Annotated in this window: 58 protein-coding genes, 1 tRNA gene and 1 pseudogene (2 of these 60 only partly in view); 26 read left to right on the plus strand and 34 right to left on the minus strand. The window is 62.8% G+C overall.

Going from position 1 to position 54,163, the window contains the following annotated elements; genetic code table 11:
- The 9 genes from ACQ4WM_RS15475 to ACQ4WM_RS15515 all read right to left on the minus strand — a co-directional run.
- On the minus strand, positions 1-950 hold the 5' portion of the coding sequence (locus ACQ4WM_RS15475) for an MFS transporter (RefSeq protein WP_436547567.1). It extends 490 nt beyond the left edge of the window; the window shows 950 of its 1,440 coding nt (coding positions 1-950); it begins with the start codon at positions 948-950; the stop codon falls past the left edge of the window.
- Between the two features lie 59 nt (positions 951-1,009).
- Positions 1,010-1,930, minus strand: coding sequence for an NAD(P)/FAD-dependent oxidoreductase (locus ACQ4WM_RS15480; RefSeq protein ID WP_436547568.1), 921 nt, complete (start codon positions 1,928-1,930; stop codon positions 1,010-1,012).
- Positions 1,931-2,006: 76 nt separating this feature from the next.
- Entirely contained in the window at positions 2,007-2,444 is a 438-nt protein-coding gene (locus tag ACQ4WM_RS15485) for a TlpA family protein disulfide reductase (RefSeq protein ID WP_436547569.1), read from the minus strand.
- The gene (locus tag ACQ4WM_RS15490) at positions 2,441-2,932 is read right to left on the minus strand and encodes a DUF3299 domain-containing protein (RefSeq protein ID WP_436547570.1); all 492 of its coding nucleotides are present in this window, start codon (positions 2,930-2,932) and stop codon (positions 2,441-2,443) included. Before ACQ4WM_RS15490 ends, ACQ4WM_RS15485 begins: the two co-directional genes overlap by 4 nt.
- A 10-nt stretch (positions 2,933-2,942) precedes the next feature.
- A complete protein-coding gene (locus ACQ4WM_RS15495) occupies positions 2,943-4,148 on the minus strand; it encodes an ABC transporter permease (protein WP_436547571.1) in 1,206 nt (401 codons plus the stop codon).
- On the minus strand, positions 4,136-4,798 hold the full coding sequence (locus ACQ4WM_RS15500; RefSeq protein ID WP_436547572.1) for an ABC transporter ATP-binding protein: 663 nt from the start codon (positions 4,796-4,798) through the stop codon (positions 4,136-4,138). Before ACQ4WM_RS15500 ends, ACQ4WM_RS15495 begins: the two co-directional genes overlap by 13 nt.
- A gap of 67 nt (positions 4,799-4,865) precedes the next feature.
- Positions 4,866-5,183, minus strand: a complete 318-nt coding sequence (locus ACQ4WM_RS15505) for a hypothetical protein (protein WP_436547573.1) — start codon at positions 5,181-5,183, stop codon at positions 4,866-4,868.
- Positions 5,184-5,263: 80 nt separating this feature from the next.
- Positions 5,264-7,078 carry a DUF885 domain-containing protein gene (locus tag ACQ4WM_RS15510; protein ID WP_436547574.1) on the minus strand — a complete coding sequence of 605 codons (1,815 nt, stop codon included), beginning with the start codon at positions 7,076-7,078 and terminating at the stop codon, positions 5,264-5,266.
- Between the two features lie 112 nt (positions 7,079-7,190).
- Entirely contained in the window at positions 7,191-9,200 is a 2,010-nt protein-coding gene (locus tag ACQ4WM_RS15515) for a glycoside hydrolase family 3 protein (RefSeq protein WP_436547575.1), read from the minus strand.
- Between the two features lie 222 nt (positions 9,201-9,422).
- Here ACQ4WM_RS15515 and ACQ4WM_RS15520 point away from each other — a divergent pair, with 222 nt between their 5' ends.
- Positions 9,423-10,460 (plus strand): helix-turn-helix transcriptional regulator, encoded by a 1,038-nt coding sequence (locus ACQ4WM_RS15520; protein ID WP_436547576.1) that lies wholly within the window; start codon positions 9,423-9,425, stop codon positions 10,458-10,460.
- 93 nt (positions 10,461-10,553) lie between these two features.
- On the opposite strand, the gene ACQ4WM_RS15525 is transcribed toward ACQ4WM_RS15520, so the two are convergent.
- Positions 10,554-10,943 (minus strand): winged helix-turn-helix transcriptional regulator, encoded by a 390-nt coding sequence (locus ACQ4WM_RS15525; RefSeq protein ID WP_436547689.1) that lies wholly within the window; start codon positions 10,941-10,943, stop codon positions 10,554-10,556.
- Between the two features lie 150 nt (positions 10,944-11,093).
- On the opposite strand from ACQ4WM_RS15525, the gene ACQ4WM_RS15530 reads away from it, so the two are divergent.
- The 6 genes from ACQ4WM_RS15530 (at position 11,094) to ACQ4WM_RS15555 (ending at position 15,213) form a co-directional block, all read left to right on the plus strand.
- Positions 11,094-11,666, plus strand: a complete 573-nt coding sequence (locus ACQ4WM_RS15530) for an FMN-dependent NADH-azoreductase (RefSeq protein ID WP_436547577.1) — start codon at positions 11,094-11,096, stop codon at positions 11,664-11,666.
- Positions 11,667-11,751: 85 nt separating this feature from the next.
- Positions 11,752-12,039, plus strand: coding sequence for a putative quinol monooxygenase (locus ACQ4WM_RS15535; protein WP_436547578.1), 288 nt, complete (start codon positions 11,752-11,754; stop codon positions 12,037-12,039).
- 79 nt (positions 12,040-12,118) lie between these two features.
- Positions 12,119-12,685: a hypothetical protein gene (locus ACQ4WM_RS15540; RefSeq protein WP_436547579.1), complete on the plus strand. Its 567-nt coding sequence runs from the start codon at positions 12,119-12,121 to the stop codon at positions 12,683-12,685.
- The gene (locus ACQ4WM_RS15545; protein ID WP_436547580.1) at positions 12,682-13,395 is read left to right on the plus strand and encodes a hypothetical protein; all 714 of its coding nucleotides are present in this window, start codon (positions 12,682-12,684) and stop codon (positions 13,393-13,395) included. Before ACQ4WM_RS15540 ends, ACQ4WM_RS15545 begins: the two co-directional genes overlap by 4 nt.
- Positions 13,396-13,476: 81 nt before the next feature.
- Entirely contained in the window at positions 13,477-14,112 is a 636-nt protein-coding gene (locus ACQ4WM_RS15550) for a M17 family peptidase N-terminal domain-containing protein (RefSeq protein ID WP_436547581.1), read from the plus strand.
- Positions 14,113-14,217: 105 nt separating this feature from the next.
- Positions 14,218-15,213, plus strand: coding sequence for an SDR family oxidoreductase (locus ACQ4WM_RS15555; protein ID WP_436547582.1), 996 nt, complete (start codon positions 14,218-14,220; stop codon positions 15,211-15,213).
- 186 nt (positions 15,214-15,399) lie between these two features.
- Here the strand turns inward: ACQ4WM_RS15555 and ACQ4WM_RS15560 are convergent, their stop codons facing one another.
- The 4 genes from ACQ4WM_RS15560 to alkB all read right to left on the minus strand — a co-directional run bounded on the left by ACQ4WM_RS15560 (position 15,400) and on the right by alkB (position 19,781).
- Entirely contained in the window at positions 15,400-17,859 is a 2,460-nt protein-coding gene (locus tag ACQ4WM_RS15560; protein WP_436547583.1) for a penicillin-binding protein 1A, read from the minus strand.
- A 94-nt stretch (positions 17,860-17,953) separates the two neighbouring features.
- A complete protein-coding gene (gene blaOXA, locus ACQ4WM_RS15565; RefSeq protein ID WP_436547584.1) occupies positions 17,954-18,766 on the minus strand; it encodes a class D beta-lactamase in 813 nt (270 codons plus the stop codon).
- Between the two features lie 75 nt (positions 18,767-18,841).
- Positions 18,842-19,024, minus strand: a complete 183-nt coding sequence (locus ACQ4WM_RS15570; protein ID WP_436547585.1) for a hypothetical protein — start codon at positions 19,022-19,024, stop codon at positions 18,842-18,844.
- 94 nt (positions 19,025-19,118) lie between these two features.
- Positions 19,119-19,781 (minus strand): DNA oxidative demethylase AlkB, encoded by a 663-nt coding sequence (gene alkB / locus ACQ4WM_RS15575; protein ID WP_436547586.1) that lies wholly within the window; start codon positions 19,779-19,781, stop codon positions 19,119-19,121.
- Between the two features lie 90 nt (positions 19,782-19,871).
- Here alkB and ACQ4WM_RS15580 point away from each other — a divergent pair, with 90 nt between their 5' ends.
- Complete coding sequence (locus ACQ4WM_RS15580) at positions 19,872-20,345, plus strand: heme-degrading domain-containing protein (RefSeq protein WP_436547587.1); 474 nt, start codon at positions 19,872-19,874, stop codon at positions 20,343-20,345.
- On the opposite strand, the gene ACQ4WM_RS15585 is transcribed toward ACQ4WM_RS15580, so the two are convergent.
- The 6 genes from ACQ4WM_RS15585 to ACQ4WM_RS15610 form a co-directional block, all read right to left on the minus strand.
- Positions 20,266-20,751 carry a hypothetical protein gene (locus ACQ4WM_RS15585; protein WP_436547588.1) on the minus strand — a complete coding sequence of 162 codons (486 nt, stop codon included), beginning with the start codon at positions 20,749-20,751 and terminating at the stop codon, positions 20,266-20,268. The two genes, ACQ4WM_RS15580 and ACQ4WM_RS15585, sit on opposite strands and share 80 nt — an antisense overlap.
- Before the next feature lie 20 nt (positions 20,752-20,771).
- The gene (locus ACQ4WM_RS15590; RefSeq protein ID WP_436547589.1) at positions 20,772-21,317 is read right to left on the minus strand and encodes a GNAT family N-acetyltransferase; all 546 of its coding nucleotides are present in this window, start codon (positions 21,315-21,317) and stop codon (positions 20,772-20,774) included.
- Positions 21,318-21,321: 4 nt separating this feature from the next.
- Positions 21,322-21,789 (minus strand): hypothetical protein, encoded by a 468-nt coding sequence (locus ACQ4WM_RS15595; protein WP_436547590.1) that lies wholly within the window; start codon positions 21,787-21,789, stop codon positions 21,322-21,324.
- Positions 21,790-21,905: 116 nt separating this feature from the next.
- On the minus strand, positions 21,906-22,211 hold the full coding sequence (locus ACQ4WM_RS15600; protein ID WP_436547591.1) for a hypothetical protein: 306 nt from the start codon (positions 22,209-22,211) through the stop codon (positions 21,906-21,908).
- Between the two features lie 94 nt (positions 22,212-22,305).
- Positions 22,306-23,049: an SDR family NAD(P)-dependent oxidoreductase gene (locus ACQ4WM_RS15605; protein WP_436547592.1), complete on the minus strand. Its 744-nt coding sequence runs from the start codon at positions 23,047-23,049 to the stop codon at positions 22,306-22,308.
- The gene (locus ACQ4WM_RS15610; protein ID WP_436547593.1) at positions 23,042-23,755 is read right to left on the minus strand and encodes a GntR family transcriptional regulator; all 714 of its coding nucleotides are present in this window, start codon (positions 23,753-23,755) and stop codon (positions 23,042-23,044) included. The genes ACQ4WM_RS15605 and ACQ4WM_RS15610 overlap by 8 nt, the downstream gene beginning before the upstream one ends.
- 117 nt (positions 23,756-23,872) lie before the next feature.
- Between ACQ4WM_RS15610 and ACQ4WM_RS15615 the strand changes: the two genes are divergently transcribed.
- Entirely contained in the window at positions 23,873-25,237 is a 1,365-nt protein-coding gene (locus tag ACQ4WM_RS15615) for an amino acid permease (protein WP_436547594.1), read from the plus strand.
- A 3-nt stretch (positions 25,238-25,240) separates the two neighbouring features.
- On the opposite strand, the gene ACQ4WM_RS15620 is transcribed toward ACQ4WM_RS15615, so the two are convergent.
- The gene (locus ACQ4WM_RS15620; RefSeq protein ID WP_436547595.1) at positions 25,241-26,818 is read right to left on the minus strand and encodes a hypothetical protein; all 1,578 of its coding nucleotides are present in this window, start codon (positions 26,816-26,818) and stop codon (positions 25,241-25,243) included.
- A gap of 483 nt (positions 26,819-27,301) precedes the next feature.
- Here ACQ4WM_RS15620 and ACQ4WM_RS15625 point away from each other — a divergent pair, with 483 nt between their 5' ends.
- The 3 genes from ACQ4WM_RS15625 (at position 27,302) to ACQ4WM_RS15635 (ending at position 29,709) form a co-directional block, all read left to right on the plus strand.
- Entirely contained in the window at positions 27,302-28,015 is a 714-nt protein-coding gene (locus ACQ4WM_RS15625; protein ID WP_436547596.1) for a phage tail protein, read from the plus strand.
- A 201-nt stretch (positions 28,016-28,216) separates the two neighbouring features.
- Positions 28,217-28,900, plus strand: coding sequence for a phage tail protein (locus ACQ4WM_RS15630; protein WP_436547597.1), 684 nt, complete (start codon positions 28,217-28,219; stop codon positions 28,898-28,900).
- Between the two features lie 95 nt (positions 28,901-28,995).
- On the plus strand, positions 28,996-29,709 hold the full coding sequence (locus tag ACQ4WM_RS15635; RefSeq protein WP_436547598.1) for a phage tail protein: 714 nt from the start codon (positions 28,996-28,998) through the stop codon (positions 29,707-29,709).
- A 3-nt stretch (positions 29,710-29,712) separates the two neighbouring features.
- Here the strand turns inward: ACQ4WM_RS15635 and ACQ4WM_RS15640 are convergent, their stop codons facing one another.
- The gene (locus tag ACQ4WM_RS15640) at positions 29,713-30,696 is read right to left on the minus strand and encodes an SAM-dependent methyltransferase (RefSeq protein WP_436547599.1); all 984 of its coding nucleotides are present in this window, start codon (positions 30,694-30,696) and stop codon (positions 29,713-29,715) included.
- Positions 30,693-31,004, minus strand: coding sequence for a DUF6916 family protein (locus ACQ4WM_RS15645; protein ID WP_436547600.1), 312 nt, complete (start codon positions 31,002-31,004; stop codon positions 30,693-30,695). The genes ACQ4WM_RS15640 and ACQ4WM_RS15645 overlap by 4 nt, the downstream gene beginning before the upstream one ends.
- 96 nt (positions 31,005-31,100) lie before the next feature.
- On the opposite strand from ACQ4WM_RS15645, the gene ACQ4WM_RS15650 reads away from it, so the two are divergent.
- The 3 genes from ACQ4WM_RS15650 to ACQ4WM_RS15660 are packed head-to-tail and all read left to right on the plus strand — an operon-like array spanning position 31,101 to position 33,321.
- Entirely contained in the window at positions 31,101-31,592 is a 492-nt protein-coding gene (locus ACQ4WM_RS15650; RefSeq protein WP_436547601.1) for a GNAT family N-acetyltransferase, read from the plus strand.
- Positions 31,589-32,302, plus strand: coding sequence for an aspartyl/asparaginyl beta-hydroxylase domain-containing protein (locus ACQ4WM_RS15655; RefSeq protein WP_436547602.1), 714 nt, complete (start codon positions 31,589-31,591; stop codon positions 32,300-32,302). Before ACQ4WM_RS15650 ends, ACQ4WM_RS15655 begins: the two co-directional genes overlap by 4 nt.
- Positions 32,299-33,321 (plus strand): sulfotransferase, encoded by a 1,023-nt coding sequence (locus ACQ4WM_RS15660; protein ID WP_436547603.1) that lies wholly within the window; start codon positions 32,299-32,301, stop codon positions 33,319-33,321. Before ACQ4WM_RS15655 ends, ACQ4WM_RS15660 begins: the two co-directional genes overlap by 4 nt.
- A gap of 61 nt (positions 33,322-33,382) precedes the next feature.
- Here ACQ4WM_RS15660 and ACQ4WM_RS15665 read toward each other — a convergent pair whose 3' ends face one another.
- Positions 33,383-34,543 (minus strand): zinc-dependent alcohol dehydrogenase, encoded by a 1,161-nt coding sequence (locus ACQ4WM_RS15665; RefSeq protein WP_436547604.1) that lies wholly within the window; start codon positions 34,541-34,543, stop codon positions 33,383-33,385.
- A gap of 290 nt (positions 34,544-34,833) precedes the next feature.
- Here ACQ4WM_RS15665 and ACQ4WM_RS15670 point away from each other — a divergent pair, with 290 nt between their 5' ends.
- On the plus strand, positions 34,834-35,112 hold the full coding sequence (locus tag ACQ4WM_RS15670; protein WP_436547605.1) for a KGG domain-containing protein: 279 nt from the start codon (positions 34,834-34,836) through the stop codon (positions 35,110-35,112).
- 69 nt (positions 35,113-35,181) lie between these two features.
- Positions 35,182-35,700 (plus strand): hemerythrin domain-containing protein, encoded by a 519-nt coding sequence (locus tag ACQ4WM_RS15675; RefSeq protein ID WP_436547606.1) that lies wholly within the window; start codon positions 35,182-35,184, stop codon positions 35,698-35,700.
- Between the two features lie 79 nt (positions 35,701-35,779).
- Here ACQ4WM_RS15675 and ACQ4WM_RS15680 read toward each other — a convergent pair whose 3' ends face one another.
- On the minus strand, positions 35,780-38,011 hold the full coding sequence (locus ACQ4WM_RS15680; protein ID WP_436547607.1) for an NADP-dependent isocitrate dehydrogenase: 2,232 nt from the start codon (positions 38,009-38,011) through the stop codon (positions 35,780-35,782).
- Positions 38,012-38,456: 445 nt separating this feature from the next.
- Between ACQ4WM_RS15680 and ACQ4WM_RS15685 the strand changes: the two are divergent.
- From ACQ4WM_RS15685 to ACQ4WM_RS15695, 3 genes and pseudogenes are all read left to right on the plus strand, one after another.
- Positions 38,457-38,861, plus strand: a pseudogene (locus tag ACQ4WM_RS15685) (serine hydrolase domain-containing protein); the annotation flags it as partial.
- A gap of 25 nt (positions 38,862-38,886) precedes the next feature.
- Positions 38,887-39,480, plus strand: coding sequence for a serine hydrolase domain-containing protein (locus ACQ4WM_RS15690; RefSeq protein WP_436547608.1), 594 nt, complete (start codon positions 38,887-38,889; stop codon positions 39,478-39,480).
- Between the two features lie 8 nt (positions 39,481-39,488).
- The gene (locus tag ACQ4WM_RS15695; RefSeq protein WP_436547609.1) at positions 39,489-40,136 is read left to right on the plus strand and encodes a hypothetical protein; all 648 of its coding nucleotides are present in this window, start codon (positions 39,489-39,491) and stop codon (positions 40,134-40,136) included.
- On the opposite strand, the gene ACQ4WM_RS15700 is transcribed toward ACQ4WM_RS15695, so the two are convergent.
- Both ACQ4WM_RS15700 and ACQ4WM_RS15705 read right to left on the minus strand, forming a co-directional pair.
- Positions 40,123-40,731: a glutathione S-transferase family protein gene (locus ACQ4WM_RS15700; protein ID WP_436547610.1), complete on the minus strand. Its 609-nt coding sequence runs from the start codon at positions 40,729-40,731 to the stop codon at positions 40,123-40,125. The genes ACQ4WM_RS15695 and ACQ4WM_RS15700 overlap by 14 nt on opposite strands.
- Positions 40,732-40,776: 45 nt before the next feature.
- Positions 40,777-41,682: a LysR family transcriptional regulator gene (locus ACQ4WM_RS15705; RefSeq protein WP_436547611.1), complete on the minus strand. Its 906-nt coding sequence runs from the start codon at positions 41,680-41,682 to the stop codon at positions 40,777-40,779.
- Between the two features lie 116 nt (positions 41,683-41,798).
- On the opposite strand from ACQ4WM_RS15705, the gene hmgA reads away from it, so the two are divergent.
- Both hmgA and ACQ4WM_RS15715 read left to right on the plus strand, forming a co-directional pair.
- On the plus strand, positions 41,799-43,094 hold the full coding sequence (hmgA, locus tag ACQ4WM_RS15710) for a homogentisate 1,2-dioxygenase (RefSeq protein WP_436547612.1): 1,296 nt from the start codon (positions 41,799-41,801) through the stop codon (positions 43,092-43,094).
- An 87-nt stretch (positions 43,095-43,181) separates the two neighbouring features.
- A complete protein-coding gene (locus tag ACQ4WM_RS15715) occupies positions 43,182-44,261 on the plus strand; it encodes a DUF1176 domain-containing protein (RefSeq protein WP_436547613.1) in 1,080 nt (359 codons plus the stop codon).
- 1 nt (position 44,262) lies between these two features.
- On the opposite strand, the gene ACQ4WM_RS15720 is transcribed toward ACQ4WM_RS15715, so the two are convergent.
- Together ACQ4WM_RS15720 and ACQ4WM_RS15725 are read right to left on the minus strand one after the other, a co-directional pair.
- On the minus strand, positions 44,263-45,999 hold the full coding sequence (locus ACQ4WM_RS15720) for a methyl-accepting chemotaxis protein (protein WP_436547614.1): 1,737 nt from the start codon (positions 45,997-45,999) through the stop codon (positions 44,263-44,265).
- Between the two features lie 153 nt (positions 46,000-46,152).
- Positions 46,153-47,052 carry a LysR family transcriptional regulator gene (locus ACQ4WM_RS15725; RefSeq protein WP_436547615.1) on the minus strand — a complete coding sequence of 300 codons (900 nt, stop codon included), beginning with the start codon at positions 47,050-47,052 and terminating at the stop codon, positions 46,153-46,155.
- Between the two features lie 128 nt (positions 47,053-47,180).
- Between ACQ4WM_RS15725 and ACQ4WM_RS15730 the strand changes: the two genes are divergently transcribed.
- On the plus strand, positions 47,181-47,930 hold the full coding sequence (locus ACQ4WM_RS15730; RefSeq protein WP_436547616.1) for an SDR family NAD(P)-dependent oxidoreductase: 750 nt from the start codon (positions 47,181-47,183) through the stop codon (positions 47,928-47,930).
- Between the two features lie 133 nt (positions 47,931-48,063).
- Positions 48,064-48,621: an SMI1/KNR4 family protein gene (locus ACQ4WM_RS15735; protein WP_436547617.1), complete on the plus strand. Its 558-nt coding sequence runs from the start codon at positions 48,064-48,066 to the stop codon at positions 48,619-48,621.
- 198 nt (positions 48,622-48,819) lie between these two features.
- On the opposite strand, the gene ACQ4WM_RS15740 is transcribed toward ACQ4WM_RS15735, so the two are convergent.
- From ACQ4WM_RS15740 to ACQ4WM_RS15755, 4 genes are all read right to left on the minus strand, one after another.
- A tRNA-Val gene (locus tag ACQ4WM_RS15740) sits at positions 48,820-48,894 on the minus strand.
- Between the two features lie 83 nt (positions 48,895-48,977).
- A complete protein-coding gene (gene dnaQ, locus ACQ4WM_RS15745; RefSeq protein ID WP_436547618.1) occupies positions 48,978-49,691 on the minus strand; it encodes a DNA polymerase III subunit epsilon in 714 nt (237 codons plus the stop codon).
- Between the two features lie 88 nt (positions 49,692-49,779).
- Positions 49,780-50,241, minus strand: a complete 462-nt coding sequence (gene rnhA, locus ACQ4WM_RS15750) for a ribonuclease HI (protein WP_436547619.1) — start codon at positions 50,239-50,241, stop codon at positions 49,780-49,782.
- Positions 50,234-51,010 carry a class I SAM-dependent methyltransferase gene (locus ACQ4WM_RS15755; RefSeq protein WP_436547620.1) on the minus strand — a complete coding sequence of 259 codons (777 nt, stop codon included), beginning with the start codon at positions 51,008-51,010 and terminating at the stop codon, positions 50,234-50,236. Before ACQ4WM_RS15755 ends, rnhA begins: the two co-directional genes overlap by 8 nt.
- A gap of 19 nt (positions 51,011-51,029) precedes the next feature.
- On the opposite strand from ACQ4WM_RS15755, the gene gloB reads away from it, so the two are divergent.
- On the plus strand, positions 51,030-51,839 hold the full coding sequence (gloB, locus tag ACQ4WM_RS15760; RefSeq protein ID WP_436547621.1) for a hydroxyacylglutathione hydrolase: 810 nt from the start codon (positions 51,030-51,032) through the stop codon (positions 51,837-51,839).
- 71 nt (positions 51,840-51,910) lie between these two features.
- Here gloB and aceB read toward each other — a convergent pair whose 3' ends face one another.
- Positions 51,911-53,509 (minus strand): malate synthase A, encoded by a 1,599-nt coding sequence (aceB, locus tag ACQ4WM_RS15765; RefSeq protein ID WP_436547622.1) that lies wholly within the window; start codon positions 53,507-53,509, stop codon positions 51,911-51,913.
- A 172-nt stretch (positions 53,510-53,681) separates the two neighbouring features.
- On the opposite strand from aceB, the gene ACQ4WM_RS15770 reads away from it, so the two are divergent.
- Positions 53,682-54,163, plus strand: partial view of a LysR family transcriptional regulator gene (locus ACQ4WM_RS15770; protein WP_436547623.1) — the 5' portion only. 430 nt of this gene lie beyond the right edge of the window; only the first 482 of its 912 coding nucleotides appear in the window; its start codon is at positions 53,682-53,684; the stop codon falls past the right edge of the window.

Consider the following 54,163-nt stretch of genomic DNA (forward strand, 5'->3'; position numbering starts at 1 on the left):
ACGGCGATCACCAGCATGCCAGAATGAAAGGCGTTCAGGCCAAAGCCCACCTGGAACAGCAGCGGCAGCAAAAAGGGCACGGCGCCGATCGCCATGCGAAACAGCGAGCCACCGTAGATGGCGACGGCAAACGTCGGTGTAGCCAGCGTACGCAAGTCGATCAGCGGATGCCCGGCCTGGCGCAGATGGCGCACGGCCAGAAAGCCCAGCAGTGCGCCCAGCGCAAGGAACAGGCCCGCTGTGCTCCAGGGCGCATGGGGACGACTCAGTTCTTCCGCGGCCCAGGTCAGGCACAGCAGTGCGCCGCCCGCGTACAAAAAACCCGTGAGGTCGAAAGGCTTGCGTTCAAGCGTTTGGTGATCGGGGATCAGGCGCCAGGCAAAAAACAGTGCCAGCAGGCCCAAGGGCAAATTCAGATAAAAGATCCAGCGCCAGGAACTGTAGCTGGCAATGAAGCCACCCAGCGGCGGCCCCAATACGGGCGCCACCAGTGCCGGCCAGGTCAGCGTGGCGATCACGGAAATAAGCTTGTCCTTGGGCGTGCTTTTCAGCACCACCAGGCGCCCGACCGGCACCATCATGGCGCCGCCCACGCCTTGCAGCGCGCGCAGCAGCACGAATTCCAGCAAGCCGTTGGCCATGCCGCACAGGACGGACGCCAGCGTAAACAAGGCCAGCGCGGCCGCGAACACTTTACGGGCGCCGAAGCGCTCGGCCACCCAGCCGCTGATGGGGATAAACACACCGAGGGTCAGCAGATACGCACTGACGCCGATATTGAGGTCCAGCGGCGCCACGCCGAATGACCTGGCGATGTCGGGCACGGCGGTGGTGATCACCGTGCCGTCGAGGTTTTCCATGAAAAAGGCGCCGGCCACCAGCAGCGCGACCCAGCGAGCTTTGCGTGCTGCGTCGGGGTGATCGGATGGCGGCACCGCTTGAGCATTCATGGTGGGTCCTGAAAAGTCCAGGCGCCATTATCGCCGAATATGCCCGGCAAACCGCAGCGTCAGGCAGCTGGCGGCAGGCCGAACATCAGCGAGCGGTGGGCCGCCACGCCGGCCATCGCACCGTCGGCCACGGCAAACGCCACATTGCCGGCCGCGCGGCCCGCGTCGCCGCAGCAGAACACGCCGGCCACGCTGGTGGACTTCATCTCGTCGGTGCGCACCACCGGGCCCGTCAAGCCTTCATCGATTGCGCAGCCCAGCTGTCCGGCCAGCGGGCTGGACTGCCGCGTACTCGGCGCCACGAACAGGCCGGCCATGGCGTGCGTGCTGCCATCGGCCAGCACCACGTCGGCCAAGCCGGCTATGCGCAAAATGGGCCCGGATTCGACCGTGCTGCCGCGCCGCGCCAGTTCGGCCAGCTGCGCCGCATCGGGTTCGAACGCGCCATTGAGGAAAAACGTCACCGTGCCCCAGTCGGGCAGCATCAGCGCGTGGTGCATCGACAGCGGCCCGGTGGCGATCACGCCTATCCTGCCCTGATCAAGTTCGTAGCCGTGGCAATACGGGCAGTGAAACACGCTGGCGCCCCAGCGTTCACGCAGGCCCTCGATCGGTGGCAGTTCATCGACCACGCCGCTGGCCAGCACCAGGCGCATGGCCTGCACGGTGCTGCCATCGTCGAGCTGCACCGCGTATCCATCTGCGGTTGGCGAGGCCTGCAGCGCCCTGCCCTCGCGCCAGGTAACGGTGGAATACGCGAGCACCTGGCGCTTGCCTTCGGCGGCGATATCGCAGGGCGCGCGGCCATCCTGGGTCAGGAAACCGTGCGAGTGGCTGGCGTAGCGGTTGCGGCGCTGGCCGGCGTCGATCACCAGCACGCGTCGCCGCGCGCGGGCCAGCTGCATGGCGCAGGACAAGCCCGCGTAACTGCCGCCAACGATGATGACGTCATAGAGCGGTTGTGATTGTGCTGTGCTCATGGGTGGGTCTCCGGTAAGTGATCTCATGTAACTAATGATATTACATAAAACCATTTAACGCAAACAACTTGCAATATCAGAGAGAAACGCAAGCCTGCGCCGCCTTAGCCAGCCACGCCGCATCGACGGCGCCCAAGCGCGTTGTACAGACCTGATGCGCACCATTGAGCACCACCGTGTAGGGCAAGGCGCCCAGCGGATTGCCGAACTGGCGCAGCAGATCCTGGCGGCCCGGCGCCGCCAGTTGCAGATACGTCGCGCCGGCCTTGCGCGCAAACGTCGCCGCCCACTTGCGCTCATCGATGGCGACGCCGACAAAGCGCAAGCCGGGCAAGCGCTGCGACTGTGCTTGCAGCAGCGCCAGCTCCCGCACGCAAGGCAGGCAGTCGCTGGACCAGAAATTGAGCAGCACAGGGCCGGGCAAGGCGGCCAGGGCAGGCAGCTTCACGTCAGGCCCTGGCGCTGGCCCTGGCACTGCCAGCGCCAGGGCCGCTGCCAGCAATACCACGCTCACTGCTCCACCAGGCTGGCGTCATTGATGCGATAGTACAAACCCATCGAATCGCTTTTCAGCACCGTCATCTTGCCGCTCATGACCATCGGCGCGTAGCTGAATTTGACCGGCGTCCTGCTGTTGATTTCGACCACCCCTTCCGGTCCGGCTGGCAGGCAGAACGGGCAACTGGCCGAGGTCACCGTCAGCAGGAAATGCTTCTGCTTCTGCCCCGGCTGCAGAGGCATCATGAAACCTTGCACCTTGACTTCCGTCTGGTCCAGCGCCGTGATTTCATCCGTATATTTGGGCACCATGCGCCCACCTTTCGCCTTGACGGTAGTCGCCTTGGAAAGCAGGCTCCAGGGCAGTACGCCGGGAATATCTTCGAGTGGCGCAAAAAAGGACGGTGGCTGGTCGGCGCTGGCCGGCGTGGTGACTTTGGCTGCGTGCGTCGCGGCGTGAGCTGTAGCGGCGGCAAGCAGCAACATGACAAGCAATGATTTCATGGGGTTTCCTTCAAGAGTGTGCCAGGGTGGCGGCAATATCGGTGCGGTAGGCGCGCACGGCGGGGACTATCGAGGCGGCCAGGCCGACCAGCAAGGCGGCCGGCAGCAGCCACGCTTCCTGCGGGTCGATGCTCCAGGCCGACAGCGCCAGGTTTTGCTGGCCTGCCATCAGCACGCCCAAAAGGCCCACGCCTGCATGGCCCAGCAGCCAGCCCAGCACGGCGCCGCCCAGCGCCAGCGCCAGGCCCTGGGTCAGCAGAAGCAACAGCAGCTTGCGCGGCGGCGCGCCCAGCGCACGCAAAATGGCCAGATCCGTCTTGCGCTCTTCCAGCGCGTGGTACAGGGCGACAAACATCGACAGACAGGCCACCGCCAGCACAATGGCGGCGATCGCACGCAGCACGTCAGCGCCCACGCCGACCAGCTCGAACAGTTTGGCCGATTCCAGTGCCGGCTGCGCCGCCTGCAAGCGGGTCTGGCTGTTGACCCAGCGCGGCAGGCTGATGGCCGCCAGCGGCGAGGCATAGCGCACCAGCAGCGCCGTGACTTCATGCTCCGCTGCGTTGACATGTTCATGCGGCTCGTCCGGGTCGGTCTCGTGCACGCGCCATACCGAGGCCACCGGCGTGACGATCAGCCGGTCCAGCACCGTGCCGGTCGGCTGCAGGATGCCGACCACCGTGTACGGCGCATGGGCATGCACTTCGCCGCCCGCCACCAGGCCGTGCGAACCGGCAAAGCGGGCGCCCAGGGCCGCTTTTGTCCGCCTTGCCACTTCGGCCCCCAGCACTACCTGCATGCTTGCGCCGAACAGCACGCCGCTGGCGGCCTGACCGCCGTAGTGGCGGATATAGTCTGCCGTGCTGCCGACAATGCGGTAGCCCTGGTAGCTGTCGCCGAGCGCCAGCGGGATCGCCTCGGCCACCAGCGGGTTGGCGGCCATCTCAAGCTGCGCTGCGGCCGGGATATTGCCGGTCGGTATATCGATATGGTAGATCGACGACAGGATCAGCTGCAGCGGCGAACCCTTGGCCCCCACCACCATGTCGATGCCGTTGGCGTCCTTCATGGCGCCGTCTTCCAGCTGGCTGGAGGCGGACAGGATGAACGTCATCATCGCCACCCCGATCGCCATCAGCAGCAGATTCAGACAGGTTGCCAGCGGCTTGTGGCGCAGCGCGGCCAGCGCCATGGTCATGGCGTTCAGGCGGCGCATGGCAATTCCCCACGCGCCGGCAGGCGCAAGATGGCGGCACCGGGCAAGGCGGCAATCAGGCGCGCGTCATGACTGGCGATCAAGAGCGATGCGTTGGCATCCCTGGCCTGGTGCGCCAGCAGCGCCACCACCGTGGCGCAGGCAGCGTCATCGAGGTTGGCGGTCGGTTCGTCGGCCAGCAGCAAGCGCGGCTGGCCGAACATGGCGCGCGCGATCGCCACGCGCTGGCGCTGGCCGCCGCTCAATTGGTGCGGCATGGCGTGCGCCTTGTCCGCCAGGCCGAGGCCGGCCAGCAGCGCCTGGGCGCGCTCGACGTCGGCAGGCAAGCCGCGGGCATAAGCGGGCAGCAGCACGTTATCGCGCACGCACAGGCTGGCGACCAGCGCCAGTTGCTGCGGCAGCAAGCCGATATGGCGGCCACGCCAGGCATCGGCTTCGCGTGGCGCCAGGGCCGCCAGGTCGACGCCGTCGATGGCGATACGCCCGGTTTGCGGGCTCAGAATGGCGCCCAGCAGGTGCAGCAGGGTCGATTTGCCCGAGCCCGATGGCCCCAGCAACAGCGCATGTTGGCCGCGCGCCAGTTCAAAAAAGGGTATGGCGAGTACGGTCACACCGCCGTAGCGGTGCTCCAGTTGGGAGATGGTCAGCAAAATGGTCTCGATCAGCAATGACAACAAAGCCGCAGCGGCGACGTGCGCTGCGGACGTGGTAGAGGTATCAGGAGAAGGAGACCGGGCCGGGCGGCCCATGCGCATGCGGAATCAGGAAACTGCGCCGCACCGCGCTGGCAGGCGGCACTGCGGGAGAAAAAGTATAGCTGCCGGGCAGGCGCAGCGGCACCAGCACCGGCGGCGTGAATGGCTGGTCGGCCGGCGGAACGCTGGCGGCAAAGCAGCTGGCGCAATCGAGCGGGTGACTGTCGATGGCGTGATGGTGCTGGCCCAGGCCGAACAGCTGCAGCGCCAGCATGGCCATTACCAGCCATGCCAGCCACCGCTTGTACCAGGAACCGTTTGCAACCATAAGAACGGGCATGCCTAAAAACGCAATTGATTTGCGTATACTAGCATGCCCGGCAGTTGCGGTTTAGTCGGCTTGCACCGGCGCCACCGGCCTTAGCCCCTGGCCTTCTGCGCCGGGATAAACTGCTCGCGCACGGCCTTGGCCAGCAGGTCCGGCGGCAGCAGGCCCTGGCCCAGCAGGAAGTTATTGAAGGCCAGCCGGTCGAACTTCGCGCCCAGCGCCAGTTCCGTTTCCGCGCGCAGCTGCAGGATGCGCGTGTAGCCGTAGAAATAGCTGCCCGCCTGGCCGGGCGCGTTGAATGTATAGCGGTCCAGTTCCTGGCGCGCCATCGGTTTCGACAGCATGACTTCGTCGGTCAGAATGCGGCCCGCCTCTTCGCGCGTGACCTGGCCCAGGTTCAGCATCGGGTCAAGCATGGCGCGCGCCGCGCGCAGCATGCGGAACTGCAGCGCGATGAACTGGCCTTCGACCGGCTCGTAGGGAATCATCTCCGCTTCCGCATACAGCGCCCAGCCTTCCACGTTGACGCTGTTGAAGGCATACAGGCTGCGCGCCTGCGACACGCCGCGTTCGACCATGGCGCTGAACTGCAGCTCATGGCCGGGCCGGCCCTCGTGCGCGCTCAGGGTCCAGGCAGCGCCGGCAAAGTTGAAATCGTCATACGCCTCACCCTTGCCGCTGGCAGCCGGGTTACCGACCGGCAACACGAACTGGCCATGCTCGCCCGTATTGCCGATCAGCGGAGGCGGACGCATGTGCGGCGCCGGCTGGGCCGCCGATTCGGCCGGCGAGGCCAGGCGCATGGTCATCGCACGCGCGGGAATATCGACCACGCCCTGCTGGCGGATGCGTTTTTCCAGTTCGGTATTGACGCCCTTGTAATGGGCCTCCAGCTTGTCATTCGCAATCGCCGTGCTTTTCAGCGCGCGCAGCACCTGGCGGTAATCACTGCCATCAATGCCTTTCAGCTTCAGCCTGGCCGCCACCACCGGCGCCAGCGCCTGCATGGCGGCGCGCGTTTCCAGGTAGGCCACCTCGGCCCGCTCGACCAACGCACGCGGTTCAATATCGATGCCGACCTGCTTCAGGCGAAACGCATACTGCTCCGGCGCCATGCGGAAATCCGTGCGCGACAGCGGCAGCACCACTTCGCGCTCCCAGGCGGCATAGTCATTGAGCTGCTTTTCCAGCGCCGCCAGCGCGGGTTCGGCGCCGGCAATCTTCATGTCGGCAAACAGCTTGCGGATGCCGGCGATATACGTCGGCACATTCTCCAGCGACTGCTCGACCTGCAGCCGTACCGGCCCGGCCAGGCCAGGCTGGCCGATTTTTTCCGTGAAGCGCGCCCGCGCCTGCTCGGTAATCGGCGTGCTGCCCTTGAACTGGCCCACATAGCGCTGCAGCCGCTCCAGCGCCTTGGCGCGGCGCGCGGCCGGACGCTGTTCCTGCAGCAGGCTTTGCATGGAACCGAACACCATCTGCGGCACATCGATCCACGGCAAACTGTATTTCGCGTCGATCTGCGCACCGGCGATTTCCTGGTCGACCGCACCAAGCAGAATTTCCAGGTCCTGGCGGATGCGCTCGTCGCGCTCCAGTTCCAGCTGCAGTTGCAGCTTGCCGCGCGCCTGCTGCAGCGCCGCCACCTGGCGCGCGACGATATCCGGCCCCAGGTCGGCGGCCAGCCCATCATATTGCGACAGGCCCGTATCGGAGGCGTTTTCAGGCGAAAATGTCGCCTGCGCTTCGAGCACGATGGCGGCGTTGCGGTTGCTGGCCTCGACCCAGGCGGCGGAGGCGGCAGGGGCCGCGGTGGCCGCGATGGCGGGAATGAAAACGGTGGGGGAAAAAGCGGCGGCAAGCGCCAGCGTAAATACAGTCTGGCGCAATTTCGGGGATACGGACATCGGGGGCTTCCTTCCTGGCGGTCTCGGCGAACGAAACGGCCAGTATCGGCGAGCGCAGTAGCACTGTCAATGCAGGGAAAAGGCGGCCGGGCCGCCTCACCCCTTTCTTTTATCAGTACGCCAACCCGTAACCGAACTTGTACAGCGGCCGCGCCGTGTCGTATGGCACATCGGACTTCTGCACCTGCACTTCAGCCATTGATGATGGCAGCTCGAACGGCAGCTTACCCTGCGGCTTGGCCTTGCCCGTCAAGACGTCGAACAGCGCACCGTCGCTGACGCCGAAGTTGCCGATAATGGCGCTGGCCTTGTCCTGCACATTGCCGAGGATGGCCGGGCGATCCAGATAGACGGTGACCACGGTTTTCGGCGCCAGGCGGGCCGCGTTCTTGATCGCCTCGTAGTCGGCGTCGCCGTCGACGAAATTGAGGCGGCCTTCGTGCTGCATGCTGCCGAAGATGTAGTTCGGGTGCAGGATTTCATACGGCGCGGCCACGCGCAGCAGGGCCACATCGGCTTCCTGCGGGGTCGCTACCACGGTGTAGCCATGCTGGCGGGCGACGGCGGCGTCGATGCCGTACAAATACACCTTTTTGACAGTGGCGGCCAGCGGCAGAACTTTATCCTTGTTTTCCAGCAGCACCAGCGAACGGCGCTGGGCTTCCAGGCCCGCTTCGACGAAGTCGGCCTTGCCCACCGTGGCGGCGGCTTTTACGGTGTCGACAAACGGATGCTCGAACAGGCCCTGCCTGAATTTTTGCACCAGGATGCGGCGCGCCGAGGCGTTGATGCGCGCTTCCGTCAGCTGGCCGCGCTGTACCGCCTGGGTCAGGTAAGGCGCTTCCGTCACGCCGCCGAACTGGTCCATGCCGGCATTGACGGCCTTGACATAGCGCTCGGCCTTGGTGGCGTCTTCCATGCCCCAAGGCGTGCCGAAGCCTCTGAACGATGGCGCCACGCCCGGCGCGGTGCCGTTGCGGCAGTTGGCGTCGCAATCCGAGGTGATGCCCCAGTCGGACAGGATCACGCCTTCGAAGCCGTACTTTCCACGCAGCAGATCGGTCAGCATGGTCTTGCTGAAGCCGGCCGCCACCTGTTCCAGGGTGATGCCGTCGATGGTGATATTGCCGTCCGGCATGGCATATGTCGGCATCACGGAGGCGGCCTTGGCATTGAACGCGCCTTCGAACGGCTTCACGTGATAGGCGAAGTTATTGCCCGGGTAGGTCATGTAGCGGCCATAGTAGTTGTGGCCGTCAAAACCCTCTTTGGTCGCGCCATAGCCGACCCAATGCTTGACTACCGCCACCACGCTGCCGTCGTGCAGGCCGGTGTTGCCATCCTGGAAGCCTTCGATATAGTTCTGCACCATGCGCTTGGCCAGGTCGGCATCTTCGCCGAAGGTGCCGTTGATGCGCGACCAGCGCGGCTCGGTGGCCAGGTCCGCCTGCGGCGACAGCGCCTGCGTGATGCCGACGGACAGGTATTCCTGGCGCGCGATATCGCCGAAGCGGCGCACCAGCGCGTCGTCGCCAATCGCGGCCAGGCCGAGGGTTTCAGGCCACTGCGAAAAGCCGTTGGTAGAAGCGCTGGCACCCACCGTGTACTGGAAGTGATGGCGCGGATCGGTACTGATCGACACTGGAATGCCGTGGCGCGAGGTTTCGCTCAGCGCCTGCACCTTGTTGTACTGGGCCGCCATATTGGCCGAGTCGCCCGCCATGCGGGTGATAAAGGTGTTGACATACTGCTTGACGATCAGGTCCTGCAAGGCCGTCAGGTCATAGCCGCTGCCCTGGCCGATGCCGGTCGGGTCCGCCACCGTGGGCGCCGTGCCGTGCATCATCAGGCCGGCTTTTTCCTCTAACGTCATGCGAGCGATCAAGTCATCGGCGCGCGCCTCGGCGCTCAGGCGCCAATCCTCGTAAGGGTCGATCTTGCCGTTGCGGTTCATGTCCTTGAAAGTATAGCTGTCGACCTTGAGCAAATTGAAGGTGGTGGCGCCAATTACGGGCTGTGTGTAGCCGGGGCTGTCGTTATCGCTGCTGCCGCAGGCGGCGAGGGCAAGCGCGGCAAGGCCGCCGGCGACCGCGCGGGTCATCGGTTTGATAGTGCAGTTCATGGCAGTCTCCAGTATGTTTTTGTAGTGAGCGGGGCCGCATCGAGGCCGCCCCGAGCGCAATATAGCGTGTCATGCCAGCATGTTTTTGACCGCGCAGAACAGTGGTTATACCGGCGAGAACAATTTTCTGCATTGAGGTGCAACAACCAACTACCGCCAACAAAAATGCTAGTATTTGTGAAAAATTACTACAAACAAGTCCCTAGAGACTGGAGACAAGAGATGCAGAAAACCGACACCCGCACAGTGGCGCACCATATCGCGCGCCAGTGTGCACTGGCGCTGGAGGCCGATGGCCACGGCCCGGACGATTTCTTCCGCCATACCGGCATCACGCCAGCGCAGTTGCAGGACCCGGGCGGGCGCATCGACGCACAGCGCCACCGCCGCATGGTGGCCTACGCCCAGCAACTGCCGGCACACCGCGGCATGCTCGACATCGCGCCCGAGCACTGGTTTGCCAACTTCCCGGCAGTGGCGCAAGTGTGCTTCAACCGCCCCACCTTGCGCAGCGCGCTGCAGCAGATGCTGCACTTGCGCGGCCTGATCGGCGAATTCGATTTCATGCTGATGCGTGAAAATGACAGCCAGGTCGAAATCGAATACATTTCCGAATTCTGCACGCTGGGCGGCGCCATGCAGGCGCTGGCCAATTTCAAGATGCTGTCGCTGGTGGCGCGCGCCTATGACGACGGCACGCCGACCGCGTTTCATGTCGGGTTCCAGGGCAAGGCGCCGTGGTTTGCGCACGCCGTCGCCGAGTGCTTTGGCGCCAGCGCGCGCTTTGGCCAGGCGCGCAATACCTTGCGCTTCGACGCGCGCCTGCTCGACGCGCCCTGCGCGCATTTCAACCCGCTGCTGGCGCCGCACGCGCTGGAACAGGCCCAGGCCCAGTTGCACAAGCTGCGCGGCGCGCAGCTGTTTTCGGCCCGCGTGGAACAGGCCATCATCGACTTGCTGAGGCAAGGCAGCAGCGAGCTGGCCGACAGCGCCTCGCTGCTGCCTGCCCTGTGCGATGGCCTGGCGACGAACAGCTGGACCTTGCGGCGCCAGTTGCAGCAGGAAGCGACCACGTTTCGCGCGCTGGAACTGCGCGCCAAAAGCCGCGAATCGCGCCGCCTGCTGCGCGAAACGACCCTGAGCGTGGGCGAAATCAGCGACCGCCTGGGCTTTTCCTCGCAAAGCGCGTTCACCCGCTTCTTCAAGACCCAGTTTGCACTGCCGCCGGCGCGCTACCGGCAGGATACGGCCGGGGCCTGATCCTGAACCAGAGCCCGTTAGCGGCGCAATACGGCCAACAACCGGCTGCCCACCACAGAATGGCTTCCGGATGTTCGCCTCGCTTGCCTGACACTATGACGATGAGTCGGTATCGGCCCTGATGTCATACGCCAGCCGCGCCGCGTCGATTTCCTGGCGGTGGCCAAAGGCCCAGGCGCCCAGCGCGCTGATAGGGCCGAGCAAGGACCGGCCCAGGTCCGTCAGCGCATAGTCGACCCTGGGCGGCACGGTGGGAAACACCGTGCGCGTGACCAGGCCGTCGCGCTCCAGGCCACGCAGGGTCAGGGTCAGCATGCGCTGCGAGATGCCGTTGATGAGGCGGCGCATCTCATTGAAGCGCTTGGTGCCGTTACCCAGCAAGATCACCACCAGCACGCTCCACTTGTCGCCCACACGCGCCAGGATATCGGTGGCTGGCTGGCACGAGTGCGCCACGGCCGGGTAGCCGCCTGCTGCGCGCATGCGCTGCTCCAGCGCCGCGCCGCCTTCGGTTACATCCATGTGCCCGGGTATGGAAAAAGTGCCTTCTTGTGCGTTCAATTTTTTTTCATCACTATGAGCCTCAGGTACAAAATGATACCACCCTCAATCGACCCGACTACAAGGCTCCACATGAATATCCTGCATATCGATTCCAGCATCCTGGGCGACCATTCCACCACCCGTCAGCTGACAGCCGCCATCGCCGCCCGCCTGCAAGCGGCCGCGCCCGGCACGCAAGTCACTTACCGCGACCTGGCCTTTGATCCGCTGCCGCAATTTACGGCGGCCCTCAGCGCGACTGACGCCGCCGCGCTGTCCGCCGCACTGGAACAGGTACTGGCCGCCGACGTGATCGTGATAGGCGCGCCGCTGTACAACTTCAGCATCCCTTCGCAGCTGAAATCGTGGCTGGACGCGCTGGCCGTGCCGGGCAAGACGTTTCAGTATGGCGCCAGCGGCCCCGAAGGCTTGCTGGGCGCCAAGCGCGTGATCGTCGCTTCGGCACGCGGCGGTATCTACACGCCCGGCACGCCGATGGCCAGCCTGGACCACCAGGAAAATTACCTGAAAAGCTACTTCGGTTTCCTCGGCGTCAGCCAGTTGGAAATCGTGCGCGCCGAAGGCCTGAAGGTCAGCGACGAGGTGCGCGCGCAGGCCCTGGCGTCGGCGTTCGAGCAGATCGCTCAGCTGAAGGCAGCATAGGGAACCGGGCCATTGCCGTGGGGACTGGGCAGAAAAACGCAAGATGCGCTAAGCTCTAAAGCCCACCCTCATCACAAGGAACACCATGACCCTGATCGTCGTCGCCACCATCGATGCCCAAGCCGACCATATCGCCGCCGTGCGCGCCGCGCTGGAATCGGTCGTGCCGCCCAGCCGTCTCGAGAGCACCTGCCTGCGGTACGAGCTGCACCTGGACAATAAAATTCCCACCCGCTTTATCATGCTGGAAGAATGGGTTGACGAGGCAGCCTTGCGCGCGCATGAAGAAACGCCACATTTCAAGACGCTGGTCGCTGCCGTGGGCGACAAGGTCGTCAATATCAACGTGGCGGAACTGAGCAAGCTGGCGTAAGCGTCATCGCTGGCGTCAATCGCGCGCGCCAGCGGAAAGGTTGCCGTATAGAATGTGTCAACTTTTCTCCTGATACGCCATGACTACTCTCTCTATCCTGCGCAGCGCCACCACCGTGGCCACCCTGATGTTCAGCCCTGGCGCCTTTGCACAAGCGCCGATGCCCAATCTGGTGGGCGACTACGATCTCGCCTCGTCAACCACCGTACCGGCCAGCACCTGGGGCTATTCCAAGGGCCGCATTGCGGTCAAGCAGCTCGATGACAAGCATTTGCTGATCGTCCTGTCGTGCGAATGGAAACGCGAACCGAAGGCCGTTTGCGGCGATTATTTCTACGCCCAGTGGCGCGACGACGGCCTGTACCTGCAGGACATGAATACCTTCGCCATGCGCCTGTACTTCGATCCTGCCTCGCGCAAGCTGACGATTATTTCGCGCGGCGCCGACGCCAAGGCGAGTGTGCGCCACGACGTGTTCGCCGCTACCACCGCGCCGCTGACCGATGCAGCGCTGGTGCGGCGCATGAAACGCGAACTGGCCAATGCCGAGAGCAAGGAAAACCGCCGCGTCTTTGGCCCCTACAACAAGTGGGACTACAAAGAGAACCGCATCGAATTCCAGCAGCAAGCCGCCATCAAACCGTGAAGCGGCGCCAGTTGCTGCACCTGGCCGGTACCCTGCTGTGCTCGCCCGTGCTGGTGCGCGCTGCAGATACCGGCTTGACCGGCCCCGTGCGCAAGCGCATCCTGGCCACCATCGAAGTGGCCGCGCCCAGGGTGATCAACGTAGAGCACCTGGCGCTGATACGGCGCTTCAATATCGCCTGGTCGCCGGTGGAAAGCGGCGCGCCGATGCTGAACCCGGCGCAACCGCTGGGCGACGGCGATACCCTGTCGCTGGCGATGCAGATTACCGCCGGCAAGGATGCGGCGATGGCCGCGCAGCGCCTGATGGAGGCGGGGCAACTGCTGCCCCATTTCATGCAGATGGCGACACTCAAGCCGGGCAGCTATGCGCTGGACCAGGCCAGCTTTGCGTTTACCGAACGCCATCAGCTGCTGCTGCGCCGGCAATCGTGGCGCTCGCTGGAAATGCTGGGCCTGGGAGCCGAAGACTATCTGGGCGAAGGCTATTGGCCCACGCCGGCGGTCGACGGCAAGCGGCCGTATGGCGACTTCACGAATTATCCCGTTGAAATGGCGCAGGCACTGGGCTTGCCCGTGCGCAAGCAGCCTGACGGCACATTGACGGTCACGCCCGCGCTCGACAAGGAACTCGAAGCGCTGCACGAACAGACCATGCCGGCCATGCAGGTGTTCGTGCGGCATGCGGGCTTGATGCGCAATACCATCTAGCGCGCCTGCCTTCTGGCAGGTGTGCAAGAGATGACAAGCAGCTACGATGGCGGCACCCTCTTTGCGCAAGGAAGCACCGCCATGACCAGCCATCAACCCACCAATTCCCCGGCGCGCCACCCGATCGGCATTGCCCACGGCGTCACCTTCGACGTGGTGGCCTGGGGCCCGGCCATGGCCGAGGTCGACCTGAGCGTCGCCTGCATGTTCGAGCATGAAGTTGGCGACGCGCCCATCGCTGGCGGCCTGCTGGCCCTGGATCAGGCGCTGGGCGGCCAGTTGACACGGCTGCGCCGCGGCGGCGCCTTTCAAGCCCAGCCGATGGAAACCCTGCTGATCACCACGCCGCCGGCCGGCATGGCGCCGCGCGCGGTGCTCGTTATCGGCCTGGGCGAGCCTGGCTTGCTGACGTCGGACGTGCTGCGCCGTGCCACGCGGGTGGCCATGCGCGAGGCGATACGCCACGGCGCGCGCACGATGGCCTTTGCGCCCAGCGTGCTCGACGCCGGGCACACCGACAATGCTGCGCTCGATATGCCCGAAGTCATGCTGGACGGCATGCTGGGCGCGCTGGCCGCCGAGTTTTTGCTGGCCGAAACGGGCCTGGCGACCCGGCCGCTGCTGCAGCACTGCACCTTTGATGTCGGCGCCCCGCGCGTAGAGTCCGCCGCTCTGGCGTTTGCAGCGGCGTTTGCAAGGCTGCATGATGCCAAATAGCAAAATCAATCACAAGTGAGCCAACGAACGGTGGTTGGCCGCGACGTCCTCCATTCTTGATCGGGCCAGAACTTCGCCACGCATGCTTTCAAGAAAGGTCATACCATGGATGACAATACCAACCGCTCACGGCGCCATTTCGTTGGTGCCGCTGCCGGCGGCGCCCTCGCCTCCGTCGTCGCGCCAGCGATGGCGCAATCGAACTCTGCCCACCCTGCCGGACTGCCGCCCGATCCCGTTACCCAATATCCGCAACCGCCGTTTCCGGTCCAGCAGCAGCCCTGGCCCGGCTTGACGAGCAAGATGAATCCCCGCCCCGACCATGGCGAAACCAGCTACAAGGGTTCGGGCCGCCTGACGGGCCGGCGTGCCCTGATCACGGGTGGCGACTCTGGCATCGGCCGCGCCGCCGCCATCGCCTATGCGCGCGAAGGCGCAGACGTGGCAATCAACTACCTGCCGGCCGAAGAGGAAGACGCGCGCGAAGTGGCGCAGCTGATCCGCGCCGCCGGCCGCAAGGCCGTCACCATACCGGGCGACATCAAGGATGAAGCCTTCTGCCAGAAGCTGGTGGCCGAAGCGGCGCGCGCGCTGGGCGGCCTCGATATCCTCGTCAACAACGCGGCGCGCCAATTTTCGGTCGATTCCATCACCGACATGACCACCGCCCACTTCGATGAAACCTTCAAGACCAATGTGTACGCCATGTTCTGGATCACCAAGGCCGCCATTCCCTTGATGAAGCCAGGCTCGGCCATCATCAACACCGCGTCCGTGAATGCCTACGATCCCAGCGAAAACCTGCTCGACTATGCCGCCACCAAGGGCGCCATCATGATCTTCAGCAAGGGGCTGGCCAAGCAACTGGCCAGCAAGGGCATCCGCGTCAACGCCGTTGCACCGGGCCCCTTCTGGACCCCGCTGCAAGTGACCGGCGGCCAGCCGCCCGACAAGCTGCCAACCTTCGGCAAGGACACGCCGATGGGCCGCCCGGGCCAGCCGGCGGAACTGGCGGGCGTGTATGTGCTGCTGGCGTCAGGCGAATCGAGTTATGCGACGGGACAGGTGTATGCGGCCGTTGGCGGCAATGGCGGGCCTTGATTTTCCCGTCATGTCGGGCCGGACTGCAAGCCGCAGGCCGGCTCCTGCCCACTCATTTGAGTGGAAAGTGCGATCACCACTCGCCGCCTTCCAGCCGCACCGCCACCGTCGACAGCAAGGAGTGCAGCACCACCTCGATGCCGATCTCGGTAATAACGGTGCTGTAACGATAGGCGATGGTCACGCTCAGCCTTGCGGTGGTGTAGGCAATGGCGCCGGAGCCGGGACCGGTACAGGAGGCTCCTGCGGCACGGCCCGCCCATTCGATTCCTGCCCGCCGCCATCCTCGGCCGGCATGGCCAGCGGCGCGGCCGGCGCGCCGGCCTGCTCCATGTCGCCGCCCTCTTCCGTCGGCTCGTTTTCCGGCTCCATCGCTTCGATGCGGCGCGCTGGCGGTGGTGGCTTGCCGCCAGCGAAAATGGCGTCACGCGCCAGCTTGCCCGTGTCGAGCGCCGTCTTGAAGAAGTCGCCCACCACCAGCACGGCATTGTGGCCGCCCTGGCCCCAGTAGTTGCTGCGCATGGTGACGCGCGCGTCGTTGAAGCCGACCCAGGCGCCGCCCACCAGCTGCGGGTGCATCATGATGAACCAGCCATCGGCATTGTTTTGCGTGGTGCCGCTCTTGCCGGCCACGTCGGAGCGGATGCCGAAACGGTTGCGGATGGCCGTGCCGGTGCCGCGATCGATCACGCCGCGCATCATGTCGGTCAGGGTATCGGCCGATTCGATCTTCATCGCCTGGACCGGTTTATCCTCGCCGAAGCGGGCAATGACCTTGCCGTCGCGGTCGGTGATATGCGTGACCACATACGGCTTGCGCGCCTGGCCCTGGGCGGCGATGCTGGCGTACGCGTTGACCATTTCCAGCAAGGTGACGGGGCTGGTACCGAGCGCCAGCGATGGCACCGACTCAAGCTTGCTGTCACGCACGCCGAGCGCGCGCGCCAGCTTGATAATCGCTGGCAAGCCCACGTCCTGCATCACCTGCGCCGTAATGGTGTTCTTGGAGTACACCAGGCCTTCGCGCATGGTCATCTCGCGCCCGGTGGTGCCGCTCATGTCGGTCGGGCGCCACTTGGTGCCGTCGGCAGCCTTGATATCCATTACTTCGTCGCGGTAGATGTGTTCCGGGCTCAAGCCCTTTTCCAGCGCCGCGCCATACACGATGGGCTTGAAGGTGGAACCGGGCTGGCGCGCGGCCTGGGCTACGTGGTCGAACTGTTCGCGTGCAAAATCGCGGCTGCCGACCCAGGCGCGCAAGGCGCCTGTGGCCGGGTCCATTGCCACGAAACCGGCCTGCAAGCGGGTCTTCGACTTGCGCAAGGCAGACATAAAAGCGCGGTCGCCCTTCAGTTGCACCAAAGCCTGGTCGGCCGTCATGTCGGCCGTACCGCCGGTCGCCACCAGCTTGCGGTACTCGCCGGACTCCTTGACGAAGGCGTCAACCAGGGCCGGATGCGTTTTCCAGAAGTAATCGAACGGCACGCTACCCGACTGCATCGAGGCGTACATGCCGGTCGAGGTCGACGATGGCACGCCGGCGCGGCTCCATTCCACGTCGGCAATCGCCTGCAAGGCATTTGCCTGGCGCTCGACGGCACGCTCGGCCGCCTGCTGCAGGTCGCTGTCGAGCGTGGTGTGTACCACCAGGCCGTCCAGTTCCAGGTTGTAGTCGTTTTCGTCGGCCCATTCGATCAGCCATTTGCGTACATAGGCCGTGAAATGGCTGTCGGACTGCGCGCGTTCGCTCTGGCGCTCGAAGTGCAGCCGCAACGGCCGCTTGATCAGCTGCCTGTAGCGCTTCTCGTCGATCACCTCATGCTTGAGCATCTGGCCCAGCACCACGTTGCGGCGCTGCAGCGAGCGTTCCGGGTTGCCGACAGGATTGTAATAATTCGTGCCCTTGAGCATGCCGACCAGGGTTGCGCTTTCCAGGATATCGAGGCGCGCGGCCGGCTTGTCGAAATACGTGCGGGCCGCCATTTCGATGCCGAAGGTGTTGTACAGGAAAGGCACCGTGTTCAGATACGCTTCGAGGATTTCCGTCTTGCTGTAGGTGGCCTCGATTTTCAGGGCCGTGACCAGTTCCTTGAGCTTGCGATTGAGGTTGCGCGAGCGCCCTATTTCCGCCGGAAACATATTACGCGCCAGTTGCTGGGTAATCGTCGAACCACCTTGCGGGTCGCCGCTGATACTGTGGACGATGGCGCTGGCCAGGCGCCTGAAGTCAACGCCATGGTGGGCATAAAAACGGTGGTCTTCGGTGGCAATCAGGGCGCTGACCACATTCGGCGAGATCTGCTGCAAGGTGACGCGTTCCTGCAGGCCCTGATCGAAACGGGCCAGTTCCTCGCCGCCCGCGGCTACCATGGTGCTGGGCGCTGCCGTGCGCGCCTGGCGCAGGTCGTGGATGCTCGGCGTCAGTGGTATCAGCAGCAGCAGATAAGCCACCAGCAGCGCCAGCACGGCAAGGAAGGACCACAAGGCCATCACCAGCGCGCGCCGCCCGGCCGGCAAGGCCATCAGATAGGCATGGCCGCGCCCATACAGGGCCGCCAGGCGGGTTCCACCATGCCGACCAAGCCGCGCGGCCATATCCTTGCCGCGCGCCATCCATTGTTTTGCCTTTGCCCTTAACTGCTCCATGCTTTACCTGTTCCTTGCCTGTTGCCGGATAATCCGTTTCGGCAAGTATATAGAACGCGGGCACAGCCTGGCGGAATTTACAGGCGGAAAGCCTCTACGGTAACCTGGCCAGCATGGCGGGCAGCTCCCTGATCATCGCTTCGCGCGTGCGCAAGCCGGCCGACTGCTGGCCCGCTTGCTCATCTTGCACCAGCCGTGCAAACACAAACGTGCGTTCGCCCTTGCTGACCCAGCCGACAAACCAGCCATAGCCATGCGCTTCGTCAGCGGTGCCATCAGCCTTGCGCGGAAAGGCGGCGCCCGTCTTGCCATGCAACTGCCAGCCGCCGGGCAAGTCCGCCAGGCGCGTCAGGCTGGCTGTCTGGTCCATCGCCTCCCGGCTGACGGGGAGTTGATGATTGACCAGCTTGCGCAGGAAACCCAGTTGTTCGAGCGGCGAGATTTTCAGCGAGGAACTGATCCAGGAACGCTCCAGGCCGTTGTCCTTGCCGGGGTCGCCCGACACGTCCGCATTGCCATAGCCCAGCGAACGCGTGTATTTCTGGAAACGCGCCGCGCCGAGCGCCTGCGTGATCTGCTGCGAGTACCAGACGACGGAATACTGCATCCAGCGCGCCGGATCGGTATCCTGGCGCCAGGCGTCGCCGCCCCTGTCCACATACGTTTGCTTGTAAGGCAGGCGCGGCGCGTGCTGGTCCTTGAGGAAGCCGGCGTCATAGCCCATCAGGCTGAGCGCGATCTTGAAGGTCGACGCTGGCGTGACTCGGTCGATGCAGTTTCCTTCCTGCATCACCACCGTGCCGGAGGCGGCATCGGCGATGGCAGTACAGAGGGTGGCGGCCTGGGCCGTTGCGGACAGGCTGAAAGCCAGCGGTAAAAACGAGATCAGGGCAGAGCGAAATTTCATGGGCCTCCGGGATGCGTGCAGATGGCAAAGCGAAATTGTACCCACCTGCAGCCGCTCTTGCCAATGGCCGATGCCTCAGTCCCGTTCTTGCTGGCCGTCTGCCGGCGAGCGCTGCGGCTTCATGCGCTCTTCCTCGAGTTCACCCATGCCCATTTTTTCCTCGTCGAGCAGATCATGTTCGCGCCGTTCGCGCTCCACGTCCGCTTCGACCGCATCGCCGCCGTGGTCCAGGCCTGATTCGCCGTTCTTGTGTGCCATCGTCCATCTCCATTATCTGAATGAAAAGCAGTGTAGTCGGAAATTGGACAAGGGCAGCGTTCTTGTGGGCAGCAGGCAAGGTGCACGCCAAGCGTCAGGCTGCCTTGCGGAATGTCAGGTTGATGCGCTGCGCGCCCAGCAGCGCATGCTGGCCATCCTTCAGGGGCGCCACGCCGTGGTAGCGCAGGCGGTCGGCGCCGCCCCATACCACCACGTCGCCATGCACCAGCACGATGCGCGCGGCGTGGTCGGCGCGCAGCACACCGCCAAACAGGAAAGTGGCAGGCAGGCCCAGCGAGACGGAAACGATGGGCGCTGTCAGGTCGCATTCGTCCTTGTCCTGGTGCAGCGCCATGCGGGCGCCCGGCACATAGCGGTTGACCAGGCAGGCGTCGGGCATGAAACCGGGGTAGCCAGCCTTTGCTGCCGCCTCTTGCGCCAGTTGCAGAAACACCGGCGGCATGTCCGGCCACGGCGCGCTGCCGGCCGGATCTTGCCGCACATAGCGGTAGCCCCGCGTATCGGTCACCCAGCCAAGCTGGCCGCAATTGCTCATCGCCACCGACATGCGCAAGCCGCCCGGCGTGGCCATATGGCGCAACGGCGCTGCTTGCACGATGGCGTCAATCGCGACCAGCAGCTGAGTCACCCAGGGCAAGGCAAAACCGCGCAGCAGCACGGAGGCGGTACTGCCTGGCACCAGCGGCACGGGGCCGCTGGCGGCGAAATCATCATCGGCAAACAGGGACAGGTTCATGCCCTATTCTAGCGCGCCGTGAAAAAAGGCGCAGCGTCGGTTACAGTAGCGTCTACACTCACTTGACTGCACCTTACTTGGACTACTACGATGGATCATTACGCCGATTTGCTAGCCACCCTGGCGCAGCAGGAAGAAACCCTGCAGTTCGACCGCTTCGACAACGACACCGCGCTGGCCGTCGGCCTGTGGATCGTCGAGGAAGTGCGCAAGCGTGGCAAGGCCGTCACCGTCGATATCACGCGCAATGGCCAGGTGCTGTTCCACTATGCCATGAGCGGCGCCACCATCGACCAGGCCGACTGGATACGGCGCAAGAACAATACGGTGCAGCGCTTTGCGCGCAGCTCATACGCGATGGGTATTTCCTACAAAAACAAGGGCGCGACGTTCGAAGAAGTCGCCTACCTGGACAATGTGGAATATGCGGGCCACGGCGGCGCGTTTCCCTTGCTGATCCGTGGCGTGGGCATGGTCGGCACGGTCACCGTGTCGGGCCTGGCGCAGGCCGATGACCATGCGCTGGTGGTAGCGGCATTGCAGGCGCAGCTGGACGCGCACTGATCAAGGCAATCGCCTTGTGCACGCGATGCGCGCGCAGCAGGAAAAATCCGAATGGCAGGCCGTACAGTAAAAAGAGCAGGTAGACCATGGGATCGCCCCATGAGATGGCGCACAAGCTGCACATCACGAAGCTCGCCACCAGTTGAAACAGCAACTGCCCCCGCGAGGGCGCCACCACCTCGCCAGAGCCGTGATCGACCCAGCCGCGCAAGGTGCTCCAGTCGCCCTCCTTTTCGAGGATGGCCGTGACTTCCATGCCAGCTTCGATCGCCGGCCAGCCCGGCAGCCACAAGGAATAATGTCGGCTGGCGCCCGAGGCAAAGCCGAAATTCGTCGTTTTTCTTCCTCGACCGCTGAGGCGCTCGACACTGAAGACGCGGTCAATGGTGACGGTTGCTGGATGCAAGTGAAGGTTCCGGCGGGCGGTCAGGATGGGTTGATCAGCGAGCTTAGCACATGATCGGCCCAGTGTCCGTTGATTTTCAGGTAGCGCCTGGCCAGCCCTTCCCTTTCAAAACCCAGTCGCTGCAGCAAGGCGGCGCTCCTGACGTTGGCGGGCTGGTAATTTGCCATGATACGGTGCAGCCCGATGGACTGGAAGATGTGGGTAATCGCCGCTTGCAACGCTTCGGCCATATAGCCCCTGCCCTGATGCTCTGCTGATAGCGAAAAGCCGAGATGGCAGGCCTGGAACGGGCCGCGCACGATATTCGTGAAGCTGCACAGGCCGATCAATTCCGTGCTGCCCTGCCTTGCCAGCAACCAGTGTACCGCGCTGCCGCCGGCCAGGTGCTCGCGCATCTGGCGCAGTTGCAGTTCCACGTCATCGAGGGTGTAGAACGACGCGGCACGCAGCGGCTCCCATGAGCTCAGATGCATCCGGTTCGATAGCCGGTAACGCAACAGAGCCGGCCCGTCATCGGCAGCGGGCTGCGCCAGCACCAGGCGCTGCGTGCGTATCCGCTCTGTCATGCGATTACTTCGGTCTGGTCGACAGCGCCACGATCGCCACGCCGGCCGCCACGATCAGCGCATCCTCGATCAGGCCGCTACGGGTCTGGCCGATGCGCGCCATCGCCTCCTTGCGGCCCGCCAGGGTCAGGTAGGCCAGCGGCACGGCGGTAGCGACCGCGACGGCAGCACCGGTCTTTTCACGCCCTTCAGGCGCCAGCGCCGCGCCGGCAATGCCGGCACTCAACACGCGTGCCAGCAAGCCCAGGAACACCGTGCGGTCCGGCGCCGTCTTCATTTTGTCGCCGTACAATTCTGCCGCGCCCATCACCAGCGCACCGGCCTTGAACACGGGACGGTCGAGCAGCACCAGTTGGCCCGTCGTGTGGCGCCCGGCCAGGCGCGCGGCGGCGATAGTGGCCATCGGTGTCATGGAACGCGCGCTGGCAACAGCGCCGATCAGGATCGAGGAAAGCAGGCTGCGGATATTCATCTTGTGTACTCCTGTGCGTGGGATGTTGTCGCATCAAGGCTGCCGGTAACGGCCTCGTCATGCAAGATGGTTATTGTAGCCAGCTCTGCGTGTCGTGTCGCCACGCAGGGCTGGCGTTACAGGCAGGCCGGCGCCCATATGCAGCCAGGCATGAACGATGAGACAAAGTACGCGAGACAAGACCACACGACGACAGCGATCACCCGCAGCACCTTCTTCATCCATGAAGGCGGGAAATAGCTGGCCGCCAGCACGGCCAGCACCAGCGCCAGGAGCACAAGAAAGGTGTCCACTTGCCGCGACAAAGGCAGGTGCAACTGGTACTCCCAGTACATGAGCGCAATATGAACGGCCGGAACAAGAATGACTGCAAAGGCCAGTGCGGCCAGGTCGGCATGTCGATGGGTGTTACTGCCTTGCATGGCACCTCACGGTCGCCAGGGTTAGCGCCGCAGTGTAGCCTGCCATTGCCATTGCCATGATGGCAATGATGGCAATGATCACCATGCTCTGACATCAAATGCGCTGCCCGCCATCGATTGGAATCTCGGCGCCGGTAATATACGAGGCGCGCTCGCTGCACAGGAATTCCACCAGGTCGGCCACTTCGGCCGTGGTGCCCAGCCGGCGCAGCGGGATTTGCGTGTCGACGATATGCGAGGTACCGGGCGACAAGATCGCCGTATCGATTTCACCGGGTGCGATGGCGTTCACGCGCACGTTCATCGGCGCCATGTCGTTGGCCATTTCGCGCGTCAATGACGCCAGCGCCGCCTTGGAACTGGCGTAGGCCGAGCCGGCGAACGGGTGCACGCGATAGCCGGCGATCGAACACAGGTTGACCACCGCGCCGCGCGCATTCGACAGTTCCTGGGCAAAGCCGCGCGTCAGCGCCAGCGGCGCAAAAAAATTGGTGTTGTACATCGCCTGCCAGGTCTGCATGTCGGTCGTCAGGGAATTGACGCGCGAGCCGCCCGGCCCTTTCGGCGACACACCGGCGTTGTTGACCAGCGCGTGCAGCTTGCCGTCTGGCAGCATCGGGCGCAGCATGTCGACCATTTGGCCGATCTGGCTCAAATCCGACAAATCCATGCAAAAGTGCGTATTGTGTTCAGCGCTGCGCGGGCAGCCGAGTGGAATCGGGCTGCGCGAAACCGTGATCACGCGCCAGCCAAGGCTGCGGAAACGCTCGGCGACGGCGTGGCCGATGCCGCGGCTGGCGCCGGTGACGATGGCGGTTTTCTGTTCGATATCAGTCATCTTGTTCCTTTTCAGCTTCAGCTTCAGGTTCTGCGGCGGCCTGCTCCCTCTGCCGCACATACGCCAGCAATTGCGCGCCGCCGTCCAGGATGTCGCGCACCATCGCCTGCCGGGCCGCTTCGCCATCGCGTGCCTGCAGGGCGTCGAGGATGGCGCGGTGGTGGCCGACCCGCATGGTGGGCGTGAAGGCCGCATAGCCGGCGGCGATCAGCGGCGCGATCTGCATCCAAAGATGGTCGACAAAACGCTTCAATGTCGGCATGCAGGATGCCTGCGCCAGCCCCAGGTGGAAGGCCTGGTTGCACTGCAGGGCGCCAGCCAGGTCCTGGCGCGCGATGGCGTCTTCGTTGGCCTGCAACAGCTGCTCGAGTTGCGCCAGGGTCGCCGCGTCGGCATGCTGCGCCGCCATCGCCGCACCCAGTCCTTCGAGTTCCACCCGCAGGGCACGGATTTCCAGGTAGCGTGCTTCGCTCAACATGGGCACGCGAAAGTCGCGCGGCGAGCGCAGCACCAGCGCTTCTTCCTGCACCAGCTGCAGCATGGCATCACGCACCGGCGTGACGCTGGTGCCCAATTGCAGCGCCAGTTCGCGGATGCGCAGGCGGTCGTTGGGCCGGAAGCGCCCCGCCGCCAGCGCTTCGCGCAAGCGCGCATGCACCGATTTTCCCAGGTTGGCGTGCGACAATTGATCGAGCTGATAGGCCATGCAGTCCTTCATTAATTTATGATGCATCATACATCAATCTGTTTTCCCCTGCTGCTCCTGCCTTTCATGGATTAAAATCACTGGCCTAGACCACCCATGAAAACAGGATAAAACAAGATGACGGCAGTGAACGGCACTGAAACGACGGAACTCAAGCGCGGGCTGAAAAGCCGCCATATCCAGTTGATCGCCTTGGGCGGCGCGATCGGCACCGGCCTGTTCCTGGGCATCGCGCAAACCATCAAGATGGCTGGGCCCTCGGTGCTGCTCGGCTACGGCATTGCCGGCGTAATCGCCTTCCTGATCATGCGCCAGCTGGGCGAGATGGTGGTCGATGAACCGGTGGCTGGCTCCTTCAGCTATTTTGCCGACAAATACTGCGGCCACCTGCCCGGCTTTTTGTCGGGCTGGAATTACTGGGTGTTGTATGTGCTGGTCAGCATGGCCGAACTGACGGCCGTCGGCATCTATGTGCAGTACTGGTGGCCAGGCGTGCCGACCTGGGTCTCGGCGCTGGTTTTCTTCTGCGTGATTAACGCCATCAGCCTGCTGAACGTGAAGGCCTTCGGCGAGATGGAATTCTGGTTTGCACTGATCAAGGTGGTGGCGATTATCGGCATGATCGTCTTCGGCGCTTACCTGCTGGCGTCCGGCGACGCCGGCCCGCAGGCCTCGGTGGCCAATCTGTGGCAGCACGGCGGCTTTTTCCCGAACGGCTGGCAGGGCCTGGTGATGGCGATGGCCGTGATCATGTTCTCGTTCGGCGGCCTGGAGCTGGTCGGCATCACGGCAGCCGAAGCGGACGATCCCGGCACCACCATCCCGCGCGCCACCAACCAGGCCATCTACCGCATCCTGATCTTTTATATCGGCGCGCTCGGCATTTTGCTGTCGCTGTATCCGTGGCAGAATGTGGTCACCGGCGGCAGCCCTTTCGTGCTGATTTTCCACGCACTCGACAGCAACCTGGTGGCCACCGCCCTGAACGTGGTGGTGCTCACCGCCGCGCTTTCTGTGTACAACAGCGGCGTCTACTGCAACACGCGCATGCTGTTCGGCCTGGCGAAACAGGGCAATGCGCCGGGCGCGCTGCTGCACCTGAACCGCCGCGGCGTGCCACTGGTCGCCCTGGGCGTATCGGCGCTGGCGACCGGCATCTGCGTGGTGGTCAATTATTTCATGCCTGGCGAAGCGTTCGAAATGCTGATGGGACTGGTCGTGTCGGCCCTGATCATCAACTGGGCCATGATCAGCTGGATCCACCTGCGCTTTCGCGCGCAGAAAAAACTGGAAGGCAAGAGCACCGTGTTCCAGAGCCTGGGCTACCCGTATACCAACTACCTGTGCCTGGCGTTTTTGGCCGGCATCCTGGTGATCATGTTCCTGACCCCGGGGCTGCGTATTTCGGTGTACCTGATTCCCGTCTGGCTGGGTGCGCTGGGCATCGGTTACGCCATCAGGCAAAGCCGCGCCAAGGCCTGAACCTTACTTCCCCGCTGTCGCCGTCAGGAACACATCATCGTTCAGCGCCGACAGCATCTGCGTGCGCTGCTGGGCCTTTTGTTCCTGGTTCAGCTGCGCCTGGCCAGCCTGGTATGGACCCAGGGCGGCCACCAGGTCACGCATCAGCGCGTGCTGGCTCGGCGTGGTCAGGTCTGATTTGAGCTTGCCCATCTCATAGCGCTGCACGCGCGTCGACTGGCTTGAAGACTGCTCCAGGCTGGCCTTGGACAGCTTGCCGCCCTGGTAGGCGATGCTGGCCAGGCTGCTGGCCGTGTCCTCGATCTGGTGATACGTGTAGTTCTGCGACTCGGCGGCGCTGGTCAGGCGCAGCGAGGTGCCGGCCACCAGCGGCATGTGGAAGCTGGCGCTCAGGCTGGCGGTTTGCTGTTGCGAAATCGAACGGTCGTCATAGCTGCGTCCAGCCAGACTGGTGCGCTGCCCCACTTCATAATTGAACGCATCCTGCTCGGACAAGCGCATCGGGTTTTCCATCTTCGGCGTTTGCGATACCGATGCCGAAAAATCGGCCAGTCCCGTCAACATGGCGCGGTCTTGCGCCGCCAGCGCCCATTTGCCGGGAGTGGCTCCGCTGGTGGACAGCTTGGCCGCCTCGCCGACGGGGCTGTGCAAGGCGCTGAAGGTGTCCTTGAACAAGCCCATCAAGGCGCCGTCGGCATGGCCGCGCGTGGCCGCCTGGTCAAACTGGCTCATGTAGCTTTTCAGGGCGCGCGCCTGCTGTTCCGGTCCGCCCAGGCTGGCCGCCTGGCTGGCGTCGACCTTCACGTCCAGGCTGCCAGCCGCGCCGCTGAACGCGACCTTGCGCTGCGTGGCGTCAGCCTGGAACGACAAGGTCTGCACGCTGGGCGGCTGGGTATCGAGGCCCACCTGAGCGCGCAGATCGATCGAGGCCAGCTGCTTCGCATCGAACTGCATCAGGCCTGCCAGCCTGAGCTGCGGCGGGTCCTGCGCCATGCCGTCGATCGCTTCCTGGAAGGCTTTCGACAACTGGCCCAGCGCCCGCGTTTCGTCTTCCGTCAGTTCTCCACTGGCCGTCATCTGCACGGCCAGTGCATCGCCATCGCTGTCGAGCGACAGTTTCACTTCGACACCGCTTCTGGTGGTGATGCCCAGGCTGAACTTGTCGTCGCCCATGCCGTGCAAGGCACCCGAGACGCCGGTGGCAATGCCGGCGTAGGTTGCGGCCTGCGTGCCGTTTGGTGCACGCTGCGCCGTTTGCGACAACTGCGTCACGCCGCCCTTCAACTGGTCGAGCAAGGCGGCACCGAGGCCGCTGAAGCGTCCCGCGCCGGAACCGGCCGAAAAGTTTTTCGCCATCAGTTCGCTGACCTGGTCGCGCGAGGCACGCTCCCACTGTAGCGGCGCGGCAGCTGTCTGCGTGGCCCCCTGCGCAGCGGCGGCGCCGAGCGCAACAATGCTGGAAGACGTAGTGACTGGCAAGGAAGTAGTTTCCTCGCGGCTGGCAATGGCGGTGGCAGTGGCAGTGGCAGTGCCGCGCAGGGTGCCGGCATTCCAGCTTGCAATGGGAGAAATCGACGTCATGGCCGTTCTGCCTTGCTACTTTGATGAGAGTTTAAAAAATTAATAATTTTCATTTTTTGATAATTTTTTCGCCCGGCTGACACACGCGTGCCAAGCAGATTTGGCTATAACGGCAGGACAAACCAAAACATGAGACTGGCGGGCGGCATTCTATTATTGTCCCCGCCTTTGTACAAGCAATTGTACACAATTTAGTTATCTATTTGTAAATAATAATTTGGCAGCGATAATTAATAGATATTTTTAAAATTTTGAATTAATATATTCAGAACATGCCGCGCCGGTTAAATCGGCGGCAAGACACTGCCGTATTCCACAGTCGAAAGGAAAAACATGCAAGCCTATATCGCCAGCATATTTCATGTTGATTTTTCTTTTCGATTCGCGGCGAGCTGATCCATGCATGCAGAAGCTTCAGCAACCTCCCGGAGGCGTGATCGCGCCGCCCGTCTTTTCATTCCCCTCATTTGAAAGCGAAACCGCATGGATCCGATTTTAGGTAGTGTCATGCTGTGCCCATACATCTTTGCACCGCAAGGCTGGATGTTTTGCAGCGGCCAGACTCTCAATATCCAGACCAATGCCGCGCTGTACGCACTGATCGGCATCCAGTTTGGCGGCAATGGCCAGACCACCTTCAACCTGCCCGACCTGCGTGGCCGCATTCCGGTGGCGGTCAACAACACCGTCGCCCCCGACCGCATCGTCACCGCCCCCGTCAATGCCCAGGGCGTGCCGACCAGGCCAGGCGTGGTGGGCGATACCCTGGGCGCCAATGTGCGCCTGGTCAGCAGCGGCCCGGCAGGCTTCACGCTGACGCAAGCCAACCTGCCGGCGCACACCCATGTGGCCACCGTATCGAGCGGCTCGTCGACGGTCGACGTCACCTTGAGCGCCGCGCTCGACGAGGCCACCGATCCCGGGCCGTCGGTCGGCGGCTACCTGGCCACGGCGGCATCGGTGGGCGGCTCCGTCACCAATATGTACCTGCCCGCGCTGGGCACCAGCGGCAGCGTCACCCTGGCCAAGGCCAGCGGACAGGTCAGCTTCAGCCCGACTGTCAGCAATGCCATCACCGGCAACGGCCAGCCGGTCAACGCGCTGATCACGCTGACGGCGCAGAGCGCACCGACACCGCCTTTCCTGGCCATGCAATACATCATCGCCGTGGAGGGGGTTTTCCCGCAGCGTAACTAATATATGATTTTTATTGTTTACATATTTTCATATCGGCGATGTAAAGTGCATTGCATTTTTAAAATAACGCCGTAGTGCGAATTCCGGCATCATGTTTTTAAAATTGCATTAACATGTCCAGGCTGGATGCGTTTTAACGAAGCCGGCCTGGCCACATAATATCGAAGCTCTCATTAGAAAGGCAGCAACATGGATGCATTTATGGGTACCATTCTTGGCGTAGGTTTTCCTTTTCCTCCACGCGGCTGGATGACGTGCAACGGCCAACTGTTAAGCATTAATACCTATTCAGCCTTGTTTGCCTTGCTCGGCACGCAATATGGCGGCGACGGTGTCAACACCTTCGCCTTGCCCGATTTGCGCGGTCGCGTGGCGGCGGGCCAGAACCAGGCCAGCATGGCGGGCCGCATTCCTGGCGGCAATGGCGCCGCCGGCGGCACCGTCTCCAGCACCGTCATCGCGTCCGGCACCGGCTCCGCCACCGCCACCCTGACTGTCGCCAACCTGCCCGCCCACGACCATCCCGCGACGTTTACGGCCGGTGGTGGCGGCTCGCCCATTACGGTCGACATCAATGTCAGTACTGCCTATGCAAGCTCGGCGGAGCCGCTGACCAACGGTTACCTGGCCGCCGGCGCGACCGACGGCAGCAGCATACCGTTCCTGTACGCCGCCACCGGCCCGGTGGTCAAGCTCAATGCCGCCACCGCGACCGTGTCTGGCGGCGGCGGCAGCGGCACGGTCACCGTTGGCAATACCGGCAGCGGCACGCCCGTGGTGGCACCGGTCAACATCACCACCACCGGCAACGTCGCCACCGTGCCACCGTTCCAGACGATACAGTACATCATCTGCATCGATGGCATTTTCCCTAGCCGCAACTAAACCATGCGGCACGAGCCGGGGCGCGCCCCGGCTCCGCAGTGGTCACATCTGTTTAACATACCCTCTGACACACCCATCACTTCACCAGAGATAACATGGACCCACTCATCGGCACCATCATGCTGGCAGCATTCCCTTTCGCACCTAAGGGCTGGATGTTTTGCAATGGCCAGATACTCAACATCAATACCAACAACGCACTGTACGCGCTGCTGGGTGTGCAGTTCGGCGGCGACGGCAAGACCACCTTTGCCCTGCCCGACCTGCGCGGCCGCATTCCGGTAGCGCTGAACGATACGGTAGCGCCTGACCGCATCGTGACCGCCCCCGTCAATGCACAAGGCGCAACGACGCGGACGTCGCAAAATGGCGACACGCTGGGCACTAACGTGCGCCTCGTCAGCACCGGCCCCGCCAACATCACGCTGACGGTCGCCAACCTGCCGGCGCACACCCACGTGGCCACCGTGTCGTCGGGTTCGTCGACGGTCGACGTCACCTTGAGCGCCGCGCTGGACGAGGCCACCGATCCCGGACCGTCGGTAGGCGGCTACCTGGCCACCGCGGCATCGTCTGGCGGTTCCGTCACCAATATGTACCTGCCCGCGCTGGGCCCCAGCGGCGGCGTCGCGCTGGCCAAGGCCAGCGGACAGGTCAGCTTCAGCCCGACCGTCACCAACGCCCTCACCGGCAGCGGCACGCCGACCACCACGCCCGTCACGCTGACGGCGCAGAGCGCGCCGACGCCGCCCTTTATCGCGATGAATTACCTGATCGCCGTGGAAGGCTATTTCCCGATGCGCAATTAAAAATCAGCGCAACACCTCGCACGCCAGGCCCGGCGTGCTGCCCAGCTGATAGGAAAAGGCCAGCGTTTCCGATCCTGTCAGTTGCGGCTTGCCGGGCAGGTGCAGCGGCAGGTTCAGGCTGCAGTCATAATCGTGCAGCACGATCTTGCCATGCACCTGGATGCGCGTCAGCAGTTTCGGCGCGCGCGCCAGCGTCGCAGGCAGGCGGATGCTGGCGGCCGGCAGGGCACTTCCCTGCTCTTCCTGCCATGCCAGGATGCTGGCGGCATTGACTTCAAAGATGCGGCCCCAGTCGGCGCACGGCTCATCCATGGCGCGCCCCGGCTGGCCCAGGTGCACCGCGATGGCGGCAGGCACCAGCACCGCTTGCGGCGCCTGCACGAACAGATTGCGCATGATGGCCACCTGCGGTTCCTTGCCCAATGCCGTATTCATGGTTTCACTGACAATCACGTCCGGGGTTGCCTCCGGCGCGATGTGCCAGGTGGCCGCGTCGGCGCAGACGAATGCCGCCACGTGCGCGCCGTAACCGAGCCCTTCGATCAGCGCGCGCGCGTAATCGAGCGCTTCCTGGTGCACTTCGAGGATGGTGAACTGCACCTGCAGTGGCGAAAAAATCGCCATCAGCGGCAAGGCCAGCAAGGCAAACGGGCCGCAACCCGCATACAGCACCGATACCGGCCGTTCCGCATCGAGGGCGGCGTTGATGGCCGCCGCCAGGCCCTGGATAAAGGCGGCGCTGCGCAGCGGTTCGCGCGCGCACAGCGCCGCTTGCACCGGTGAAATCGCCCAGCCGCTGGGCAAGGTGCTTTCGCCCTCGGTCATGCGGTCCGAGCCCTCCATCGACAGATGCGAATGGCGCTCGACAAAGGCGCGCAATTGCCCGGTCTCGCCGATCAGCGAGCTCAGCGGACGTGCCGGATCGGCGATGGCGCGGGCGATCTGCACCAGTTCCGCCTGTTCTGCATCGCCCTCAAGGCCGCTCACGACAGCGACACCTGGTAGCACTGCTTGCCGACCTCGCTGGGCCTGGCCGGCAGCGGCGCCGAGATCGGCCACAGGTAAAGTTCCAGCCGGCCCTGCTGCTCGTGATCGAGGGTGTAATTGCCGTCTGCCAGCACCAGTTCGGCCGGACCCGCGAAAATCATGCTCAGCGGCGTGCGGAACTGCTCCGGCAAGCCGCGTCGCGGCAGTTCCTTCGCTTCGGTCAAGGTCAGAGGAACCACGCCGGCGGCGGTATGGGCCATGAAGACGCTGTCGACCAGCGGAGCGACCAGTTCAAGAGTGATGTTCATAGGAGAAATCCAGTAAATGTGATTGCAAGACGACGTAAACGTTGGCAGCATAGCAAATAGACAGCCATTTGAACCACCCCTTTTTTCGGAGCGCCGGTGTATTCCTTATCCTCCCCTTTCAACTTGCGCGAGTTCGATGCCGCCAGCGAAAGCGACCAGGCTTTTGTGCGCGCGCTATACCGCAGCAGCCGCGGCGATTTGCTGCAGATGCAGGCCGAAGCCGACTTCATCGAGCAACTGATCGCCATGCAGCAGCGCATGCACGACCAAGGCTATCGCCAGTCCTATCCGCAGGCGCGCCACCTGGTGATCGAACGCGACGGCGCGCCGATCGGCCGGCTGATCGTCAACCCCGGCGCGCAGGCGCTGCGCGTGGTCGACATCGCGCTGCTGCCGCAGGCGCAGGGACAGGGCGCGGGCAGCGCCGTGCTGGCCGGCCTGCAGGCGCATGCCGCCGCGCAGCAAGCGGCGGTGAACCTGGGCGTCAATCACGGCAACCTGGCCGCACGCCGCCTGTATGCGCGGCTCGGCTTTGTGGCCGACGGCGAAGACGCTATCGAGCAACAATTGCGCTGGAGCGCGCCATGACGGCGCCCAGCACGCATCTGCGCCTGCCGTTTCGCTTCGACGTGGCGCGCATGCAGCAAGAAATTGACCGTTTCCAAGCCACCGACTGGCTCGCGCATTTCAATACCGGCGCCTGTGAAAACGGCTGGAGCGTGCTGCCGCTGCGTTCGGCCGGCGGCGACGCGCGCCATATCATGTCGCTCGACGAGGTGGCGTATGCCGATACGCCGCACCTGGTGCAATGCCCGTATCTGCGGCAGGTAATCGCCAGCTTCGACTGCGAGGTCGGCGCCGCGCGCCTGATGGCGCTCGAAGCCGGCGCCGTGATCCGCGAACACCGCGACCCCGGCACCGCACTGGCCGACGGCGTGACGCGCATCCATGTCCCGATCCGGACCTCGCCGCAGGTGCTGTTCCGCATCGATGGCGAGCAGGTGCATTTCAGCGCCGGCCATGCCTGGTACATGGACGCCAGTTGCCGCCACGCCGTGGAAAACCGTGGTACGGCGCCACGCGTGCACCTGGTGATCGATTGCGTCACCAACGACTGGCTGGAACAGCTGTTCGCCGGCGCTGGCTTCGTGCCGAAGCCAGCGCCCAAGTACGGCGACGCCAGCATCAACGACGGCAATGTGCAGTACATCATCGCCAGCCTGCGCGCCACCGGCGAGCCGGCCGTGCTGGCGCAGGCCGAGCGGCTGGCCGCGATTTACCGCGGGGTGGCGGCATGAAGGCGCACAACGGTTTTGCGGCACAGGAGCGCCAGTTGACCAGGGGCGAACAAATTGCATGGCAGCCAGGCATGAACCTGCGCCACTGGTTCCCGCTGACGGCCAGCGCCGGGCCGGACGGTGGCGAGACGACGCTGGCCTGGCGCGACATGGCGCAGATCGCCTTTACCGACTCCTTCTTTGAAAACACCCTGGCGCGCCAGCAGCGCGACGAGCGCCGCGTCTGCCATACGCCGCTCGCGGCGCTGGCGCAGTTCACGCAGTGCAATAGCGTGCCGGCGCCTAACGCCTTTATCTTCCACGTCTCGCGCTGCGGCTCGACCCTGCTGACGCAATTATTGGCGTCGCTGCCGCAATGCATCGTCATGTCCGAGCCGCCCATCATCGACTCCGTGCTGCGCCTGCACCACGACCAGGGAGCGCCCGACGCCACCGTCGCCCTGCTGCGCCAGGTCATGTGCGCCATGGGCCAGCGCCGCACGGGCCAGGAAAAGCACTTTGTCATCAAGTTCGACTGCTGGCACATCCACAGCCTGGAGCTGCTACGCGCAGCCTTCCCCGACACGCCTTGTTTGTTCCTGTACCGCGAGCCGCAAGCGGTGCTGGCCTCGCACCAGCGCCAGCGCGGCCCGCAGATGGTGCCGGGCCTGATCCACCCCGCGCTGCTGCCCTTGCCGACTCGGCAGGTGGCGCCCGGCGACTTGGACGGATATACAGGCGTGGTGCTGGAAAGCTTTTTTACAGCAGCTCACCCGCATGCGGCGGCAGGAGAACTAAAACTGATTCATTACAGTCAATTGCCTGGCCTGCTGTTTTGCGGGCTGCTCGACAGCCTGAACATCGAGTGCACGCAACAACAACGCGATGCCATGCAGCAGCGCGCGCAGTTTCACTCCAAATACACAGGCAACGCCTATCACGGCGATCCGCAGGCGCAGCAAGCTGACCGACTGGCGCCGGTCACGGCGCAGATCGTATCAGCTTACCTGGCGCTGGATCGACTGCGCATCGAAAGCTGAGGCGCAGGGAGGCAAGCGTGCTGCGATGCCGATCGAAGCCATGCGCCAGGCCTGCAGGTCGTCAAGGCCGCAAAACAACCTTGCGGCATTCATCTTCCTTCTTGTCGAACATTTTGTAGCCGTCGACGGCCTGCGCCAGCGGCATGCGGTGCGAGATGATGATCTCGGGATTGAGCTTGCCCTCTTCGATAAAAGTGAGCAGCTCCGGCATGAATTTCTGCACATGCGTCTGCCCGGCTTTGACGCCGATGCCTTTTTCAAAAATGTCGCCGAACAGGAAGCCATGGATGAAACCGGCGTACAGGCCTGGAACGCTGATCATGCCGCCGCGTCGCACCGCCGCAATGCACTGGCGAAGCGCCTTGCCGCTGCTGCCTTCAAGCTTCAGCGCCGTCAGCGCGGTTTCCAGTGCACTGCCCTTGGCTTCGAAGCCGATCGCATCGATCACACCATCGACGCCGCGTGAATTGGTGTTCTCAATAATGAACTCGGCGGCATCGACATCATCGAAATTGATGGGAATCACGCCATACGCTTGGCGCGCAAATTCGAGCCGGTACGGATGATGGTCGACCATGAAGATTTTCTCTGCACCCAGCATGCGCGCCGAAGCAGCGGCCATCTGCCCGACAGGGCCGGCGCCGAAAATCGCCAGGCTCGAACCCTGCCCGATGCCTGCGTTCAATACCGCCTGGTAACCGGTGGGCAAAATATCGCTGAGGAACAAGACCTGCTCGTCTTCCAGCGTATCGGGGATCTTGATCGGCCCGACATTGGCGTTCGGTACGCGCACATATTCGGCTTGGCCGCCCGGCACACCGCCATACATATGACTGAAGCCGAACAGCGCGGCACCCGAGCGCAGGCTTTTCTTGTTCATGATAGTGCCACGATCCGGGTTGGTGGTTTCGCACGCCGAGTAAAGGTCCATGTCGCAAAAAAAACAGCTGCCACACGCAATCACGAACGGCACCACCACGCGGTCGCCGAGCGCCACCTTGGTCACGGCGGGTCCGGCGTCAACCACGATGCCCATGAATTCATGGCCCATGATATCGCCTTCTTTCATGCCGGGCACCTTGCCGCGATATAAATGCAGGTCCGAGCCGCAGATCGCGGTGGCGGTGATTTTCAGGATGATATCGTCCGGCCGTTGCAGGATCGGGTCGGGAACGGTATCGACCTTGACGTCGTGGGCGGAGTGATAGACGAGTGCACGCATGGATGTCTCCTGATTGGCTAAGAACTGACCATAGCGCCGGTTGACGACGTTGGCGGTCAGCGCGCAAGCTGCCTCGATGTAGGAAAAGCGCTCTCTCGCCGATCATAAACATGTAAAAAAAATTCAACATGGAAATGGCTGGTTCGATCAGGAATTAATCATCAAGTACGCCATCGTGTGCGGTAGAGCGGCCTACCTGTTCTTGAGTCAACGTCCTACATGTGTCGCTCATTTGCCTGCATACAATCGGATCTCACCGTTAAACTTTATTCAACTCCAGGAGAAATATCATGGCAAACAGCAAACAAGACGGCACGCAAAACAGGGCCAGCAGTAATCGTGGCTTTGCTGCCATGGACCCGATACAGCAGCGTGAAATCGCCGCAGAAGGTGGCCGCGCGGCCCATGCCTCGGGGAAGGCACACGAATTTACCTCGGAAGAAGCGCGCGCTGCCGGCGCGATGAGCCACAAGAACGATGGCAACCGGCAGAGCGTCCACGCCGCGCAAAGCACACCGGGTGGCGGCGGTTTGCGACCGAAGGCATCCGCTAATGGCAGGAAAAAGTAAACAGCAGCAGTCATTGCAATCACCCAGGGGGCGCACTTACGCGCCGCCTCATTCTTTGAGGAAAGAATCATGGCCACTTCATCCCAATCGGCAAATGCCAGTCAACAATCCCCCGACGCAGCAGACAATGCGCCCGACGCCATTGCACTGCTGACCCAGGACCATCAAAAGGTCAAGGAAATGTTCGAGCAATATGAAGCACTCAGCGACCGCTCGCTGGCCAGCAAACGCAAGCTGGCGCTGGCCATCTGCCTGGAGCTGACCAAACACGCCACCGCAGAAGAAGAAATTTTCTATCCGGCCGTGCGCGAAGCGAGCAGGAAGAATGCAGATCTGGTGGACGAGGCGACGGTCGAACACGCTTCGGCCAAGGATTTGATCGCCCAGATCGTGGCGATGGAACCTGGCGAGGATTTATATGACGCGAAGATCAAGGTGCTGTCCGAACAGATCGAACACCACGTGCAGGAAGAGGAAGAGGAGATGTTTCCGAAGGCGCGCGACGCCAGGCTCGACCTGCAGTCGCTGGGCGCTGAAATCGCTGCGCGCAAGGCGCAAATCGACTTGCCGGACATGCAAAGCCATTGAAGCATAGTCAAAAAAAAGGCCGGCGTGACCGTCGGCCTTGCGGCAATGCGGCCTGCAGGCCGCATTGTCTTTTGTTACATCAGATGCTGCCCAGCACCGTGTTCAGCGTGGCGCTCGGACGCATGACGGCGTCGGTTTTCACCGGATCAGGCATGTAGTAGCCGCCGATATCGGTAGGCACGCCTTGCGCCGCCAGCAGTTCTTCGACGATCTTCGACTCATTTTCGCTCAGGGCGGTGGCCAATGGCGTGAAATGGGCTTTCAGTTCGGCGTCGTCGTTCTGCGCAGCCAGTGCCTGCGCCCAGTACAGCGACAGGTAGAAATGGCTGCCGCGGTTGTCCAGCTCGCCGGTACGTGGCGATGGCGACTTGTTGTTGTCCAGCAGCTTGCCGGTCGCTTCGTCCAAGGTCTTGGCCAGGATTTTCGCCTTGGCGTTGCCGGTCTTGATGCCCATGTCCTCCAGCGATACGGCCAGCGCCAGGAACTCGCCCAGCGAATCCCAACGCAGGTGGTTTTCTTCCACCAGCTGCTTGACGTGTTTCGGCGCCGAACCGCCGGCGCCCGTTTCGTACATGCCGCCACCGGCCATCAACGGCACGATCGACAGCATCTTGGCCGAGGTACCCAGTTCCAGGATCGGGAACAGGTCGGTCAGGTAGTCGCGCAGGATGTTGCCGGTCACCGAGATGGTGTCCAGGCCACGTGCGACGCGCTCCAGGGTGAAGCGCATGGCACGCGTCTGCGACATGATCTGGATGTCCAGGCCGCTGGTGTCGTGGTCTTTCAGGTAGGCTTGCACCTTCTTGATGACTTCGTTTTCATGCGGACGGAAGGTGTCGAGCCAGAATACGGCAGGCATGCCCGAGTTGCGCGCGCGGGTGACGGCCAGCTTGACCCAGTCGCGGATCGGTGCGTCCTTGACCTGGCACATGCGCCAGATATCGCCCTCTTCCACGTTCTGCGACAGCAGTACTTCGCCGGTGGCGATATCGGTGATATTGGCCACGCCAGCTTCGGTCACTTCGAAGGTCTTGTCGTGCGAGCCGTATTCTTCGGCTTGCTGCGCCATCAGGCCCACGTTCGGCACGGTGCCCATGGTCTTCGGATCGAAGTTGCCATGCCATTTGCAAAAACCGATCATTTCCTGGTAGATGCGCGCGAAAGTCGATTCCGGCATCACGGCCTTGACGTCTTTCGGACGGCCATCGGCGCCCCACATCTTGCCGCCGATACGGATCATGGCCGGCATCGACGCGTCAACGATGATGTCGTTCGGCGAATGGAAGTTGGTAATGCCCTTGGCCGAATCGACCATCGCCAGTTCCGGACGGTTGGCGTGGCAGGCGTGCAGGTCCTTGAGGATCTCTTCCTTCTTCGACGCCGGCAGGGTCTCGATCTTGTCGTACAGATTGACCATGCCGTTGTTGACGTTCACGCCCAGTTCATCGAACAGCGCAGCGTGTTTCTCGAACGCATCTTTGTAGAAAATGCGTACGCAGTGGCCGAACACGATAGGGTGCGAGACCTTCATCATGGTCGCTTTCACGTGCAGCGAGAACATCACGCCGGTCTTGAACGCGTCGTCGATTTCTTTCTCGTAGAACTCCAGCAGCGCTTTCTTGCTCATGAACATGCTGTCGATGATTTCGCCGGCCAGCAGCGAGACCTTCGGTTTGAGCACGATGGTCTTGCCCGAATTGGTGACCAGTTCCATCTTGACGTCGCGCGCGGCGGCGATCGTCATCGATTTTTCACCGTGGTAGAAGTCGCCATGGTGCATATGCGACACGTGGGTACGCGACGCCTGGCTCCACTCGCCCATCGAATGCGGGTGCTTGCGGGCAAATTCTTTCACCGCTTTTGGTGCGCGGCGGTCGGAGTTACCTTCGCGCAGCACCGGATTGACCGAGCTGCCGACGCATTTGCCGTAGCGGGCCTTGAGGGCTTTTTCTTCATCGGTTTTCGCATCTTCCGGATAATCCGGCAGCTTGTAGCCGCGGCCTTGCAGTTCACGGATGCATGAAACCAGCTGGCCTACCGAGGCGCTGATGTTTGGCAGCTTGATGATGTTGGTGTCGGGGTTTTGCGTCAGGGCGCCCAGCTCGGCCAGGGTGTTCGGGACTTTCTGGTCGTCGGTGAGGTACTCGGGGAACTCAGCCAGCACGCGGGAGGCGACCGAAATATCACTGGCGACAACATCGACGCCGGCCGGCGCAGTGAACTTCTTGATGATCGGCAGCAGGGAATACGTCGCCAGCATGGGCGCTTCATCGGTCAGCGTGTAGATGATCTTGGATTTTTGTGTTGCCATGTTCAGTCCCTTGTATGCGGTGATGCTTGGTGGTTGACTTTCTTGATCCAAACACAGGGTGGTTGACCTTGCTTTGGACGGCTAGTGTAGCGGCGGTGACGCCGTGCTTGGCCCACCACGTATTTTAGACTGTCCTGCCGCCATTTGTGCACACGATGGCGAGGAATCTTATATAAGACAGCAAATTAGACGGCCAAGCCAGTACCCAAGCGCCAATTTCATGCAACAAAACGAAATTTCATCTCCTGAAATGCAATATTGACAATATCAACATGAAAACAAGCACGCGCTGGAATACTATTTCGGTAATATTTTCGATATTACACCCTGCAGCATTGCTGACTTCATTGATTCGGGAGAGAATGGATTGCTCAACACCAACCAAGGAAACGCGATGCGCGTGCGACATCTGTTGCTGTTCAGGCTGATGACAATCGCCGGCGCGATGCTCGCTGGCAAAGCCGTCGTGGCGCACGAGACGCATCCGCAGACCACGGATCACCACCGGCAGGTCGATGCGCTGTTCGCCCCTTGGGCCGGCGGCGCCCTGCCGGGATGCGCGCTGGGGATAGCGCGCGACGGCGCGCCCGACTATCTGCGCGGCTATGGCATGTCCAACCTGGAACATGACATTCCCATCACGTCGCGCTCGATTTTCCACATTGCCTCCGTGTCGAAGCAGTTCACAGCGTTTTCGATCGGACTGTTGGCGCAGGAAGGCAAGCTGGCGCTTGACGACGACATCCGGAAATACCTGCCGGAAATGCCCGACTATGGCAAGCCTGTCACGATCGCCCAACTCGTCCATCACACCGACGGTTTGCGCGAGCAGGGCCAACTGCTCAACCTGGCTGGCTGGCTGGCGAGGCGACGATTTGTACACGCAGGAAGATATCTTGTGGGTCCTGTCGCGGCAGCGCCACCTGAATTTCGACCCCGGCACGGAGGTCGTCTACGGCAACGCCGCCTATACCTTGCTGGCCGAGATCGTGCGGCGCGTCGCAGGCCAACCACTGCGGGGATTCGCCAACGAGCGCATCTTCAAGCCGCTCGGCATGACCGACACCCATTTCCACAACGATCACACCGAGCTCGTCCCACGCCGCACGGCGGCGTACAGTCCGCGCGCCGGGGGCGGCTGGAGCGTGAGCATTCCCCACATCGATCACTATGGATCGACCAGCTTGTTCAGCACCGTCGGCGATCTGCTCAAGTGGCAGCAAAACCTGCTTGACAACCGGGTCGGCGGCGCGGCGCTGGGAGCGTGGATGCGCACCTCGGGCATGTTGAATGAAGGCACACCGGTCGGCTACGGCGGCGGCCTGCGTCTGGGTGCGTATCGCGGCCTGCCGACGATCGGCCACGACGGTGCCGACGCCGGCTACCGCAGCGACGCCGTGCTGTTCCCGGATCAGCGGCTGGCCACGTCGCGCTGTGCAACGGCGCCACGATCGCGCCAACAGACCTGACGCGCAAGGTGGCGGAAATCTATCTGGGCAAACAGATGACGTCACCGGCCCTGCCCGCCGCCGCCCCCATGCCGGGCGCGGCAAGGGGCTGGGACGGCGTCTACTGGAGCGCGGCGACCGACGAGGTGGTGCGCCTGGAGTGGAAGGAAGGTACTTTACGGCAAGTCGGCGGGGCCGCGCTGGTGCCGACCGGCGCGGACGTGTTCCGCCCGGACGGGCTCGCACACGAGTGGCGCTTCACTGCACCGCCGGCCGGTTCCTCCGCCAGCCCCGAGCTGCGCATCCGCGACTTCTGGCCCTCCAGCAGGGTATTTTCCCGCGTAACGGAGCCGGCTCCCGACGCCGACGCATTGGCCGGGTTCGCCGGCCGCTATCGCAGCGACGAGACCGATATGCACTACACCGTACGAGTGGCCGAGGGCCGCGCACGCCTGTCCTGGGCGCGCCAGTATGACGTCGTACTGGAAGCGGTCGGCGGCAACCGCTTTGTCTCCTCGCTGGGCACGGTGACCTTTACCCAGGATGCGCGCGGCGTGGTCAATGGCTTGACGATCAGCAACCGCCGACTGCGCAAATTCCACGTGCCGCGCCTTGGCGACGGCGGCGAAGGAAGCCGCCAGCCGGAACCGCCATTGCAGGACTTCAGCCTTCGGTGACGGCCATGGCACGCTGCCAGGCCGGGCGCGCTTCGATGGCGCGCAAAAAGGCCTGCAGTTTGAGCCAGCGTGTGCCTTCCGGCTGTTTGACGGCAATGCTGACGGGGAAACTGAGCATAATGTCGGCGCCGGTCAAACTGTCACCGATAAAATGACCGGAAGGCTCGATGATGCTTTCCAGGTAGTCGAAATGGCTGGCCACCTCGCCATCGATGCGCCCGTGCAGCGGCGCGCCGCCCTCGCCAAGGCGCGACACATAAATGCGCAGCAGCAGCGGCAGCATGGCCGAGCCTTCGGCAAAGTGCATCAGCTGCAGATGGCGCAGCGCCTCGGGCGAACCGGCTGGCGGCAAAAACTGCCCTTGCTGTTCGCACAGGTATTGCACGATGGCGCCCGACTCCTCTATCAGCACGCCGTCCACTTCCAGCAGCGGCGACTTGCCCAGCGGATGGATGGCTTTCAATTCCGGCGGCGCGAAACGGGTCACGGCGTCGCGCTGGTAGCGCACGAGTTCATAGTCCAGTCCCAGTTCTTCGAGCAGCCAGACGATGCGCTGCGAGCGGCTTTGGTTCAGGTGATGTACGCGGATGGTCATGCTGGTCCTCGATCGGCAAAACCCTATCATAAAGCACGCCGAGCTTTATTCGGCGAACGTTTCGGCCAGCAAGTTGCGCAGCCACTGGTTGCCTGCATCCTGGGTATAGCGCCGGTGCCAGAAGATATTCGTTTGCAACGAAGGCAGTTCCAGCGGCGGACGTATATAGCCCAGGTCGAAGGGCGCGGCCGCGCGCTGCGCCAGCTTTTCGGGCACCGTCACCACCAGGTCAGTGCTGCTGACGATATACGGCACGGCCGTGAAATGCGGCACCTGGAAGCTGGTGGCGGCGCGTACGCCGGCCTTGTCCAGCAGCGCGTTGACCTTGTCGTAGGGGCTGTCCGACGAGGCCACGATCAAATGCTCAAACGCCAGGAAACGTTTCAGGGTCGGCTTGCCAAGTGCCAGCGCATGGCCTTTGCGGAACATCGTCACGTAGGCCTGCTCGAACAGCCGCCGCTGGTACAGCGCGCCCGAGACGTCATCAAAGGCGCCGATCGCCAGGTCGACGCGGCCCGCTTCCATTTCCGTCTTGATGTCGATGGCGCCCGCGCGCACGGTGCTGACCTGCACCTGCGGCGCCAGTTGGCGCAAAGTTTTGACCAGCGCCGGCATGAAATACACTTCGCCGACGTCGCTCATGGCCAGGCGAAAATGGCGCGCGCTGCTGCCGACGTCAAATGCCTGCGCTGGCCTGAAGGCCTCGGTGAGCGTGGCCAGTGCGCTGGCAACCGGCTCGGCCAGCAGTTGCGCATAGGGCGTGGGCTGCATGCCGTGCGCCGTGCGCACGAACAAGGCATCGTCGAAGGTGCGCCGCAGCCGCCCCAGCGCATTGCTGACGGCCGACTGGCTCAGGCTCAACCGCCTGGCGGCGTTTGAAATCTGGCGTTCGCGGTACACCTCGTGGAACACCACCAGCAGGTTCAGGTCGATAGTACGGATGTCCATCATGGCGATGCTTTCAAGCGGGAACTATTCATATTGTAAATACTCTGTATTCACTTATTTATCTCGTCAAATATTATCCCACGTTCTAGAGTGAGGCCTGCCATCAAACAGGAGACAAGATGAACCCATGCTACCAATCCGGCTTTGCCAATGAATTTGCCACCGAGGCCCTGCCCGGCGCCCTGCCCGCCCACCGCAACTCGCCGCAGCGCGCCGCCTACGGCCTGTATGCCGAGCAGGTGTCCGGCACGGCGTTCACCGCGCCGCGCAGCCACAACCGCCGCTCGTGGCTGTACCGCATCCGCCCGGCCGCCATGCACCGGCCATTCCAGCGTTTGTCGAACGGGCGCATTGCCACCGATTTCGAGCAGGTCGAAGCGCCGCCGAACCAGTTGCGCTGGGATCCGCTGCCCATGCCCGTTGAGGCCACCGATTTTATCGACGGCTGGGTGACCATGGCCGGCCACGGCTCGGCACAAGACCAGTCTGGCTGCGCCATCCACCTGTATGCGGCCAACCGCGACATGCAGGGCCGCTATTTTTATTCGGCCGACGGCGAGCTGCTGATCGTGCCGCAGCAGGGCCGCTTGCAGCTGCGCACCGAACTGGGTGTGATCGAACTCGAACCGCAGGAAATCGCCGTGATCCCGCGCGGCATCCGCTTCCAGGCCCTGCTGCCGGACGGCGAGGCGCGCGGCTATATCTGCGAAAACTACGGCGCCCTGCTGCGCCTGCCCGACCTGGGTCCGATCGGCTCGAACGGCCTGGCCAATCCGCGCGATTTCCTCACGCCCTGCGCCGCCTATGAAGACGTCGAAGGCGAGTTCGAACTGGTGGCCAAGTTCTGCGGCAATCTGTGGACGGCGAAGATCGGCCACTCGCCGCTCGACGTCGTCGCCTGGCACGGCAATTACGCGCCCTACAAATATGACTTGCGCCATTTCAACACCATTGGCTCGATCAGCCACGACCACCCCGACCCGTCGATCTTTTTGGTATTGCAAGCGCCCAGCGACACCCCCGGCGTCGATACGCTGGACTTCGTGATCTTCCCGCCGCGCTGGCTGGTGGCCGAAGACACCTTCCGCCCACCCTGGTTCCACCGCAACGTGGCCAGCGAATTCATGGGCCTGATCCACGGCCAGTACGACGCGAAATCCGCCGGCTTCCGCCCCGGCGGCGCCAGCCTGCACAACTGCATGAGCGGCCACGGCCCCGACGCGGCCACCTTCGACAAGGCCAGCAGCATCGACACCACGGTGCCGCAAAAGGTCGACAACACCATGGCCTTCATGTTCGAAACGCGCAGCGTGCTGTGCCCGACCGCCCACGCGCTGGCGTCGCCGCAATTGCAGTCTGACTACTTTGAATGCTGGATGGGCATCGGCAAGCATTTCGATCCATCCAGGCCGTAAGCGCCACTCGGCACGTGGAAGCCAATGTCGTTCGAGTCCGGGGCGTTGCCAGCCTATAATGGGCATCGATCGATCTGGAGACTTGAAATGAAAATTGGCCTGGCCATCATGTTGTTGAGTGGCGCATCCGCCCTGCCGCTTCCCGGCCTTGCCGCTGACAAGGGCGGCATGGCGTTCTCGCACAAGGACTGGGAATTGGCCTGCGACAATACCGGCACCTGCCGCGCCGCCGGTTACCAGGTCGACGGTGCCGAACCGGCCGTGTCGCTGCTGCTGGTGCGCGACGCCGGCGCAAAACAGGCGGTGAGCGCGAAGATCCAGCTGGGCTCCTACGCCGAGGGTGACGTTGCACTGGCCGCCAATGTCAGCCATCTGGTGATCAAATCGGGCGGACGCAAACTCGGCACAATCGACCTGGTGCCTGGCGCGCAGTCCAGCCCCCTGAACGGCGCAACGCTGGCTGTCATCATGCCGGCGCTGTTGCAGTCGTCCAGCGTGGTATTTTCCAGCGGCAAGCAGGACTGGACCTTGTCCACCGCCGGCGCCAGCGCCGTGCTGTTGAAAATGGACGAAGCGCAGGGCCGCATCGGCACGGTGGGCGCGCTGGTGCGCAAAGGCAGCAAGGGCGAAACCGGCGTGCTGCAGCCCACGGTGGCGCCAGTCGTCGTTGCCGCACCCATACCGCGTGAAAACAGGAAAGATCTGTTCCTGGAGCCGGCGCAGCGGGCCGAGATATTGCAAGCACTGCGCCAGGGTTCGAACCGTGACGAATGTCCCGACATGTATCCGTCGGCAGGCCAGGCGGCGGCCGGCGAACTTCGCGTGCATCGCTTGTCAGCCGACAAACTGCTGGCAGGCATGGTCTGCGAGACCTATGCCTACAACCAGTCCGTCAGTTTCTGGGTGATCAATTCCACCGCCCCGTTTGCACCGGTGGGCGTCGCTGTTGATGCCAGCGACTACAGCGGCGGTGAGATCTCGGCGTCGCAAAAAGGGCGCGGCCTGGGCGACTGCTGGAGTTCAAACGTGCACACATGGAATGGCAGGCAATTCGTCTGGACAAAAGAATCGACCACCGGCATGTGCCGGCTGGTCGCGCCAGGCGGCGCGTGGGATTTGCCAACCTATGTCACGACCGTGCGCAAAAGCGACGGCACGCGGCGTTGATTCAAAACTCTTCCCACTCGTCGGCGTTCGATGATACGGCTGCTTTCCGGCCCTTGCCGGTGTCGGCGCCAGCCTGCGGCGCGGCCTTGCGCTGCACGGCCACAACTGCCTTGCTGCTCGCCTTGCGTGGTGAGGCGGCAAGCGGGGCGGCAGCCTCGGGCCGCGCCGGTTGTGGCGCCACCGCGCCGCTGCCGGCACGCAGGCGGAACACGGCCACGGCCTGAGCCAGGCTTGCCGCCTGCACCTGCATCGATTCGGAAGCAGCGGCCGATTGCTCCACCAGCGCCGCGTTTTGCTGCGTCACCGCGTCCATCTGCATCACCGCCTGGTTGATCTGCTCGATGCCGTCGGTCTGCTCCGAACTGGCCGATGAAATTTCCGCCATGATATCGGTGACGCGCTGGACGCTGGTGAGGATCTCGCGCATGGTCTCGCCGGCGGTGTTGACCAGTTCACTGCCGCTGGCCACCTTCAAGGTCGAGGCACTGATCAGCACCTTGATTTCGCGTGCGGCCGAGGCCGACCGTTGCGCCAGGCTGCGCACTTCAGAGGCCACGACTGCAAAGCCACGACCCTCCTCGCCCGCCCGCGCTGCCTCGACTGCCGCGTTAAGCGCCAGGATATTGGTCTGGAATGCGATGCCGTCGATCACGCTGATGATGTCGGTAATCTTGGCCGAGGCCGCGTTGATCTCGTTCATTGTACCGGTGACCTGCTCGATGACCTGGCCGCCGCGCGCCGCCACCTCCGAGGCGCTGCGGGCCAGCACATTGGCCTGGCGCGCGTTCTCGGCGTTCTGTTTCGTGGTCGAGGTCAGCTCCTCCATCGATGAAGCTGTCTCTTCCAGCGAACTGGCCTGCTGTTCCGTGCGCGAAGACAAGTCCATGCTGCCAGACGCCACCTGCAGCGCGGCGGTAGCGATGGTTTCCGTTCCCGCCCGCACCGTGCCGACGGTGACCGCCAGGTTGTCGTTCATCGATTTAAGCGCCAGCAACAGCTGACCCATTTCATCATTGCCATGACCGTCGATCTCGCTGGTGAGATCGCCGGCAGCGACGGTGCGGGCTATGCCTAGCGCCCGGTTGGCCGGACGCGTGATCGAGATGGTGATCCAGTAGGCGATGCCTGCCGCCAGGGCCATCGCCAGCGCCCCAAGCCCCCAGGACAGCAGACGGCTTTCCTTGAACGTCGCGGCGGCGGCGGCAGCAGTACGCGCGCTCAGCTCTTTCTGGCGTACCGCCAGCGCATTGGTCGCTTGCTTGAGGTCGCGAAGAATCGGGCGCAAATCGCTGGCGAGAAAGGCGCGCGCCTCGTCGAGCCGGTTGGCCTGGATATGGCTGATGAGGCGGTCCTGGCCAGGCCGGTAGCGGTCGATATGGCCTTTCATCTGGCCCAGCAATTCGCGCGCATGCGGATCGCGCAAGCTACCATCGAGCATGGTGATGGCGCGCGCGTTGGCTTCCCTGGTCTGCATGATGTACTCGACTTGCGTCTTGCGATCGGCCGGATCGTCGCTGAGCATCATGTTGCGCAGGGAAATGGCTATCTCATTGATACCGACCAGCAGTTGTGTTGTGGCCTCGATTTTCGGCATTCTGTCATTAACAATTTCATCCGTGCCAGCATTTATACGCGCCATCATGGTATTGCTGATGACCACCATCAGCAGCAACAGCGCACACACCACGCCGAATCCCAGGCCCAAACGCATCCCTATCCGCATGTTCGACGCATTCATTTGACACTCTCCTGTATTTTTCCCCAGTTGGCGGCTGCGCTGGCATCATCATTATTGTTCCAGGCGCGTCAGGAAAACCATCGAAACATGCTCCGATGCTGCAAAAAAAACAGTTGACTTTTTGGCAGCTCACGTACATCCGCTGCCACGAACTCACACAATCGAGTTGCCATCAAGACCAGGTGTAGCCGCAAACACGGCGCTGATAAAATCGATGAACACGACAGCACGCCGGGGCAGCAAGCGCTGGGCGGCATACACCGCATTGAGCGGCATGCGCGGTGCCGCGTGCTCGCTCAGCAAGGCGCGCAACTTGCCGCTACGCAGCTCCCCGGCCACCGTCCACGACGGCAGGTAGGCAATGCCGATGTCCTGCAGCACCGCCTTGCGTATGCCTTCCAGGCTGTTCAGGCGCAAGCGGCCCTGCACCTGCACCTCGCCGCCCTTGAAAGGCCAGCCACCTGCGCCCGCCATCAAGGTGTAGATCAGGCACTGATGCTGCAGCAGATCGGCCGGTTGCTGTGGCACGCCATGTTTTTCCAGGTAGGTCGCGCTCGCCACGCAAATGCGCTCGGAGGTGCCGACACGGCGCGCCCGCAAGGAGCTGTCCTTCAGCACGCCTCCCCGAATGGCGATATCGACGCCTTGCGCAACCAGGTCGATGTAATCGTCGCCGAGCCTTAGCTCCACCTCGACGTCGGGATAGCGCCCGAGGAAGCCTGGCAGCGCGACGATGATTTTTTCCGTGCCCAGCGTTGGCGCGCAAGACACCCTCAACAAGCCATGGGGCTTTTGCTGGCCGCGCGCATCGGCGTCAGCCTGCGCGATCAGATCGAGCGCCTGGCGTGCCTGCGCGTAATAGCGCTGGCCTTCCGGCGTAGCGACCAGCTGGCGCGTGGAGCGATGGAGCAAGCGCGTATCGAGCGCCTTTTCAAGCGAGGCGATGTGCCGGCTGACGTTGGGCTGGCCTATGCCCAGTTCGCGCGCCACCGCCGAAAAGCTGCCCGTCTCGACAGCGCGCACCAGGCACTGCATCCACAGTAACTTATCCATTTTTAAATTCCCCGATGAGTATTCATGCAGCTGAAGCATAGCTGATATGCGCGCCGCCTGCCTTATCACGGGGCCGTTCGCGAGGCACACTGCATCCCTGCCCACACACCAGATCAAGGAAAAACATCATGAAACTCGCAGAAAAAGTCATCGTCATCACCGGCGGCAGTACTGGCATCGGCCTGGCTATCGCCAAACGTTTTGCAAGCGAAGGCGCGCACGTCTACATCACCGGCCGCCGCCAGGCCGAACTCGATGCCGCAGTGCAAGCCATCGGCGGCACGGCCGAAAGCTCCCGCGTCGATTCGGCCGACCTGGGCCAGCTGCAAGCGCTGTTCGACCGTGTGAAGGAAAAACACGGCAAGCTCGACGTGCTGGTCGCCAACGCCGGCGGCGGCTCCCTGCTGCCGCTGGGACAAATTACCGAGAAGCACTTCGACGATACCTTTGCACGCAACGTCAAAGGCACGCTGTTCACCGTACAGACCGCGCTGCCACTGCTGGGCATGGGCTCGTCGGTGATACTGACCGGCTCCACCGCAGCGAGTGGCGGCACCGAAGCGTTCAGCGTGTATGCTGCGTCAAAAGCGGCCGTGCGCGCCTTTGCCCGCAACTGGATCCTGGACCTGAAGGGCCGCGACATTCGCGTCAATACCCTGAGCCCCGGCCCGATCAAGACCCCGGGCCTGGTGGAACTGGTCGGCAACGACGCCGGCCAGCAGCAAGGCTTCCTCGACCACCTGGCATCCCTGATCCCGATGGGCCGTGTCGGCGACCCGGACGAGATCGCAAAGGCGGCGGTGTTCCTGGCCTCCGACGATGCGAGTTTTGTCAATGGGATCGAGCTGTTTGTGGATGGGGGCTTGCGGCAGATTTGATGGGGTGGCAAAAGTATCAGCTTGGCCAAGGATGGGTCGGACATGACACGCCTTGGTTGAGGTTTGCAGGACAACTACCTGCCTCACCGCGCGAAGCAAGCAGGAGCATTGATGTTAAAGTACCTGGCACACCATGCACCACTGCATTGGACACCTGTTTGAATACGACGCAGGAGAAAAAGCGACTATGTGGAACACCATCACGATCGAAGAACCGCCTGCGATACTGGCGAGCGAAGAAGAGATTGAAGCGTTCGAAGAGCGCATGCAGCTTGCGTTGCCAGCCGACCACCGGGAGTTTCTCAAAAAGTTCGGAGAAGGCGTCCTTTTCAACTATTTCCGTATCTTTGGTCTCGACAAAATAACAGCGGAAGCGAAAGACTTCCAGGATCGCTGGCAAGAATATTTTCTTTGGGAAGACCCTGGCAGCGCCCTGAAGATAGCTCAAATGGCGAACTGCGTCATTATCGGCGACAACTTCAACGGTGACGAACTGGTCGTATCGCACGATTATCCCGGCGAGGTCTTCTATTTCCCTCAAGACGAAGAGCAGATTCTGAGGCTGGGACCATCGCTTGAGGACGCACTTGTCAAGCTTGTACATCAACAGACCAGCGCAATCGAACAGTACCCGGAAGAGGAGCGAGAAGAGTGGGACCTGCGACCGGTATTCAATCGCGCAAGTTTTTGAATGGAAAGCTGGAGGGAAAGGTTACGCCAAGCACCAAAAGTGCGCTGCGCGGCCAGGGCTACTTCCATCATGTGCAGGCTGAGTTATCATGGATATGGTCACGGTCGACTTGCAATGAAAAACCGGACTCACATCTGACTCAACCATGAAAAAAGGGCTTGACGATTACTCGCAAGCCCTTTTCTTCTTATAAATTCTTGGTGGGAAGTGCAAGTTTCGAACTTGCGACCCCTGCAGTGTGAATGCAGTGCTCTACCCCTGAGCTAACCTCCCGAAGCGAGGCGTATTATTACATACGTCTTGCGCCATCTGCAAGGGCGCGGGCAAGAAATTGTGCGCCGGCCATTCTTTTCTGATCAAGCTGCAGGAGCTGTACTGACGGCGGTCCAGATGCACTGGCCTTTGACGGCCTTGTCGAGGCCGGCGATGGTGGCTTCGTGGGCGGCGATTTCGTCGGCGCTGGCGGCCTGGAAAATGACTTCGGCCAGCGGGACGATTTCCAGAACGGCGCCGTCGACGGGGGCTGCCACTTCTTCTTCCATGCTGAGGCTGTTCTGGCCGCGCGTCATGGCCAGGTAGACATCGGCCAGCAATTCCGAGTCGAGCAGCGCGCCGTGCAGTTTGCGGTGGGCGTTCGAGACGCCGTAGCGGTCGCACAGGGCGTCGAGCGAGTTGCGCTTGCCGGGGTGCATTTCCTTCGCTTGCACCAGGGTGTCGATCACGCCATGCACCTGTTCGTGCACGGGCGGCAGGTTCAGGCGCTTGAATTCGGCGTTCAGGAAGCCGATATCGAACGGGGCGTTGTGAATGATCAGTTCGGCACCGGCGATATAGGCGCGCAACTCCTCGGCGATTTCGGCGAACTTGGGTTTGTCGCTGAGGAATTCGGTGGTCAGGCCGTGGACTGCCAGCGCGCCCTCTTCCGAATCGCGTTCGGGATTGATGTAATGGTGAAAATTATTCCCGGTCAGCATGCGGTTGTTCAACTCGACCGCACCGATTTCCAGGATGCGATCACCCGTGCGCGGGTTCAGGCCGGTGGTTTCAGTATCGAGGACAATTTGACGCATGAGGCACTCACATAAAAGCAAAAAAGCGAAGGACGCAGTATAGCAAACCTGCGTCCTTGATTCAGGGCTGGCTGGCGACCTCGCAACGCTAGGTACGCACGGTTTCCACGCCCATGTTGGCCAGTTGATCAGCCCGCTCATTGCCCGGATGGCCGTTGTGGCCGCGTACCCAGCGCCATTCCACCTGATGCACGGCCTGGGCCGCATCGAGCGCCTGCCACAAGTCGACGTTCTTGACGGGCGCATTGGCGGCCGTCTTCCAGCCGCGCGCCTTCCAGCCGTGGATCCACTCGCTGATACCCTTTTGCACATACTGGCTATCGGTGTACATGACCACCTGGCATGGCCGCTTGAGCGCCGTCAGGGCTTCGATCACGGCCTGCAATTCCATGCGGTTGTTGGTCGTGTTCAGCTCGCCGCCGTAAATTTCCTTTTTGGCGCCATCGGCCACCATCAGCGCGCCCCAGCCGCCTGTGCCGGGGTTGCCCTTGCATGCGCCATCGGCATAAATTTCAACCTTCGTCTCAACCTTTGTTTCAACCTTATCCATGTTCCTGTTCCCGCCTTTTATTGGTAACCGGTATGACTGCGGGGGCCGTCGCCGGTTTTTTAGTCCACGCCGGACCGATCAAACGCATCCCTTTGACGCGCTTGATGGCCTGCACTATATACACTGCGCCCAGATATGGCCACCAGCGCGCGCCGGCCTTGTCCATATACGCGTGGCGGCGCAGCCATTTATCGGTCTTGCAGGCGGGCGCGTAACAACCGAAATGGCTGCGGCTCACGCCCATGTTCAGCAATTTCAGCCAGTCCTTCATGCGCGGCATGGAGATCAGCTCGCCTGCCCTGGGCAGGTAATGGCGGCCCGTCAGGCGGGCCAGGCCCTGGCGCGCGCCCCACAGGCTGGCCGGGTTGAAGCCGCAGATGATCAACTGGCCTTCCGGGATCAGTACACGCTCGACTTCGCGCAGCACCTGGTGCGGCTCGGCCGCAAACTCCAGCACATGCGGCAACACCACCAGGTCCAGGCTGTGCGAATCGAACGGCAGTTCATCAAAAGCGCAGACCAGCTTGAGTCCGCTGCCCTGCGGCTGGCTGGCAGGCAGGCGCGCATCGATCTGCCATTTGTTGGGCATGCGGCTGGCGGCCAGCGCGTCGAACTGTGGCAGGCCCAGCTGCACGGCGTTAAAGCCGAAAATATCGACCGTCAGGCTGTCCAGGCATTGCTGTTCCCATTGACGCACGTACACGCCGGCCGGCGTCTGCAACCAGCCGTCAAGCGCTATAATGGATTTTTCGGATGCCGCACTGTCCATTCAGTTTTCTCTCTTACACATGACCAACTCCCCTGAACACGCTTTATCGGTACTTGCCGTGCCCGCCTTTAACGACAATTACCTGTGGCTGATCCATGACGGCAAGCAAGCTGCCGTGGTCGACCCCGGCGACGCCAAACCCATCCTCGCAGCGCTCGCCGCGCATGGGTTGACGCTGTGCGCCATTCTACTGACGCACCACCATGCCGACCACACCGGTGGCGTGCCTGAATTGTTACAGCATTTCAGCGTTCCCGTCTTCGGCCCGCGCAACGAGGCTATCACAGACATCACGGAACAGCTGGCCGAAAATGATGTCGCCATTGTCGCCGAACTGGGCCTGTGCTTGAGCGTGATTGACGTGCCCGGCCATACCAAGGGCCATATCGCCTATGTGCGCCAGCGCGGCGAAACCAATGGCCCACCGTGGCTTTTCTCTGGCGACACCCTGTTTGCCGGCGGCTGCGGCCGCTTGTTCGAAGGCACGCCGGGCCAGATGGCCGACTCGCTGGGCAAACTGGCCGCCCTGCCCGACGACACGCTGGTGTATTGCGCCCACGAGTATACCCTGTCCAATCTGCGCTTTGCCAGCGCGGTCGAACCTGGCAACCTGGCGCTGCAGGAACGGCTGGCTGTCGATACGGAAAAACGCCAGCAGGGCTTGCCGACCGTGCCGTCCACCGTGGGCCTGGAAAAAGCCACCAATCCCTTTTTGCGCTACCGCGAACCGGCCATCCTGGCCAGCCTGAAAGTGGCCGGCAAGCTGGGGCATGACGCGTCGCCGGTGGAAGCGTTTGCAGCGCTGCGCATGTGGAAAAACAATTTTTAATTTGCCTCCCTAATGCCATACGTGAAAAATCCCGGCATGCCGGGATTTTTTCATGCTCGCTACCGTAACAATCAGATTTCTTCGTACAGCGGCAAAGTCAAAAATTCGGCAAACGATTCCGAGGTCGACATTTCTTCAAAAATCTGGCCGGCGCGGACATAAGTCGGGCCGTCGCCACCGGGCGCATCGCGTTGCACCTTGGCCAGTTCCTCCGGAATCATGGCGCGCACCATCTCGGCAGTGACCTTGCGGCCATCTTCCAGCACGCCCTTGCTGGAACGAATCCACTGCCACACTTGCGAACGGCTGATCTCTGCCGTGGCCGCGTCTTCCATCAAGTTATGAATCGGCACGCAACCATTGCCGGCCAGCCAGCTACCCAGGTAGTGGATGCCGACGTTGATGTTGTAGCGCAAGCCCGCTTCCGTAATCGGCGCTTCCGGCTGGAAGTTCAGCAGGTCGGCCGCCTTGACGTCGATGTCCGGGCGCTGCTTGTCGATCTGGTTCGGCTTGCTACCCAGCACCTTGGTAAACTCGCCCATGGCCAGCTCAACCAGGCCAGGGTGGGCGACCCAGCCGCCGTCGTAGCCGTCGGTGGCGTCGCGCGCCTTGTCGTTGCGCACGCCGCCCATGGCGACATCGTTCTTTTCCGGATCGTTCTTGATCGGGATCAAGGCTGCCATGCCGCCGATCGCAGGCGCACCACGTTTGTGACAGGTTTTCAGCAGCAGCAAGGCGTAAGCACGCATGAAGGGGGCGGTCATGGTGACCTTGGCACGGTCGGCCAGGCAGAAGTCCTTGTCGAGCTTGAATTTCTTGATGCACGAGAAGATGTAATCCCAGCGGCCCGCGTTCAGGCCCGAGCTGTGCTCTTTCAGTTCGTACAGGATTTCATCCATCTCGAAGGCGGCCAGGATGGTTTCGATCAGTACGGTGGCCTTGATGGTGCCTTGTGGCAGGCCCAGCTCGTTTTGCGTCATGACGAAAATATCGTTCCACAGGCGCGCCTCGAGGTGCGATTCCATCTTGGGCAGATAGAAATACGGACCGGCGCCGCGCGCCAGCTGTTCTTTGGCGTTATGGAACATGAACAGGGCGAAGTCAAAAATGCCGCCCGAAATGCGTTTGCCGTCGACCAGCACGTGTTTTTCATCGAGGTGCCAGCCGCGCGGACGCACCACCAGGGTGGCGATCTTGTCGTTGAGCTTGTACGACTTGCCGTTCTGCTCCAGCGAGATGGTCCTGCGCACGGCGTCGAACATATTGATCTGGCCCGTCAACTGGTTGTCCCAGTTGGGCGTGTTCGAGTCTTCAAAGTCGGTCATGTAGCTGTCGGCACCCGAATTGAAGGCGTTGATCACCATCTTGCGCTCGACCGGACCGGTAATTTCCACGCGGCGGCATTGCAGCGCTTGCGGAATCGGTGCGATCTTCCAGTCACCATCGCGGATATGCGCGGTATCTGGCAGAAAATCAGGACGCTCCCCTGCATCGAGGCGCCTGGCGCGCTCGACACGCACGGCCAGCAATTCCTGGCGGCGCGGCTCGAATGCGCGCGTCAGCTTTGCCACCAGCGCCAGCGCCTCTGGCGTCAGGATCTGTTCGTAACCAGGCTGGATCTCGCCCGTGATGTGCATGCCTTCGGGCAAAGCGATGGGGGATTGCGTCATGATGTTCTCCGTTATAAGTAAAAGTAATCTGGCCGGCAAAGTATAAGTTGTAGCGATGTTGTGGCACGGTCGTTTCGCGCGCTGTTGTTGTATAGTATATTCACTATAAGGCATGGAAACGAGATTAAAAATCACTTCATCCATGCGTTTTTGTCACAAGTGAAGGGGCATCATGGGACAGTTCCGGCAAATCTCCACCTTTGTGGAAGTCGTCGCAAGGGGCAGCTTGTCGGCCGCCGCGCGCGCCGAGGGCATTGCGCCGGCCATGATAGGGCGTCGCCTTGATGCACTCGAACAGCGCCTCGGCGTCAAGCTGCTGCAGCGCACCACGCGCAAGCTGGCCTTGACCAATGAAGGCGCGGCGTTTCTGGAAGACTGCCAGCGCATACTGGCCGAACTGGAAGAGGCGGAACTGGCGGTGGCCGAACGCAGCGTCAAGGCCAGCGGCCACCTGCTTATTTCGGCGCCGGCCGGCTTCGGCCGCCAGCATGTGGCGCCGCTGATCCCCTCTTTTCTTGCCGAGCACCGCGACGTAACGCTGGCGCTGAACCTGAACGATCGCTTGGTGGACCTGATCGGTGAAGGCATCGACGTGGCGATCCGCATTGCCAGCCTGTCCGATTCAACGCTGGTCAGCACCAAGCTGGCCGACAA

It is taken from the genome of Janthinobacterium longum, from assembly GCF_051380735.1.
In the GTDB taxonomy this organism is placed as follows: domain Bacteria; phylum Pseudomonadota; class Gammaproteobacteria; order Burkholderiales; family Burkholderiaceae_D; genus Janthinobacterium.

What these genes read in the sequence shown, in the direction of transcription:
- ACQ4WM_RS15570 (WP_436547585.1), bottom strand. Translation starts at nt 19,024, where the DNA reads ATGGCACACAAGAACGGCGAATCAGGCCTGGACCACGGCGGCGATGCG.
- ACQ4WM_RS15630 (WP_436547597.1), top strand. Translation starts at nt 28,217, where the DNA reads ATGGGTACCATTCTTGGCGTAGGTTTTCCTTTTCCTCCACGCGGCTGG.
- ACQ4WM_RS15675 (WP_436547606.1), top strand. Translation starts at nt 35,182, where the DNA reads ATGGCCACTTCATCCCAATCGGCAAATGCCAGTCAACAATCCCCCGAC.
- gloB (WP_436547621.1), top strand. Translation starts at nt 51,030, where the DNA reads ATGACCAACTCCCCTGAACACGCTTTATCGGTACTTGCCGTGCCCGCC.
- ACQ4WM_RS15525 (WP_436547689.1), bottom strand. Translation starts at nt 10,943, where the DNA reads ATGCGCGCAGCAGGCGGCTACCCGGCCGTGGCGCACTCGTGCCAGCCA.
- ACQ4WM_RS15680 (WP_436547607.1), bottom strand. Translation starts at nt 38,011, where the DNA reads ATGGCAACACAAAAATCCAAGATCATCTACACGCTGACCGATGAAGCG.
- hmgA (WP_436547612.1), top strand. Translation starts at nt 41,799, where the DNA reads ATGAACCCATGCTACCAATCCGGCTTTGCCAATGAATTTGCCACCGAG.
- ACQ4WM_RS15530 (WP_436547577.1), top strand. Translation starts at nt 11,094, where the DNA reads ATGAATATCCTGCATATCGATTCCAGCATCCTGGGCGACCATTCCACC.
- ACQ4WM_RS15515 (WP_436547575.1), bottom strand. Translation starts at nt 9,200, where the DNA reads ATGAACTGCACTATCAAACCGATGACCCGCGCGGTCGCCGGCGGCCTT.
- ACQ4WM_RS15645 (WP_436547600.1), bottom strand. Translation starts at nt 31,004, where the DNA reads ATGAACATCACTCTTGAACTGGTCGCTCCGCTGGTCGACAGCGTCTTC.
- ACQ4WM_RS15535 (WP_436547578.1), top strand. Translation starts at nt 11,752, where the DNA reads ATGACCCTGATCGTCGTCGCCACCATCGATGCCCAAGCCGACCATATC.
- ACQ4WM_RS15655 (WP_436547602.1), top strand. Translation starts at nt 31,589, where the DNA reads ATGACGGCGCCCAGCACGCATCTGCGCCTGCCGTTTCGCTTCGACGTG.
- ACQ4WM_RS15620 (WP_436547595.1), bottom strand. Translation starts at nt 26,818, where the DNA reads ATGACGTCGATTTCTCCCATTGCAAGCTGGAATGCCGGCACCCTGCGC.
- ACQ4WM_RS15580 (WP_436547587.1), top strand. Translation starts at nt 19,872, where the DNA reads ATGGATCATTACGCCGATTTGCTAGCCACCCTGGCGCAGCAGGAAGAA.
- ACQ4WM_RS15660 (WP_436547603.1), top strand. Translation starts at nt 32,299, where the DNA reads ATGAAGGCGCACAACGGTTTTGCGGCACAGGAGCGCCAGTTGACCAGG.
- dnaQ (WP_436547618.1), bottom strand. Translation starts at nt 49,691, where the DNA reads ATGCGTCAAATTGTCCTCGATACTGAAACCACCGGCCTGAACCCGCGC.
- ACQ4WM_RS15615 (WP_436547594.1), top strand. Translation starts at nt 23,873, where the DNA reads ATGACGGCAGTGAACGGCACTGAAACGACGGAACTCAAGCGCGGGCTG.
- ACQ4WM_RS15700 (WP_436547610.1), bottom strand. Translation starts at nt 40,731, where the DNA reads ATGACCATCCGCGTACATCACCTGAACCAAAGCCGCTCGCAGCGCATC.
- ACQ4WM_RS15725 (WP_436547615.1), bottom strand. Translation starts at nt 47,052, where the DNA reads ATGGATAAGTTACTGTGGATGCAGTGCCTGGTGCGCGCTGTCGAGACG.
- ACQ4WM_RS15600 (WP_436547591.1), bottom strand. Translation starts at nt 22,211, where the DNA reads ATGCAAGGCAGTAACACCCATCGACATGCCGACCTGGCCGCACTGGCC.
- ACQ4WM_RS15595 (WP_436547590.1), bottom strand. Translation starts at nt 21,789, where the DNA reads ATGAATATCCGCAGCCTGCTTTCCTCGATCCTGATCGGCGCTGTTGCC.
- ACQ4WM_RS15705 (WP_436547611.1), bottom strand. Translation starts at nt 41,682, where the DNA reads ATGATGGACATCCGTACTATCGACCTGAACCTGCTGGTGGTGTTCCAC.
- ACQ4WM_RS15735 (WP_436547617.1), top strand. Translation starts at nt 48,064, where the DNA reads ATGCACCACTGCATTGGACACCTGTTTGAATACGACGCAGGAGAAAAA.
- ACQ4WM_RS15625 (WP_436547596.1), top strand. Translation starts at nt 27,302, where the DNA reads ATGGATCCGATTTTAGGTAGTGTCATGCTGTGCCCATACATCTTTGCA.
- ACQ4WM_RS15505 (WP_436547573.1), bottom strand. Translation starts at nt 5,183, where the DNA reads ATGCCCGTTCTTATGGTTGCAAACGGTTCCTGGTACAAGCGGTGGCTG.
- ACQ4WM_RS15510 (WP_436547574.1), bottom strand. Translation starts at nt 7,078, where the DNA reads ATGTCCGTATCCCCGAAATTGCGCCAGACTGTATTTACGCTGGCGCTT.
- ACQ4WM_RS15560 (WP_436547583.1), bottom strand. Translation starts at nt 17,859, where the DNA reads ATGGAGCAGTTAAGGGCAAAGGCAAAACAATGGATGGCGCGCGGCAAG.
- ACQ4WM_RS15480 (WP_436547568.1), bottom strand. Translation starts at nt 1,930, where the DNA reads ATGAGCACAGCACAATCACAACCGCTCTATGACGTCATCATCGTTGGC.
- ACQ4WM_RS15590 (WP_436547589.1), bottom strand. Translation starts at nt 21,317, where the DNA reads ATGACAGAGCGGATACGCACGCAGCGCCTGGTGCTGGCGCAGCCCGCT.
- rnhA (WP_436547619.1), bottom strand. Translation starts at nt 50,241, where the DNA reads ATGGATAAGGTTGAAACAAAGGTTGAGACGAAGGTTGAAATTTATGCC.
- alkB (WP_436547586.1), bottom strand. Translation starts at nt 19,781, where the DNA reads ATGAACCTGTCCCTGTTTGCCGATGATGATTTCGCCGCCAGCGGCCCC.
- aceB (WP_436547622.1), bottom strand. Translation starts at nt 53,509, where the DNA reads ATGACGCAATCCCCCATCGCTTTGCCCGAAGGCATGCACATCACGGGC.
- ACQ4WM_RS15555 (WP_436547582.1), top strand. Translation starts at nt 14,218, where the DNA reads ATGGATGACAATACCAACCGCTCACGGCGCCATTTCGTTGGTGCCGCT.
- ACQ4WM_RS15720 (WP_436547614.1), bottom strand. Translation starts at nt 45,999, where the DNA reads ATGAATGCGTCGAACATGCGGATAGGGATGCGTTTGGGCCTGGGATTC.
- ACQ4WM_RS15715 (WP_436547613.1), top strand. Translation starts at nt 43,182, where the DNA reads ATGAAAATTGGCCTGGCCATCATGTTGTTGAGTGGCGCATCCGCCCTG.
- blaOXA (WP_436547584.1), bottom strand. Translation starts at nt 18,766, where the DNA reads ATGAAATTTCGCTCTGCCCTGATCTCGTTTTTACCGCTGGCTTTCAGC.
- ACQ4WM_RS15495 (WP_436547571.1), bottom strand. Translation starts at nt 4,148, where the DNA reads ATGCGCCGCCTGAACGCCATGACCATGGCGCTGGCCGCGCTGCGCCAC.
- ACQ4WM_RS15490 (WP_436547570.1), bottom strand. Translation starts at nt 2,932, where the DNA reads ATGAAATCATTGCTTGTCATGTTGCTGCTTGCCGCCGCTACAGCTCAC.
- ACQ4WM_RS15670 (WP_436547605.1), top strand. Translation starts at nt 34,834, where the DNA reads ATGGCAAACAGCAAACAAGACGGCACGCAAAACAGGGCCAGCAGTAAT.
- ACQ4WM_RS15665 (WP_436547604.1), bottom strand. Translation starts at nt 34,543, where the DNA reads ATGCGTGCACTCGTCTATCACTCCGCCCACGACGTCAAGGTCGATACC.
- ACQ4WM_RS15540 (WP_436547579.1), top strand. Translation starts at nt 12,119, where the DNA reads ATGACTACTCTCTCTATCCTGCGCAGCGCCACCACCGTGGCCACCCTG.
- ACQ4WM_RS15605 (WP_436547592.1), bottom strand. Translation starts at nt 23,049, where the DNA reads ATGACTGATATCGAACAGAAAACCGCCATCGTCACCGGCGCCAGCCGC.
- ACQ4WM_RS15635 (WP_436547598.1), top strand. Translation starts at nt 28,996, where the DNA reads ATGGACCCACTCATCGGCACCATCATGCTGGCAGCATTCCCTTTCGCA.
- ACQ4WM_RS15610 (WP_436547593.1), bottom strand. Translation starts at nt 23,755, where the DNA reads ATGGCCTATCAGCTCGATCAATTGTCGCACGCCAACCTGGGAAAATCG.
- ACQ4WM_RS15550 (WP_436547581.1), top strand. Translation starts at nt 13,477, where the DNA reads ATGACCAGCCATCAACCCACCAATTCCCCGGCGCGCCACCCGATCGGC.
- ACQ4WM_RS15520 (WP_436547576.1), top strand. Translation starts at nt 9,423, where the DNA reads ATGCAGAAAACCGACACCCGCACAGTGGCGCACCATATCGCGCGCCAG.
- ACQ4WM_RS15755 (WP_436547620.1), bottom strand. Translation starts at nt 51,010, where the DNA reads ATGGACAGTGCGGCATCCGAAAAATCCATTATAGCGCTTGACGGCTGG.
- ACQ4WM_RS15730 (WP_436547616.1), top strand. Translation starts at nt 47,181, where the DNA reads ATGAAACTCGCAGAAAAAGTCATCGTCATCACCGGCGGCAGTACTGGC.